This window comes from Pseudomonas nitroreducens (genome assembly GCF_010994165.1).
Classification (GTDB): Bacteria; Pseudomonadota; Gammaproteobacteria; order Pseudomonadales; family Pseudomonadaceae; genus Pseudomonas; species Pseudomonas nitroreducens.
In genome coordinates this window covers 561,094-615,456 of the sequence record NZ_WMBX01000004.1, presented here as the reverse complement: position 1 = coordinate 615,456, position 54,363 = coordinate 561,094, and the positions used below count along the sequence as shown (strand labels likewise).

General features: G+C 67.1%; 55 protein-coding genes (1 of these 55 only partly in view). 24 read left to right on the top strand and 31 right to left on the bottom strand.

Annotation, left to right across the window (positions count from 1 at the left end; genetic code table 11):
- The first annotated feature begins 80 nt into the window (after positions 1–80).
- Positions 81–902 carry a shikimate dehydrogenase gene (aroE, locus tag GJV37_RS20470; RefSeq protein ID WP_024763660.1) on the top strand — a complete coding sequence of 274 codons (822 nt, stop codon included), beginning with the start codon at positions 81–83 and terminating at the stop codon, positions 900–902.
- Positions 903–942: 40 nt separating this feature from the next.
- Here aroE and GJV37_RS20465 read toward each other — a convergent pair whose 3' ends face one another.
- From GJV37_RS20465 to betC, 3 genes are read right to left on the bottom strand one after another with little or no spacing between them, the layout of a single operon-like run.
- Entirely contained in the window at positions 943–2,502 is a 1,560-nt protein-coding gene (locus tag GJV37_RS20465) for a SulP family inorganic anion transporter (RefSeq protein WP_193452892.1), read from the bottom strand.
- A 7-nt stretch (positions 2,503–2,509) separates the two neighbouring features.
- Positions 2,510–3,445 (bottom strand): choline ABC transporter substrate-binding protein, encoded by a 936-nt coding sequence (locus tag GJV37_RS20460; RefSeq protein ID WP_084358469.1) that lies wholly within the window; start codon positions 3,443–3,445, stop codon positions 2,510–2,512.
- Positions 3,446–3,475: 30 nt separating this feature from the next.
- Positions 3,476–4,987 carry a choline-sulfatase gene (gene betC, locus GJV37_RS20455; RefSeq protein WP_024763663.1) on the bottom strand — a complete coding sequence of 504 codons (1,512 nt, stop codon included), beginning with the start codon at positions 4,985–4,987 and terminating at the stop codon, positions 3,476–3,478.
- Between the two features lie 114 nt (positions 4,988–5,101).
- Here betC and GJV37_RS20450 point away from each other — a divergent pair, with 114 nt between their 5' ends.
- From GJV37_RS20450 to GJV37_RS20430, 5 genes are all read left to right on the top strand, one after another.
- Positions 5,102–6,013, top strand: coding sequence for a choline sulfate utilization transcriptional regulator (locus GJV37_RS20450; RefSeq protein WP_037017448.1), 912 nt, complete (start codon positions 5,102–5,104; stop codon positions 6,011–6,013).
- Positions 6,010–6,348: a DOPA 4,5-dioxygenase family protein gene (locus GJV37_RS20445; RefSeq protein ID WP_024763665.1), complete on the top strand. Its 339-nt coding sequence runs from the start codon at positions 6,010–6,012 to the stop codon at positions 6,346–6,348. The genes GJV37_RS20450 and GJV37_RS20445 overlap by 4 nt, the downstream gene beginning before the upstream one ends.
- Before the next feature lie 103 nt (positions 6,349–6,451).
- Entirely contained in the window at positions 6,452–6,973 is a 522-nt protein-coding gene (locus GJV37_RS20440; RefSeq protein ID WP_024763666.1) for a sigma-70 family RNA polymerase sigma factor, read from the top strand.
- Positions 6,970–7,911 (top strand): FecR family protein, encoded by a 942-nt coding sequence (locus tag GJV37_RS20435; protein WP_169889440.1) that lies wholly within the window; start codon positions 6,970–6,972, stop codon positions 7,909–7,911. Before GJV37_RS20440 ends, GJV37_RS20435 begins: the two co-directional genes overlap by 4 nt.
- 231 nt (positions 7,912–8,142) lie before the next feature.
- Positions 8,143–10,527 carry a TonB-dependent receptor gene (locus tag GJV37_RS20430; RefSeq protein ID WP_084358466.1) on the top strand — a complete coding sequence of 795 codons (2,385 nt, stop codon included), beginning with the start codon at positions 8,143–8,145 and terminating at the stop codon, positions 10,525–10,527.
- 31 nt (positions 10,528–10,558) lie between these two features.
- On the opposite strand, the gene GJV37_RS20425 is transcribed toward GJV37_RS20430, so the two are convergent.
- Positions 10,559–10,876 carry a putative quinol monooxygenase gene (locus GJV37_RS20425; RefSeq protein WP_024763668.1) on the bottom strand — a complete coding sequence of 106 codons (318 nt, stop codon included), beginning with the start codon at positions 10,874–10,876 and terminating at the stop codon, positions 10,559–10,561.
- A gap of 311 nt (positions 10,877–11,187) precedes the next feature.
- Here GJV37_RS20425 and GJV37_RS20420 point away from each other — a divergent pair, with 311 nt between their 5' ends.
- Complete coding sequence (locus GJV37_RS20420; RefSeq protein WP_024763669.1) at positions 11,188–12,129, top strand: AraC family transcriptional regulator; 942 nt, start codon at positions 11,188–11,190, stop codon at positions 12,127–12,129.
- 116 nt (positions 12,130–12,245) lie between these two features.
- Here the strand turns inward: GJV37_RS20420 and gloA2 are convergent, their stop codons facing one another.
- Positions 12,246–12,632 (bottom strand): SMU1112c/YaeR family gloxylase I-like metalloprotein, encoded by a 387-nt coding sequence (gene gloA2 / locus GJV37_RS20415; RefSeq protein WP_037006837.1) that lies wholly within the window; start codon positions 12,630–12,632, stop codon positions 12,246–12,248.
- Between the two features lie 191 nt (positions 12,633–12,823).
- On the opposite strand from gloA2, the gene GJV37_RS20410 reads away from it, so the two are divergent.
- The gene (locus tag GJV37_RS20410; protein WP_024763671.1) at positions 12,824–14,332 is read left to right on the top strand and encodes a YdgA family protein; all 1,509 of its coding nucleotides are present in this window, start codon (positions 12,824–12,826) and stop codon (positions 14,330–14,332) included.
- A 66-nt stretch (positions 14,333–14,398) separates the two neighbouring features.
- Here GJV37_RS20410 and trpA read toward each other — a convergent pair whose 3' ends face one another.
- Positions 14,399–15,205: a tryptophan synthase subunit alpha gene (gene trpA / locus GJV37_RS20405; protein ID WP_024763672.1), complete on the bottom strand. Its 807-nt coding sequence runs from the start codon at positions 15,203–15,205 to the stop codon at positions 14,399–14,401.
- Entirely contained in the window at positions 15,202–16,410 is a 1,209-nt protein-coding gene (gene trpB / locus GJV37_RS20400; protein WP_024763673.1) for a tryptophan synthase subunit beta, read from the bottom strand. Before trpB ends, trpA begins: the two co-directional genes overlap by 4 nt.
- A 158-nt stretch (positions 16,411–16,568) precedes the next feature.
- On the opposite strand from trpB, the gene GJV37_RS20395 reads away from it, so the two are divergent.
- The 5 genes from GJV37_RS20395 (at position 16,569) to GJV37_RS20375 (ending at position 19,050) form a co-directional block, all read left to right on the top strand.
- A complete protein-coding gene (locus GJV37_RS20395) occupies positions 16,569–17,465 on the top strand; it encodes a LysR family transcriptional regulator (protein WP_024763674.1) in 897 nt (298 codons plus the stop codon).
- A gap of 101 nt (positions 17,466–17,566) precedes the next feature.
- A complete protein-coding gene (locus tag GJV37_RS20390; protein ID WP_017518905.1) occupies positions 17,567–17,782 on the top strand; it encodes a dodecin in 216 nt (71 codons plus the stop codon).
- 134 nt (positions 17,783–17,916) lie between these two features.
- Entirely contained in the window at positions 17,917–18,138 is a 222-nt protein-coding gene (locus tag GJV37_RS20385; protein WP_024763675.1) for a DUF1161 domain-containing protein, read from the top strand.
- 161 nt (positions 18,139–18,299) lie between these two features.
- Positions 18,300–18,722, top strand: coding sequence for an OsmC family protein (locus GJV37_RS20380; protein WP_054907540.1), 423 nt, complete (start codon positions 18,300–18,302; stop codon positions 18,720–18,722).
- A 91-nt stretch (positions 18,723–18,813) separates the two neighbouring features.
- Entirely contained in the window at positions 18,814–19,050 is a 237-nt protein-coding gene (locus GJV37_RS20375; protein ID WP_024763677.1) for a DUF1161 domain-containing protein, read from the top strand.
- A gap of 248 nt (positions 19,051–19,298) precedes the next feature.
- On the opposite strand, the gene GJV37_RS20370 is transcribed toward GJV37_RS20375, so the two are convergent.
- Positions 19,299–19,739: a PA0061/PA0062 family lipoprotein gene (locus GJV37_RS20370; protein ID WP_193452891.1), complete on the bottom strand. Its 441-nt coding sequence runs from the start codon at positions 19,737–19,739 to the stop codon at positions 19,299–19,301.
- A gap of 43 nt (positions 19,740–19,782) precedes the next feature.
- Entirely contained in the window at positions 19,783–20,199 is a 417-nt protein-coding gene (locus tag GJV37_RS20365; protein ID WP_024763679.1) for a PA0061/PA0062 family lipoprotein, read from the bottom strand.
- A gap of 65 nt (positions 20,200–20,264) precedes the next feature.
- Here GJV37_RS20365 and GJV37_RS20360 point away from each other — a divergent pair, with 65 nt between their 5' ends.
- The gene (locus tag GJV37_RS20360) at positions 20,265–21,356 is read left to right on the top strand and encodes an aminopeptidase (RefSeq protein WP_193452890.1); all 1,092 of its coding nucleotides are present in this window, start codon (positions 20,265–20,267) and stop codon (positions 21,354–21,356) included.
- A gap of 126 nt (positions 21,357–21,482) precedes the next feature.
- Here GJV37_RS20360 and GJV37_RS20355 read toward each other — a convergent pair whose 3' ends face one another.
- The 4 genes from GJV37_RS20355 to GJV37_RS20340 all read right to left on the bottom strand — a co-directional run bounded on the left by GJV37_RS20355 (position 21,483) and on the right by GJV37_RS20340 (position 27,602).
- Positions 21,483–22,898 (bottom strand): DUF1254 domain-containing protein, encoded by a 1,416-nt coding sequence (locus tag GJV37_RS20355; RefSeq protein WP_193452889.1) that lies wholly within the window; start codon positions 22,896–22,898, stop codon positions 21,483–21,485.
- Between the two features lie 2 nt (positions 22,899–22,900).
- A complete protein-coding gene (locus GJV37_RS20350) occupies positions 22,901–24,262 on the bottom strand; it encodes a DUF1254 domain-containing protein (RefSeq protein ID WP_193452888.1) in 1,362 nt (453 codons plus the stop codon).
- 137 nt (positions 24,263–24,399) lie between these two features.
- On the bottom strand, positions 24,400–25,923 hold the full coding sequence (locus GJV37_RS20345; protein ID WP_193452887.1) for a 3-hydroxyacyl-CoA dehydrogenase: 1,524 nt from the start codon (positions 25,921–25,923) through the stop codon (positions 24,400–24,402).
- Positions 25,924–25,970: 47 nt separating this feature from the next.
- Positions 25,971–27,602 (bottom strand): AMP-binding protein, encoded by a 1,632-nt coding sequence (locus GJV37_RS20340; protein WP_193452886.1) that lies wholly within the window; start codon positions 27,600–27,602, stop codon positions 25,971–25,973.
- Between the two features lie 197 nt (positions 27,603–27,799).
- On the opposite strand from GJV37_RS20340, the gene GJV37_RS20335 reads away from it, so the two are divergent.
- Positions 27,800–28,585 (top strand): IclR family transcriptional regulator, encoded by a 786-nt coding sequence (locus GJV37_RS20335; RefSeq protein ID WP_024763684.1) that lies wholly within the window; start codon positions 27,800–27,802, stop codon positions 28,583–28,585.
- A gap of 294 nt (positions 28,586–28,879) precedes the next feature.
- Here GJV37_RS20335 and GJV37_RS20330 read toward each other — a convergent pair whose 3' ends face one another.
- The 6 genes from GJV37_RS20330 to GJV37_RS20305 all read right to left on the bottom strand — a co-directional run bounded on the left by GJV37_RS20330 (position 28,880) and on the right by GJV37_RS20305 (position 37,796).
- Entirely contained in the window at positions 28,880–30,010 is a 1,131-nt protein-coding gene (locus tag GJV37_RS20330; RefSeq protein ID WP_193452885.1) for an acyl-CoA dehydrogenase family protein, read from the bottom strand.
- A 10-nt stretch (positions 30,011–30,020) separates the two neighbouring features.
- The gene (locus GJV37_RS20325; protein WP_084358458.1) at positions 30,021–31,211 is read right to left on the bottom strand and encodes an acyl-CoA dehydrogenase family protein; all 1,191 of its coding nucleotides are present in this window, start codon (positions 31,209–31,211) and stop codon (positions 30,021–30,023) included.
- Positions 31,212–31,220: 9 nt separating this feature from the next.
- A complete protein-coding gene (locus tag GJV37_RS20320; RefSeq protein ID WP_193452884.1) occupies positions 31,221–33,314 on the bottom strand; it encodes a 3-hydroxyacyl-CoA dehydrogenase NAD-binding domain-containing protein in 2,094 nt (697 codons plus the stop codon).
- 370 nt (positions 33,315–33,684) lie between these two features.
- Positions 33,685–35,022, bottom strand: a complete 1,338-nt coding sequence (locus GJV37_RS20315) for a DUF1329 domain-containing protein (protein WP_246228392.1) — start codon at positions 35,020–35,022, stop codon at positions 33,685–33,687.
- A gap of 11 nt (positions 35,023–35,033) precedes the next feature.
- Complete coding sequence (locus tag GJV37_RS20310) at positions 35,034–36,863, bottom strand: DUF1302 domain-containing protein (RefSeq protein ID WP_246228391.1); 1,830 nt, start codon at positions 36,861–36,863, stop codon at positions 35,034–35,036.
- An 84-nt stretch (positions 36,864–36,947) separates the two neighbouring features.
- Complete coding sequence (locus GJV37_RS20305; protein WP_193452883.1) at positions 36,948–37,796, bottom strand: AraC family transcriptional regulator; 849 nt, start codon at positions 37,794–37,796, stop codon at positions 36,948–36,950.
- Between the two features lie 96 nt (positions 37,797–37,892).
- Here GJV37_RS20305 and GJV37_RS20300 point away from each other — a divergent pair, with 96 nt between their 5' ends.
- Positions 37,893–38,819, top strand: coding sequence for a LysR family transcriptional regulator (locus tag GJV37_RS20300; RefSeq protein ID WP_065327704.1), 927 nt, complete (start codon positions 37,893–37,895; stop codon positions 38,817–38,819).
- 33 nt (positions 38,820–38,852) lie between these two features.
- Here the strand turns inward: GJV37_RS20300 and GJV37_RS20295 are convergent, their stop codons facing one another.
- Complete coding sequence (locus GJV37_RS20295) at positions 38,853–39,137, bottom strand: hypothetical protein (RefSeq protein ID WP_037011740.1); 285 nt, start codon at positions 39,135–39,137, stop codon at positions 38,853–38,855.
- Between the two features lie 71 nt (positions 39,138–39,208).
- Positions 39,209–40,135 carry a LysR family transcriptional regulator gene (locus GJV37_RS20290; protein WP_193452882.1) on the bottom strand — a complete coding sequence of 309 codons (927 nt, stop codon included), beginning with the start codon at positions 40,133–40,135 and terminating at the stop codon, positions 39,209–39,211.
- Between the two features lie 213 nt (positions 40,136–40,348).
- On the opposite strand from GJV37_RS20290, the gene GJV37_RS20285 reads away from it, so the two are divergent.
- Together GJV37_RS20285 and GJV37_RS20280 are read left to right on the top strand one after the other, a co-directional pair.
- A complete protein-coding gene (locus GJV37_RS20285; RefSeq protein WP_193452881.1) occupies positions 40,349–41,299 on the top strand; it encodes an alpha/beta fold hydrolase in 951 nt (316 codons plus the stop codon).
- A gap of 73 nt (positions 41,300–41,372) precedes the next feature.
- Entirely contained in the window at positions 41,373–42,401 is a 1,029-nt protein-coding gene (locus GJV37_RS20280) for a helix-turn-helix domain-containing protein (protein WP_024763693.1), read from the top strand.
- 1 nt (position 42,402) lies between these two features.
- Here GJV37_RS20280 and GJV37_RS20275 read toward each other — a convergent pair whose 3' ends face one another.
- Positions 42,403–42,858: a GNAT family N-acetyltransferase gene (locus GJV37_RS20275; protein WP_169889474.1), complete on the bottom strand. Its 456-nt coding sequence runs from the start codon at positions 42,856–42,858 to the stop codon at positions 42,403–42,405.
- Between the two features lie 43 nt (positions 42,859–42,901).
- Positions 42,902–43,819: a LysR family transcriptional regulator gene (locus tag GJV37_RS20270; RefSeq protein ID WP_024763695.1), complete on the bottom strand. Its 918-nt coding sequence runs from the start codon at positions 43,817–43,819 to the stop codon at positions 42,902–42,904.
- Between the two features lie 97 nt (positions 43,820–43,916).
- Between GJV37_RS20270 and GJV37_RS20265 the strand changes: the two genes are divergently transcribed.
- Positions 43,917–44,204 carry a DUF2218 domain-containing protein gene (locus tag GJV37_RS20265; protein WP_193452880.1) on the top strand — a complete coding sequence of 96 codons (288 nt, stop codon included), beginning with the start codon at positions 43,917–43,919 and terminating at the stop codon, positions 44,202–44,204.
- Between the two features lie 243 nt (positions 44,205–44,447).
- Here GJV37_RS20265 and GJV37_RS20260 read toward each other — a convergent pair whose 3' ends face one another.
- Positions 44,448–44,729 (bottom strand): type II toxin-antitoxin system RelE/ParE family toxin, encoded by a 282-nt coding sequence (locus tag GJV37_RS20260; protein ID WP_024763697.1) that lies wholly within the window; start codon positions 44,727–44,729, stop codon positions 44,448–44,450.
- On the bottom strand, positions 44,726–44,953 hold the full coding sequence (locus tag GJV37_RS20255) for a CopG family ribbon-helix-helix protein (RefSeq protein ID WP_024763698.1): 228 nt from the start codon (positions 44,951–44,953) through the stop codon (positions 44,726–44,728). Before GJV37_RS20255 ends, GJV37_RS20260 begins: the two co-directional genes overlap by 4 nt.
- Before the next feature lie 240 nt (positions 44,954–45,193).
- On the opposite strand from GJV37_RS20255, the gene GJV37_RS20250 reads away from it, so the two are divergent.
- From GJV37_RS20250 to GJV37_RS20230, 5 genes are all read left to right on the top strand, one after another.
- Positions 45,194–46,579 carry a sodium:solute symporter family protein gene (locus tag GJV37_RS20250; protein WP_038803461.1) on the top strand — a complete coding sequence of 462 codons (1,386 nt, stop codon included), beginning with the start codon at positions 45,194–45,196 and terminating at the stop codon, positions 46,577–46,579.
- Positions 46,580–46,606: 27 nt separating this feature from the next.
- The gene (gene speB / locus GJV37_RS20245) at positions 46,607–47,563 is read left to right on the top strand and encodes an agmatinase (protein ID WP_024763699.1); all 957 of its coding nucleotides are present in this window, start codon (positions 46,607–46,609) and stop codon (positions 47,561–47,563) included.
- Between the two features lie 75 nt (positions 47,564–47,638).
- Complete coding sequence (locus GJV37_RS20240; RefSeq protein WP_037011732.1) at positions 47,639–48,565, top strand: LysR family transcriptional regulator; 927 nt, start codon at positions 47,639–47,641, stop codon at positions 48,563–48,565.
- Positions 48,562–49,275, top strand: a complete 714-nt coding sequence (locus GJV37_RS20235) for a phytanoyl-CoA dioxygenase family protein (RefSeq protein ID WP_084358451.1) — start codon at positions 48,562–48,564, stop codon at positions 49,273–49,275. Before GJV37_RS20240 ends, GJV37_RS20235 begins: the two co-directional genes overlap by 4 nt.
- Positions 49,276–49,290: 15 nt before the next feature.
- Complete coding sequence (locus GJV37_RS20230; protein ID WP_024763702.1) at positions 49,291–49,692, top strand: GFA family protein; 402 nt, start codon at positions 49,291–49,293, stop codon at positions 49,690–49,692.
- 48 nt (positions 49,693–49,740) lie between these two features.
- On the opposite strand, the gene GJV37_RS20225 is transcribed toward GJV37_RS20230, so the two are convergent.
- The 6 genes from GJV37_RS20225 to GJV37_RS20200 form a co-directional block, all read right to left on the bottom strand.
- Positions 49,741–51,699: a DUF7844 domain-containing protein gene (locus GJV37_RS20225; protein ID WP_065327711.1), complete on the bottom strand. Its 1,959-nt coding sequence runs from the start codon at positions 51,697–51,699 to the stop codon at positions 49,741–49,743.
- Positions 51,696–52,031 carry a DUF2388 domain-containing protein gene (locus GJV37_RS20220; protein WP_024763704.1) on the bottom strand — a complete coding sequence of 112 codons (336 nt, stop codon included), beginning with the start codon at positions 52,029–52,031 and terminating at the stop codon, positions 51,696–51,698. The genes GJV37_RS20225 and GJV37_RS20220 overlap by 4 nt, the downstream gene beginning before the upstream one ends.
- 37 nt (positions 52,032–52,068) lie before the next feature.
- A complete protein-coding gene (locus tag GJV37_RS20215; RefSeq protein ID WP_024763705.1) occupies positions 52,069–52,362 on the bottom strand; it encodes a DUF2388 domain-containing protein in 294 nt (97 codons plus the stop codon).
- A gap of 111 nt (positions 52,363–52,473) precedes the next feature.
- Complete coding sequence (locus GJV37_RS20210) at positions 52,474–52,794, bottom strand: DUF2388 domain-containing protein (RefSeq protein ID WP_170858119.1); 321 nt, start codon at positions 52,792–52,794, stop codon at positions 52,474–52,476.
- 92 nt (positions 52,795–52,886) lie between these two features.
- Positions 52,887–53,081 carry a DUF1127 domain-containing protein gene (locus GJV37_RS20205; RefSeq protein ID WP_024763707.1) on the bottom strand — a complete coding sequence of 65 codons (195 nt, stop codon included), beginning with the start codon at positions 53,079–53,081 and terminating at the stop codon, positions 52,887–52,889.
- A 150-nt stretch (positions 53,082–53,231) separates the two neighbouring features.
- Positions 53,232–54,363 carry the 3' portion of a glycosyltransferase family 4 protein gene (locus GJV37_RS20200; RefSeq protein ID WP_169889486.1) on the bottom strand. The gene runs 8 nt beyond the window's last position, so 1,132 of the gene's 1,140 nt are visible here — the last part of the coding sequence; its start codon lies off the right edge, out of view — the gene reads right to left on this strand; its stop codon occupies positions 53,232–53,234.

Genomic DNA, 54,363 nt, shown 5'->3' with positions numbered 1-54,363 from the left:
CTCGCGAACCTGGTCTGGCACCCCGATAGAAAACCCGGCAAGCTCCTGCCCTTTCCAATCTTCTCGCTCCAGGACTTCCCATGGACCGCTACTGCGTCTTCGGCAACCCCATCGGCCACAGCAAGTCGCCGCAGATTCACCGCCTGTTCGCCGAGCAGACCGGCCAGGTGCTGAGCTATGACGCGCGCTTGGCGCCGCTGAATGACTTCGCCGGGAACGCCCGCGAGTTCTTCGTTGAGGGCCTGGGTGGCAACGTCACCGTGCCGTTCAAGGAAGACGCCTACCGCCTGGCCACCGAGCTGAGCGAACGCGCGCGCCGGGCCGGTGCGGTGAATACCCTGAAGAAGCTGGAGGGCGGCGGCCTGCTGGGTGACAACACCGATGGCGCCGGGCTGACCCGCGACCTGACGGTGAATCACGGGGTCGTACTGCGCGGCGCGCGCATCCTGGTGCTGGGCGCCGGCGGCGCGGTACGCGGCATTCTCGAACCCTTCCTCGCCGAGCAGCCGGCCTGCCTCGTCATCGCCAACCGCACCGCGTTCAAGGCTGAGCAACTGGCCGAGGAGTTCAAGGACCTGGGTAATGTGCGCGGCGGCGGATTCGATCTGCGCGCCGAGCCCTTCGACCTGATCGTCAACGGCACCTCGGCTTCCCTTGCCGGCGAGCTGCCGCCCATTGCTCCCGCTTTGATCGAACCGGGCCACACCGTCTGCTACGACATGATGTACGGCAAGGACGTGACCGCCTTCAACCGCTGGGCTGCCGAACACGGTGCGGCGCGCTGCATCGACGGGCTGGGCATGCTGGTGGAACAGGCGGCGGAAGCCTTCCTGCTGTGGCGCGGCGTACGGCCGGATTCGGCGCCGGTGCTGGATGAGCTGAGGGCGCAGCTCAAGGGTTGAACACCGATTTGGGAGTGGGCTCCGACAGTGGCTGCCGGCTCTATTCCTCGACCTGCAACACTCCGCCCTTCCCCATCTGCCTTTCCAGCTCCGCGCGCACCCGTGGCCGGGCGTTGCGCAGTACCAGACAGCGGCCTTCGCTCGCGAGGCGCCGAGCCTCCTGCTGAAGCATCTGCGCGCCGGCGAAATCGATGAAGTTGACGTGGTGGGCGTCCAGCACGAGGCGTTCGCTGCGGCTGTGCTGCATCCGTTTCTGCAGGTAGTCGCAGGCGCCGAAGAAGATCGAGCCTTCGATGCGCAGCACCTCCTCGTCCTCGCGCTCCCAGTGCTGCACGCGCGGCTGCGAGGTGCGCTTGAGGTAGAAGAACAGCGAGGCCAGCACGCCCGCGTAGATGGCATTCTGCAGCGGCAGCAGCAGCGTGGCGGCGAGGGTCAGCAGCATCACCAGGGATTCCGCGCGGCTGCCTTTCCACAAGGCGCGCAAAGCCGGGCGATCAACCAGATTCCAGCAGATCAGCAGGATGCCGGCGGCCATGGCCGGCAACGGAATGTGCGTGATCAATCCAGCGCCCGCCACCGCCAGCAGCGCCACCCACAGTGCCGAGAAGACCCCGGCCAGCGGCGTGCGCGCGCCGGCATCCTGGTTCAGCCCGGAGCGGGTGAAGGAGCCAGCGGACAGCGTGCCGGACAGCCACGGCCCGATCAGGTTGGACAACCCCTGTGCACGCACTTCCTGATTGGCATCCAGCGGCTGATGCGAGCGGGTCGCCAGTGCGCGGGCAATCGATAGGCTGGTCACCAGCCCGAGCATGCCGCAGGCCACGGCGGCGGGGAGCAACTGGGCAATCGCCGACAGGTCGAACGGCAACGGGCTGAATGGCGGCAGTGCGCTGCGGAAGGCGGCGACCCTGGCGACACCGGCAAAGGTCGCCGGCATCGTCCAGACCAGTGTGCTGGCGCCGATCAGGCCGACCAGCAGCGCCGGTCCGCGCCGCCACAAGCGCTTCATCAGCAGGCTCAGTGCGAGGCTGAGCAGGCCGACCAGCAACGAAGGCCCATGGAACTGCGGCAGCTTCCACCACAGCGCGGCGGCACTGGTCAGCGCCGTGCCCTGCCCGCCCGTGGTGATGCCGAGCAGATAGGGCAATTGGCCGATGACGATCACCAGCGCGGCGCCGCAGGTGAAGCCCAGCAGCACCGAGTGCGAGACGAAGTTCACCAGCACGCCGAAGCGCAGCATGCCCAGCAACCACTGGAACAATCCGGCGAGGAAGGTCAGCAGCAGCGCGTACTGGATGAACTGCGCGCTGCCCGGCGGCGCCAGCGGGGCGATGGCGGTGAACAGCACCACCGAGATCGCCGCCGTCGGTCCGCCGACCATGTGCTTCGACGAGCCCCACAGGCAGGCGATCAGCACCGGCAGCATCGCTGCGTACAAGCCGTACTCCGCCGGTAGCCCGGCGATCAGCGCATAGGCCATGGACTGCGGCAGGGCGAGCACTGCACCGGAAAGGCCGACGCCCAGGTCACGGCGCACATCGCGCCCCGTGACCTGCGGCAGCCAGGCAATGAAGGGCAACAGGCGGATCAGACGTTCCATCGAAGGCCTACAGCTTGGCCTTCACGGCGGCCAGCGCGTCACCGCCGTCGCGGGTCTTCACGCCTTCAAGCCAGGTGTCGAGGCTCTGCGGATTGGCCTTGATCCAGGCCTTCACCGCGTCGGGGTTCTTCATATTCTTCTCCAGCACCTGGGCCATGATGGCGTTCTCCATCTTCAGGTCGAAGGACAGGTTGGCCAGTAGCTTGCCGCTGTTGGGGCACTGCTCGGCGTAGCCGTTGCGGGTGACGGTGAACACGCTGCCGGTGCTGCCGAAGTACTTCTCGCCGCCGGTGAGGTATTTCATGTCGTATTTGACGTTCATCGGGTGCGGCGTCCAGCCGAGGAACACCACCCAGCGATCACGCTTCACCGCGCGGCCTACCTCGGCGAGCATCGCCTGTTCGCTGGACTCCACCAGCTTCCAGCCGCCCAGGCCGAACTCGTCGCCGCTGATCATCTTCTGGATCGACTGGTTGGCTGGCGCGCCGGAGCCGATGCCGTAGATCTTCTTGTTGAACTGGTCAGCGTGCTGGCCCAGGTCGGCGAAGGTTTTCACGCCCGCGTTCCACACGTAGGTCGGTACGGCCAGGGTGAACTCGGTGCCCTGGAGGTTCTTCGCCAACTGGGTGACCTGCTTGCTGGCGATGAACTGATCAAAGAAGCCCTGCTGCGCCGGCATCCAGTTGCCGAGGAAGGCGTCCACCTGGCCGTCGCGCAGGCCGCCGTAGGTGATGGGCACCGAGAGAGTGTCGATCTTCACCTGGTAGCCCAGGCCTTCGAGGAGGAAGGCGGCGATGCCGTTGGTGACGGCGATGTCGGTCCAGCCCGGATCGGCCAGTTTCACCGTACTGCAGGCTTCATCTTCGGCCCGGGCCAGCGGGCCGCCCAGCGCGAGTGCGCCGGCCAGCAACAGCGTCGATGCTCTTCGTACGGTGTTCTTCATGCTCCCTTCCCCTTCGGCGTGTTGTGGTTGTTATTTCGGTTGCGGATAGCGCGCGCGGCGCTCCAGATCGTCGAGGTCGATGTGGTTGCGCATGTACTGCTGGCTGGCGTCGACCATGGGTTGGTGGTCCCAGCTTTTCAGCGTGCCATGGGTCAGCGCGTCGGCCACCAGCCGGCGACGGCGTTGGCTGGCCAGCACTTGCCGGGTGATGGCCGGCACGTCCCAGCGCGCGCGGGCTTCACCCAGCAGGTCGCGTACCCGATTGGCGTGGGCCGGCGAATCCATGAGGTTTTCCAGTTCGCGTGGGTCGTTCTTCACGTCGAACAGCAGGCACGGGTCCTGCTCGGAGTAGATGAACTTGAAGTCGCCGCGGCGGATCATCATCAGCGGGCTGACGGTGCCTTCGGCGGTGTATTCGCCGATCACCTCGTCGTGGCCGCCAACGCCTTGCAGGTGTGGCAGCAGCGAGCGGCCGTCGAGGTCGACGCCGGGCTCGACCTGCCCGCCGGCCAGCTCGACTAGGGTTGGCAGCAGGTCGACGGTGGACACTGATTCGCCGACCCGGCGTGGCGCGAAACGCCTGGGCGCGTGCACCAGCAGCGGCACACGGGCGGCCATCTCGAACCAGTGCATTTTGTACCAGAGGCCGCGCTCGCCCAGCATGTCGCCGTGGTCGCCGGAGAACACGATCAGCGTGTCATCGCTCAGGTTGCAATCCTCCAGGGTGCGCAGCAGCGCGCCGATCTGCGCATCGACATAGCTGCACGCGCCGAAGTAGGCGCGGCGGGCGGCGCGTACCTTCTCCTCGGGCATCTTCTGGCCCCACAGGTCGATCACCTTGAGCAGCCGCTGCGAGTGCGGGTCCTGCTCGCCCTGGGCGATCTCTACCGAGGGCAGCGGGATGTCCTCGTCACGGTACAGGTCCCAGTACTCGCGCGGGATGGTGTAGGGGTCGTGCGGGTGGGTCATGGACACGGTGAGGCAGAACGGCTGCTCGGGGTGTTCGCGCACATGGTCGTAGAGGTACTGGCGCGCCTTGAACACCACTTCCTCGTCGAAGTCGAGCTGGTTGGTGCGCACGCACGGGCCGGCCTGTAGCACCGAGGACATGTTGTGGTACCAGCTCGGGCGCACGTCCGGCTCGTCCCAGTTCACCGCCCAGCCGTAGTCGGCGGGGTAGATGTCGCTGGTCAGGCGTTCTTCGTAGCCGTGCAACTGGTCCGGGCCGCAGAAATGCATCTTGCCCGACAGCGCGGTGCGGTAGCCCAGGCGGCGCAGGTAGTGCGCGTAGGTGGGGATGTCGGCGGCAAAATCGGCGGCGTTGTCCCAGGCGCCGATTTTGGTCGGCAACTGGCCGCTGACCAGGGTGAAGCGCGAGGGCGCGCAGAGCGGGCTGTTGCAGTAGGCCGAGTCGAACACCACGCCTTCACCGGCGAGGCGCGAGAGGTAGGGCAGCTTGATCGGCGACTGGGCGTCGTAGAAGGGCAGGAGCGGCGCGGCCATCTGGTCGGCCATGATGAAGAGAATGTTCGGGCGCTTCATGGCGTTGGGCTTATCCTGTTGGCGCTGTTATGGGATGCTGTTGGTCATGAGTCTGTTTCCTGCTGAGTACGGGGTAAAGCGCATGGCACGGCATGCTTCGGATAACGTCCACTTATGCGTGAGCCCGTCTTGAGCGTGCCGCTGGAACTGCTGCGCGTGTTCGAGTCCGCGGCCCGGCTGCTGAGCTTCACCGCCGCCGCCGGTGAGCTGGGCACCACCCAGCCGGCGGTCAGCCAGCAGATCAAGCGCCTGGAGAAGCTGCTGGCAGTGCGCCTGTTCGACCGCATCCACCGCGGCATCGCCTTGACCGAAAGTGGGCAGGTGCTGCAGCAGCACGTTCAGGCGGGGTTGGAGAGCATCGACGCCGGCATCGCTGCGGTGACCGCGAAAAACCCCCACGAAGTGCTGCAGGTCGCCACCGACTTCGCCTTCGCCGCCTACTGGCTGATGCCGCGCCTGCCGCGCTTCCGCCAGGCACACCCGGAGCTGGATGTCGGTTTGATCAGCAGTGATCGCAGCCCGATTTCCCTGCGCAGCGATATCGATGTCGCCATTGCCTTCGGTGACGGGCGCTTCAAGCATGGCGAAGCGCTGCGGCTGTTCAGCGAGGAAGTGTTCCCGGTGTGCAGCCCGCGCCTGGTGGCAGGCCGCGAACTGCCGCTGTCGCCCCAGGCGCTCACGGCCTTGCCGACGCTGCACCTGAAACCCGAAGCCTCCAGTCGGTGGTTCGACTGGACTGGCGTTTATCGCGAACTGGCCATCGACTCGGCGCCGGGCCCGGCCGGGTTGCGCTTCGACAACTACACCCTGCTGATCCAGGCGGCCATCGCCGGGCAGGGCGTGGCCATCGGCTGGCGGCACCTGGTCGACGAACTGCTGGAACAGGGGTTACTGTGCCGGCCCATCGCCGGGTCGCTGCAATCGCGATTCGGCTATTACGCCGTGCTGCCCGAACGCAAACGGCGCATGCGCCTGGTGCAGCGCTTCGTCGACTGGCTGCAGGCGGAACTGGAGCAGGACCGATGAACGACACCCCGATCAAGGATTTCCACGCCCACGTCTATTTCGACGCGAGCAGCCTCGCGCGTGCCCGCGCCCTGTGCGAAGAGGCGGCCAGCCGCTTCGGCGCGAAGATGGGCCGGGTGCACGAGCGCCCGGTGGGGCCGCATCCGGACTGGAGCTGCCAGCTGGCCTTCGACAACGCCACCTTCGCCACCCTGGTGCCGTGGCTGGCGCTGAATCGCGATGGCCTGGTGATCTTCGTCCACCCCAACACGGGTGATGACCTGCGCGACCACCGCGATCACGGTCTATGGATGGGCGAAGTACGTCCGCTGGACCTCTCGCCGTTCACGAGCTGACACGTTTTTGCATTCGATAATAATTCTCGATTCGGTGTATGCTGCCGTCCCTTCGCATCGGTCGGACAGACGTTGGCCGGTTTTTCGGGGTATTTCGGCCATCATGCGGCGCTTCGCCTCCTCCTCCCTGCTGCAGAGCTTCCAGGCGCATTACGCGGACCTGATGCGCTTCCTTGCGCGGCGGTTGGGCGATAACCAGCGCGCGGCAGACGTGGCCCAGGACACCTGGTTGCGCCTGGCCGACCACCCTGCCGAAGCCGAGGTGCAGGACCCGCGCGCCTACCTGTTCCGCGTCGCCGGCAACATCGCCATCGACAGCCTGCGCCGCGAGGGCCGGCTGGCCGAGCTGCATGTCGATGAAGCCGCCGCGGATGACCTCAGCGATCCCGCGTCCGGACTGGAGCACCGCCTGCTCGCCCATGAGGCGCTGGAGCACCTCGACGCCGCCCTCGACCAATTGCCCGCCAATGCCCGCCAGGCGTTGCTGATGAACCGCCTCGACGGCCTCACCCACGCGCAGATCGCCCAGCGCCTGGGCGTTTCCGAGAGCATGGTGGGCAAGTACATCGTCCAGGCCATGCGCCATTGCCGCGACTGGGCGCAGCGCCAGGGAGACGCGCCATGAGCCGCGTCGAACAGAACCTGCTGGGCGATGAAGCCATCGAGCGCCTGGTGCAGCTGCATGCGGGCAGCGCCGGTGCTGGCGAGCGCATGGAGTTCCTGCGCTGGCGCGGGCAGAGCCCGGAACACGAGCGTGCCGCTCGCGAGGCCGAGGCGCTGTGGGGGGCCTTGCCGGAAACCCGCCACGCCGAGGATTACCGTCGCCGCGCCCGGCGCCCGCGTCGGTGGCTGGCGCTGGCCGCTGCCGCCTGTGTCGCGGCAATCGCCGTCACCATCGCACTGCCCGAGCCGCTGGCCGGGCTCTATTCCGACTACGCGACCCGCACGGGTGAGCGGCGGATGCTGCAGCTGGCCGATGGCAGCCGCGTGTGGCTGAACAGTGACAGCGCCTTGTCCGTCGACTTCAGCCCGCAGCAGCGGCGCCTGCGCCTGCACACCGGCGAAGCCTTGTTCGAGGTGGCGAAGGATGCCGCGCGGCCCTTCATCGTCGAGGCCAGGGGCGGCGAGGTGCGCGCCGTGGGTACGCGCTTCGATGTGGACAGCCGTGGGCCGCAGGTGCGCGTCGACGTGACCGAAGGCGTGGTGCAGGTGAACAGCGCCGGCAGCGCGCCGGTGCGGCTGTCCGCCGGCGAGCGCCTGAGTTACCGCGAGCGCGCCGCGCCCGAGCCGGCGCAGCCGCTGGACCTGTCCAGTGCCAGCGCCTGGCAGCGCGGCAAGCTGATCTTCAATCAGCGCCCGCTGGGCGAGGTGCTGGACGAGCTGGAGCGCTACGTGCCGGGCCGCATCGTGCTGACCGACAGCGCGCTGCGCCAGCACAAGGTCAGCGGCGTGTTCGACCTCAGGGACCCGGATGCCTTGCTCAAGACCCTGGAGCGCTTGCAGCCGGTGAAGGTCACCCATATGCCCTGGCTGGTGCTGATCCGCCCCGCCCGAAAAACCTGACCGTTCTTCGTGTGGGAGCGAGCTTGCTCGCGAACGGATTTCCCGGCGACTCCGAGGCAGGGCGGTTCGCGAGCAAGCTCGCTCCTACAGGTGAAGTCTCGTTCTGTGACAAGAAAATGAAAATATTTTTCATTCAGCACTGCAAGGTTTGCATGACCGTTTCGTCGTAGGCAGGAACGCGAAAAATTCTCAATACGCGACCCTGCCCACACAAGAACGGATTTCACCCGCATGCATTACCGTCCTTCCCCGCTGCACCGCGCGATCCTGCTCGCTTCCCTGCTTGGCGCCGCCGCGCCCGTCGTCCATGCCGCGAACGCTGCCGCCGTCGAGCTGCATATCGCCCCGCGCAGCCTGGACAGTGCGCTGACCCAGTTCGCCGACCAGGCCGGGCTGCACCTGCTGTTCAATTCCGAGGACATCCAGGGCCTGCAGAGCGAAGGGCTGGACGGCACCTACACCACCGAGGAAGCGCTCAACCAACTGCTTTCCGGCAGCGGTGTGAGCTGGCGCTTCACCGACGAGCGCACCGTGCTGCTCAAGCGCGAGAAGGACGACTCCGCCGCCCTGAGCCTGGCGCCGATGCAGATCAGCGTGGCGGCGCGCACACCCACCGATATCAGCTCGATCCCCGGCACCGTCTGGGTGGTCGACCAGACCCAGCTGCGCGAACAGCTCGATACCGGCGTCAGCCTGAAGGAGGCCGTGGGAAAGCTGGTTCCCGGCCTTGACCTGGCGCCCGAGGGCCGCACCAACTACGGCCAGAACATGCGCGGGCGCAACGTGCTGGTGATGATCGACGGCGTCAGCCAGAACAGCTCGCGCGGCCTGTCGCGCCAGTTCGACAGCATCTCGCCGTTCAACGTCGAGCGCATCGAGGTGCTCTCCGGCGCCAGCGCGATCTACGGCGGCGGCGCCACCGGCGGCATCATCAACATCATCACCAAGAAGGGCGCGGCCGGTGATGCGCGCTTCGAGACGCAACTGGGCGCCACCAGCGGCTTCAACAACAGCGATGACCTGTCCACTCGCGCCGCGCAGTCCGTCAGCGGCGGCAATGACCGCGTGGCCGGCCGCCTGGGGATTTCAGCGGAGAAGAACGAAGCCTTCTACGACGGCGGCGGCAACCAGATCTTCATCGACAACACCCAGACCGACCTGCAGTACAACCGCACCGTCGACGTGATGGGCAACCTCACCGCGCAATTCACCGACGAGCAGAGCCTCGACCTGCTGGCGCAGTACTACGATTCGGGCAACGACGGCAGCACCGGCATCTACTTTCCCAACCTGAAGTACCAGGGCCCGTCGAACCTGGAAGATGCGGAAATCCGCAGCGGCCTGGACACCGACCTGGAGCCGCGCTCGCGCCGCGTGCTGCTCAACGCCAACTACCACCACAGCAACCTGCTGGAGCAGGACTTCTACCTGCAGGCGTACTACCGCAAGGAAGACGACAACTTCTATCCGTTCCCCTACTACAACACCGGCAAGCCGACCGGCTCCAAGGGTGTGTACTTCGCTGGCTCGCAGCAGAACTTCGAGGTCAGCGGCCTGAAGGGCCTGTTCAGCAAGCAGTGGGATGCGTTGAAGTTCACCTACGGCGTGGACCTCGACCACGAGCGCTTCAACGCCGAGCAGAAGGTCTTCGACCAGCGTCTGTCCTCCGAGAGCGGCGGCCTGGACCTGGAAACCGCCAGCAGCGCACCGCGCTATCCGAGCTACGTCGTCGATGGCCTGTCCTTCTACGGCCAGCTGGACTGGAAGGCCACCGACAACCTGACCCTCTCCGGCGGCGCGCGCCACCAGAAGATGGACGTCGAGGTGGATGACTTCAAAGGCGTGCCCGGCGGCAGCAACGACTACCAGGTCAACCTGTTCAACCTCGGCGCGATCTACGACTTCAAGAACGGCCATCAGGTCTGGACCAACTACAGCGAAGGCTTCGACCTGCCCGACCCGGCCAAGTACTACGGCAAGGCCGGTCTGTCGGTGGACGACAACCCACTGGCTGGCATCAAGAGCCGCCAGGTCGAGACCGGCTGGCGCTACAGCGACATGCAGTGGCAGGCCCAGGCGGCGGTCTACTACATCTGGTCGGACAAGATCATCACCACCGACGCGGCGACCCTGACCATCGACGTGGAAGACCAGAAGAGCCGCGACTTCGGCTTCGAGGGCGCGGTCACCCGTTACTTCGACAACGGTTGGCAGGGTGGTACCACGCTGCACCTGGTGCGTTCGGAAGAAGAGGATGCCGATGGCGACTGGATCAAGCGTGATGCGCGCTACGCGTCGCTGTCCAAGTCCACCGCGTTCGTCGGCTGGGGCGATGGTGAGCGCAGTGCCCGCCTGCAGGCCCAGCACGCGTTCAACCTGAAGGACGATGCGGACCACGAGATCGACGGCTACACCACCTTCGACCTGATGGGCGAGCAGAAGACCGGCTTCGGCACCTTCAGCGCCGGTATCCAGAACCTGCTGGACAAGCAGTACAGCACCGTCTGGGGCCAGCGCGCCGCACTGTTCTATTCGCCGACCTACGGGCCGGCCTATCTCTATGACTACCAGGGCCGTGGCCGCACGTTCACCCTGGGGTGGAGCCTGGCGTACTAAAAGGGCCTGAAAGCTCTCTACCTAAAAAGACTCAGGCCACCTTTCCGGTGGCCTGATCGAGGGTTTCCACTATGCCGCCGCTGAGACTTCGGCAGTGGCACAAGAGCACCTCGCCGAGCAGCTGCAATGAGGGCGTGGCGAAGTAGTCCAGCAGGGCGTCTTCGTCTTGCCAGCTGCCTTGCAGCAGCCACGGCTGGCCGTTCTCACGGGCGACCAACTGGCAGCGCAGGCACCCCGGTGCGCGGCGGGCGCCGTCGACCAGGTTGTCGATCAGGGCGCCGAGTTCCGCCTCGTGTCCCGTCCGGGGGTGGATCTGCAATTCGTGTTCGATGGGGGTTTGCCAGTGCATGTCCTGTCCTCCGCGTTACAGGAAGAAGTCCGAAGTGGCTCCTCGGACGACTGACAGCAAGAGTACGGCCCCGCCAGCCCCGGGCGTTATCCGGATGCTGTCGGCTTCTTGCCTGATCCTGCGGCAGGTTTGCCAACCTCTGTAACCGGTCGTTTCCAGGCCATGCACCGCCGCGGTGCGTGCGTGAATGCAGCTGTGGCTTGTCCATTCCTGCCGATTGCTTGCCTGATCCTCCAGCGGCTGCCTTACTGTCACACTCGCGCACGCGGCGCGGGCGTAAGCTTCGAGCGCCGCCACTGGAGGTCCTGTGCATGTCCCAGTCCGTTCCCGCCTACGATCCCATTGCCGCCGGCCGCCAGGAGCTGGCCGACATCATCCAGCGCCATTGCCAGGGTGAAGGCGTCTTCGAGACCGCCATCGATTCCCTGCTGGTCGGCCGCAGCGACTGCCCCCACGAGGGCCGCATGCCGACCCTCTATCGCCCCGCCCTGTGCGTGATCGCCCAGGGCTGCAAGGAAGTGCGCCTGGGCAGCGAGGTGTATCGCTACGACGAACTCAACCTGCTGGTGGTATCGGTGACGCTGCCAGTTTCCGGCCAGGTGATCGAGGCCTCGCCGGAGAAGCCCTACCTGTCGATCCGCCTGGACATCGACCCCGGCGAGCTGACCCGGCTGATCGCCGAGGCCGGCCTCGCCGGCAGTGCGCCGCGCCCGGCCAGCCGGGGCATCTACCTGCAACGCCTGGACTGCACCGTGCTTGACGCGCTGCTGCGCCTGATGCGCCTGCTGGATACCCCGCGCGACATCGAGATGCTGGCGCCGCTGTTCGTCCGCGAAATCCTCTACCGCCTGCTGCGGGGCCCGCAGGGCCACCTGCTGCACGACCTGGCGATGACCGACAGCCAGACCCACCGCGTCACCCGCGCCATCGAGTGGCTCAACCGCAACTACGACAAGTCCCTGCGTATCGAGGACCTGGCCCGCGAGGTGAACCTCAGCGTGTCCACCCTGCACCACCGCTTCAAGGAAGTGACCGCCCTGAGCCCGTTGCAGTACCAGAAGCAGCTGCGCTTGCAGGAAGCGCGGCGGCTGTTGTTGTCGGAAGGGCTGGAAGTGGCGGTGGCCGGGCATCGCGTCGGCTACGAGAGCCCGTCGCAGTTCAGCCGCGAGTACAGCCGCCTGTTCGGCGCGCCGCCGCTGCGCGACCTGGCGAGCCTGCGCGGGGCGTTGGACAGCGAGGCCGTGCCGGCCTGAGCCGATTCAGGGGCACTTTCGTAGGATGGGTGGAGCGCAGCGATACCCATGCTGTAGGCGAACCGAATTGATGGGTATCGCTCCACGCCATCCTACAAAGGCGTTGGCCGGAGGCATCAGCGCTCGTAAAGCTCCAGCGGCAAGTCATCCGGATCGGCGAAGAAGGTGAAGCGCTTGCCGGTCAGATCGTCCTCGCGGATCGGCTCGCAGGCCACGCCGTGGCTCTGCAGGTGGGCCACCGCGCTCTCCAGGTCATCCACGGCGAACGCCAGGTGGCGCAGCCCCTGCGCCTCGGGGTAGGACGGCCGCGCTGGTGCGCCGGGGAAGGAGAACAGCTCCAGCCGCGCATCGCCCAGCTCCAGGTCGAGCTTCCAGGAGTCACGCGCCGTGCGGTAGGTCTCGGCGACCACCTTCAGGCCCAGCACCTGGGTGTAGAAGTGCTTTGAGCGCGGGTAGTCCGAGCAGATCAGGGCAACGTGGTGGAGGCTGTGCAGCAGGGTCATGGCGTGGGCTTCCCGGACGGTCTGAGCGCTCTATCCTGACAGCCGTCCCCTGCGGGTCAATGCTGGCGCTGTGAAGTCGGTCGCCAACGGCGCTGGAGTGATGGCAGTGCGCCTGCTAGCATCCCGCCGCCACCCCCACAATCACGGTCGACAGGACGTCCCCCGTACGGCCGCACTTGAAAGGAATCAGCATGAAGAAGACCGCCCTGGCCATCGCCATCCCCGTTGCCATCGTCGGCGCTGCCGTTGCCGGCGCCTGGTACACTGGCAGCCGTGTCGAGCAGGAAGTGAACCGCGGCATCACCGAAGCCAACCAACTGTTCGAGCAGGAAGCCCCTGGCCTGGGCGCCCACCTGACCCTGGTGGACATCCAGCGCGGCCTGTTCTCCAGCACCGCGCGCTACAACCTGTCCTTCACCGGCAAGGAGGGCGAAGCGCCGCAGATCCTGGTGTTCACCGATCGTCTGGAACATGGCCCCTTCCCGGCCTCGCGCCTGGCGGCGGGCAAGCTCGCCCCGGTCATGGCGCAGAGCCATTTCGCCCTGGAACAGAACGAACTCACCGCTCCGCTGTTCACCGCCGCTGGCGGCAAGGCTCCGCTGTTCGGCGAGCTGACCATCCATTACGACCAGAAGCAAGAAGGCGCCGTCGAGACCGCTGCCCTGGAATTCGCCAAGGACAGCGACAAGCTGCGCCTGTCCCCGGCCAAGATCACCTTCAACGTCTCTGGCGACAAGAAGGACGTCAGCGCCGTGGGCAACCTCGCCGAGGTCGACCTGGACTTCACCGACGAGAACAGCGGCCAGCCGGCGCGCGTACAGCTGCGCGACCTGGGCATGCAGGGTGACAAGAAGGAAAATGCCAACGGCTTTGCCCTCGGCCCCAGCTCCGCCACCATCAAGAGCCTGAACATCAAGTCGCCGGGCGCGCCGGAAGTCGAGTTGCGCGACGCCGTGGTCGAAGAGACCCTCAAGCAGGGCGGCAAGGGCCTCGACCAGAGCGTTTCCTACCGCGTCGGCAAGGTCGTGGTGCAGGGCCAGGAAATCGGCGGCGTGAAGCTGGACCTGAGCCTGCGCAACCTCGACGAGGGCGTGCTCAAGACCTTCAAGGAGTCCTACAACAAGATGGCTCTGGACAGCCTGGAAAGCACCGAGCTGACCCCGGCGCAGGAAGAGGAACTCAAGCGCCTGGGCCTGGCCCTGCTGGAAGGCTCGCCGGTGCTGTCGCTGGACGAACTGTCCCTGCAGACCAGCCACGGCGTAGCCAAGGCTTCGCTGTCGGTCGACCTGCGCAAGCCCAACGCTGCGGCCGCTACGCCGGACGAGATGGCGCGCAGCATCCTCGCCGCGCTCAAGGCTGACCTGAAGGTGGACAAGGCGGTGATCGGCGACATCGTCGCGCTGCAGGGCTCGCTGGGTGGCGAGGCTGCCGGCAGCGTCGATCCGGTTGCGCTCAAGCAGCAATCCGACGCCATGACCGACCTGTTCAGCGGCATGGCCCTGAACTCGCAGTGGGCCGTGCTCGACGGCAACGCCCTGTCCAGCTCGCTGGCCTACGCCAACGACCAGGTAAAGTTCAACGGCAAGGACATGAGCGTGCCGGAGTTCATGGCCTTCGCCATGGGCTCCGCGCAGGGTCTTGGCCTGGGCGGCGGCGCTGCCGGCGGGGAAGAAGAGCCGCAGGCAGAAAGCGTGGAATAACCCGCGCCTGAAACGAAAAAGCCCGGCACGCGCCGGGCTTTTTCATGCGCCTACAAAGAACAATCCTCAGCGAGCGTTGCGCACGCCTTCGGCCAGTTGCCGGCACAGGCCGAGCACGCCCTGCACCGCGTCAGCGGAACTGCTCGCCTCGGCGATCTTGTCGATCAGCGCCGAACCCACCACCACACCGTCGGCCAGGCGCGCGATGCTCGCGGCGTGTTCGGCGGTGCGGATGCCGAAACCGATGGAGACCGGCAGATCGGTGTGGCGGCGCAGGCGCGCCACGGCTTCCTCGACATGTTCCAGGGTCGCCGCGCCGGCGCCGGTCACGCCGGCCACCGAGACGTAATAGACGAAGCCGGAGCTGCCCTCGAGCACGGTGGGCAGGCGCTTGTCGTCGGTGGTCGGAGTGGTCAGGCGGATGAAGTCGATGCCCGCCGCTTGCGCCGGGTGGCACAGGTCTTCGTTGTGCTCCGGCGGCAGGTCCACGACGATCAGGCCGTCGACGCCGGCTTCCTTCGCGTCGGCGATGAACTTGTCCACGCCGTAGTAGTGGATCGGGTTGAAGTAGCCCATCAGCACCAGCGGGGTGGTGTCGTTGCCGGCGCGGAATTCGCGGACCATCTTCAGCGTCTTGGCCAGGTTCTGGCCGTTGCCCAGGGCGCGGATGTTCGCCAGCTGGATCGCCGGGCCATCGGCCATCGGGTCGGTGAACGGCATGCCCAGCTCGATCACGTCGGCACCGGCTTCGGGCAGGCCCTTGAGGATGTCCAGCGAGGTCGAGTAGCCCGGGTCGCCGGCGGTGATGAAGGTCACCAGGGCAGCGCGGTTCTGCTGTTTCAGTTCGGCGAAGCGGGTCTGCAGGCGGCTCATGCTTGCGGCTCCTGTTGCATGTGGTGCATGACGGTCTGCATGTCCTTGTCGCCACGACCGGACAGGTTCACCACCATGATGTGGTCCTTGGGCAGGTTCGGTGCGCGCTTGAAGACTTCGGCCAGGGCGTGGGAGGACTCCAGCGCCGGGATGATGCCTTCCAGGCGGCAGCACTGGTGGAACGCGTCGAGGGCTTCGTGATCGGTGATCGAGGTGTACTCGACACGGCCGATGTCATGCAGCCAGGCGTGTTCCGGGCCGATGCCGGGGTAGTCCAGGCCGGCGGAAATGGAATGCGCGTCGATGATCTGGCCGTCTTCGTCCTGCAGCAGGAAGGTCCGGTTGCCGTGCAGCACGCCCGGTACGCCGCCGTTCAGGCTGGCCGCGTGCTTGCCGGTCTCGATGCCGTGGCCGGCTGCTTCCACGCCGATGATCTTGACGCTGGTGTCATCGAGGAACGGGTGGAACAGGCCCATGGCGTTGGAGCCGCCGCCGATGCAGGCGACCAGCGAATCGGGCAGACGCCCTTCCTTCTCGGCCAGTTGCTCGCGGGTTTCCTTGCCGATTACCGCCTGGAAGTCGCGGACCATCGCCGGGTACGGGTGCGGGCCGGCCACGGTGCCGATCAGGTAGAAGGTGCTGTCGACGTTGGTCACCCAGTCGCGCAGGGCCTCGTTCATTGCATCCTTCAGGGTGCCGGTGCCGGCGGTGACCGGGATCACCTCGGCGCCCAGCAGCTTCATGCGGAACACGTTGGCCTGCTGGCGATCGATGTCGGTGGTGCCCATGTAGATCACGCATTGCAGGCCGAAACGCGCGGCCACGGTGGCGGTGGCCACGCCGTGCATGCCGGCGCCGGTCTCGGCGATGATGCGTTTTTTGCCCATGCGTTTGGCCAGCAGGATCTGGCCGATGCAGTTGTTGATCTTGTGCGCGCCGGTGTGGTTCAGCTCTTCGCGCTTCAAGTAGATCTTCGCGCCGCCGCAGTGCTCGGTCAGGCGCTCGGCGAAGTACAGCGGGCTCGGACGGCCGACGTAGTCGCGCTGGAAGTAGGCCAGTTCCTTGAGGAATTCCGGATCGTCCTTGGCCTTCTCGTACTCGCGGGCCAGGTCGTGGATCAGCGGCATCAGGGTCTCGGCGACGTACTGGCCGCCGAAGCTGCCGAACAGGCCCTTGGCGTCTGGACCGGTGCGCAGTGTGGACATGGGAAGGCTCCTCTGGGGTCGTGAAGTAGGGTGCCCGCCGGGCGCTATCGCGGACAGAGTCCGCTCCTACGAATGGTGCTCAGGATACGGCTGTGGGAGGACGGGGAAAAGCGATAAGATCGCCATGACATGTCAGAAAAACTCACAGGTTGAATGCCATGAGCCGCGACCTTCCGCCCCTCAATGCCCTGCGCGCCTTCGAAGCCGCTGCCCGCCTGCGCGGCGTGAGCGCGGCGGCGGATGAGCTGAGTGTCACCCATGGGGCGATCAGCCGGCAGATCCGCCTGCTGGAGGAAGAATTGGGCGTCGCCCTTTTCGTCAAGGAAGGGCGCGGCGTAAAACTCACCGATGCCGGCATGCGCCTGAGCGAAGTGGCCAGCGACTCCTTCGAGCGCCTGCGCAGCGTCTGCGCCGAACTGCGCCGTCAGGCTGGCGGTGATGCGCCGTTCGTTCTCGGCTGTCCCGGCAGCCTGCTTGCCCGCTGGTTCATCCCGCGCCTGGATCGCCTGAACCGCGACCTGCCGGATCTGCGCCTGCAACTATCGGCCAGCGATGGCGACCTCGATCCGCGCCGTGGCGGCCTCGACGCCACCCTGTGCTTCGCCGCGCCGCCGTGGCCGGCGGACATGCGCGTGCTGGAACTGGCGGTGGAAAGCATCGGCCCGGTGCTCAGTCCGCGTTCACCGCGCTTCGAGCAGTTGAGCGCGGCGCCTGCCGAGGCGTTGCTGGGCGAATCGCTACTGCACACCGTCTCGCGCCCGCAAGCCTGGCCGGAATGGGCCGCGCGCCATGGCCTGGAGCCGGCACGGCTGAAGCTCGGCCAGGGTTTCGAGCACCTCTACTACCTGCTGGAAGCCGCGGTGGCCGGGCTGGGCGTGGCCATCGCGCCACAGCAACTGGTGGCCGACGACCTTGCCGCCGGCCGCCTGGCCGCCCCCTGGGGCTTCGTAGAGACCTCCGCGCGGCTGGCACTGTGGGTCCCGGAGCGGCGCGCCGATCCGCGTGCCGAGCGCTTGGCGCGTTGGCTCCAGGTGGAGTTGAAGGGCGTCGCATAAAGACTGAACCGGACCGTTTGCCCTGGGTCCACCCCTCTACTACTGTCCTTTAAGTGCGCTGGCAATCTGCCTGCGTTGCTCGGCGAATGAGGAGAGGCGTCATGTCCAATCACCACACCTACAAGAAGATCGAGCTGGTCGGCTCCTCGCGCACCAGCATCGAGGACGCGATCAACAATGCCCTGGCGGAAGCGGCCAAGAGCATCGACTTCCTGGAGTGGTTCGAGGTGGTGGATACCCGTGGGCATATCGAGAACGGCGCGGTCGGTCACTACCAGGTGACGATCAAGGTCGGTTTCAGGATTGCCAACAGCTAGGTCTTTTTTGTCACGCGGCTTTTTTGTCACGCGCCTGGGCCATGCTGGCGCGGCGCGTGGATGTGCGCACCGGGGTATCCCGGTTTTCCGGCCCGCTCGGGCCTTTTCCTGTGAACGACGAGGGAGCGTTACCGATGAAGAAGTTCCTGTTGGCTGTGGGGATCTTCGCCCTGGCGGGCCATGCGATGGCTGCCGGCAAGCCGTGCGAAGAGCTGAAATCGGAGATCGAGGCGAAGATCAAGGCCAAAGGCGTTGCCTCGTTCAACCTGGAGGTCGTCGACAAGGGCAGCGCGGGCGGCAAGCAAGTCGTCGGCTCCTGTGAAGGCGGCACCAAGGAAATCGTCTATTCGAAGTGATTCCCGGCGAACGCCGGCAGGCCGGGCACCCGCGAGGGGCCCGGCCTTTTTCATGCACCGGCGTTCCCCTCGATCCTGCGCAGAGCCTTTTAGAAAAGCTGAACCCCTGCCCTCGCGCCGGCCTCGAACGTCCTGACTGCAACCCGAACGGAGGAAGCGACATGAAAAAATCGGCATCGGCTCACTGGCAGGGCGGCCTGAAGGACGGCAAGGGCACGATTTCCACGCAGAGTGGCGCGCTGAAGGAACAGCCGTACGGCTTCAACACGCGCTTCGAGGACAAGCCGGGCACCAACCCCGAGGAGCTGATCGGCGCGGCTCACGCCGGCTGCTTCTCCATGGCGCTGTCGATGATGCTGGGCGAGGAAGGCCTGACCGCCGAAAGCATCGACACCCGGGCCGAAGTCAGCCTGGAGAAACTTACCGATGGCTTCACCATCACCGCCGTGCACCTGACCCTGAAGGCGAAGGTGCCGGGTACCGATGCGCAGACCTTCCAGGCCATCGCCGACAAGGCCAAGGCCGGTTGCCCGGTCTCGCGGGTGCTCAACGCGCGCATCACCCTCGACGCCAGCCTCGAATGAGCCGTCGGGGCACTCTGTTGCGCGGTGGCGGTCCACCGTTAGGATAGGGTGCCCCGCCGTGGGGCTTTGACGAGGGATTGTGATGACGACGATGAAGTGGGCCGTGGCGACCGGTGCGGCGCTGCTGCTGGCGAGCGGCGCGAGCTGGGCGGCAGTGAAGCCCTGCGAGGAACTCAAGGCCGAGATCGAGACCAAGATCCAGGCCGCCGGGGTGACTTCCTACACCCTGGAGATCGTGGACAAGGCCGAGGTGAAGGACCCGAACATGGTGGTCGGCACCTGCGACAACGGTAAACGACGGATCATCTATCAGAAGAACGACGGCTGAGTTTCCCCTCCACGCCGGGACGACGTCCGCCGCGATGAGATGCCTCTGCGCTTGGGGCGGCCCTCACCCTAACCCTCTCCCAGGGGGAGAGGGGACTGTTCGGGGCTGGATGAAACTTCGGCGTCAACCGGCATGTGCGGCCCCTGCTCTCCCAGGTGCGGGGCGCGTAGTCAGGTGCGGGGTGAGGGGGACGCATCGGTACGGGCTTCCCGAGAAAGACCGTTGCGCCCACGAAGCCTGCTATTCCGCTAGAACGGCCCGCAATTCACCGGCCCCTGGAAATCCGTTTTCGCCACCAATTGCCCACTGGCATCGGTCAGCAATGCCAGGGCGCTGCGCAATTGCGGGCGCAGCTCCAGCCGGTAGCGCTGGCCGGCGGCGAAATCGTCGTAGGTCACCTTGACCCGGCAGGTCAGCTCCGAAGGGTCGCTCATCGCGCCCATGCCGCCACCGCTGGGGATTTCGTACTGGAAGCGCACCAGCAGTTCGTGGCGGCCCGGCGTCACCTGGTAGTAGCGCCCGTCGTTCACCGACTTGCCGTCCAGGCGCTCGGCCATCAGGGTCCTGCCGGCCGCGGTGTAGAGATCGATCCAGGCCAGCTGCGGGTCGTGGGCGGGCAGCGGGCTGGCGCAGCCGGCGAGCAGGGCGAGGCTCAGCGGGACGAAGGCAGGCAGTAAGCGCGGGCGCATGGAGAGTTACCGTGGGCTGTAGTCAGTCCACAGCATACCCCGCTCAGGCCTTCGCGCAGCCCCGTTCGCGACCACGGGCGATCTCGCCGCCCTGGGCGTCGTAGAGCTTGGCCCAGGGGCGGAAGCCGATGCTGCCGGTCTCCAGGCGGTAGCGCTGGCCGGCGCTGAAGTCCTTGTATTGCACCGTCATCTCGCAATCGCGCCACAGCGATTCGGCGACCGGGCCGATATCCACCGGCTCGACCTGGAACTGGAAGCGCACGCGCAACTCGTGGGAGCCGGGGTCGACCTCGAAGTAACGCGTGCTGGACCACTCCTTGCTGTCCACCTCCATGGCGGCCAGGTCGCTCTGGCTGTTGGTGTCCAGGTCGACCCAGGCGCGGTTCGGGTCCGGCTGGGGCATCAGCATCGAACAGCCGCTCAGGGCGAGCAGTCCGGCGGGAATGAGGAGGGTGCGCATCGGGGTGGCTCCTGGTCAGAAAGGGGCGGCAGCGAGCGGACCAGGCGCTGTGCTATGTTCCGCGCATGCCCTTCCGCCTTCTTATCCCGACACTCGACCGCCGCCTGTGCCGCTGGGTTCCCTGCCTGGCGATCTGGGCGCTGAGCGGTTGTTCCACGGTGAGCTACTACGGCCAGTTGGCGGATGGCCAGTTGCGCCTGCTCGCCGCCCGTGAGCCGGTGGCCGAGGTGGTCGCCGACCCGAGCCGTGACCCCGCGCTGCGCCAGCGCCTGGAACTGTCCCAGGAGGCGCGCGCCTTCGCCAGCGCCGAGCTGGGGTTGCCGGACAACCAGAGCTATCGCCTCTACGCCGACATCCACCGGCCCAATGTGGTGTGGAACGTCTTCGCCACGCCCGAGCTGTCGCTGCAGCCGCTGACCCACTGCTTCCCCATCGCCGGTTGTGTGGCCTATCGCGGCTACTACGGCGCCGACGGCGCACAGGCCGAGGCAAAGCGCCTGAAGGGCGAGGGGCTGGACGTCTATGTCGGCGGCGTAGAGGCCTATTCGACCCTGGGCTGGTTCAACGACCCGATCCTCAGCAGCATGCTGCGCTGGGGCGACCAGCGCCTGGCGGAAACCATCTTCCACGAGCTGGCGCACCAGAAGTTCTATCTGCCCGGTGACACCGCCTTCAACGAGTCCTACGCCTCCTTCGTCGAGGAAGAAGGCGGCCGCCGCTGGCGCGCCGCGCGCAACCTGGCGGATGAATCGCCCCTGCTGGACGAGCAGCGCAAGCGCTTCACGCAGCTGGTGCTCGATACCCGCGAGCGCTTGCAGGCGCTGTACGCCAGCCCGCGCAGCGACGCGGAAAAGCGCGCCGGCAAGGCCGCCGAGTTCGAGCGCCTGCGCCACGACTATGCACAGCTGCGCGATCGCGACTGGGGCGGCAAGGCGCCGTTCGATGCCTGGGTCAACGGCCCGATGAACAATGCCAAGCTGCTGCCCTTCGGGCTGTATGACCAGTGGGTGCCGGCGTTTGCCGCGTTGTTCAGGCAGGTGGGCGGCAACTGGCCGGCGTTCTATGCGCGGGTGGAGAAGCTCGGGGCGCTGCCGGCCGATCAACGCAAGGCGGCGCTCGAACGCCTCGCTGCCGGGGAGCGCGCCACCTTTCGTTGAGCTCTGGCGTGGGGCGGGTTCGCGAGCAAGCTCGCTCCTACAGGCAGAGCGCCGATTCAACCTGTAGGAGCGAGGGGGACGCCCAGTCCTTGCTCGCGAACCAATGCAGGACGCTGGCGGCTTGCGTCATACCCGCTCCACCCCCGGCATCTTCCACTCCCCGCCCACAACGGCCGGCTCCGGCCCGTAGATGCGCAGGATGACGTTGAACGGCCCCTGCCGGGTCGACGGCAACCAGTTCGCCTCCAGGGCCTGGCCGGGCGAATCCGCCTGGAGATACAGCGTCACTCCGCCGTCCGCGTCGCGCGCGAGGTGATCGCGGCTGCTCAGGCAGTAGCGCTGGATCGGGTTGGCTACCAGTTGCCGGTCCGGCAGGTCGTAGAGGGTGATCGACCAGAACTCCTTCGCCGGCGGCAGCGCGTCGGCCGGGAAGTGCAGCCGGTAGCGCTGGCCGCCCACCAGCGGTTGCTGGCTGCTGTCGCTGCGCGTGCCGAAGTAGATCGCCTCTTCCACGCTGTTGCCGTAGATGCCGCTGGCCGCCGCGGCGGCGCGGCTGAGGTAGTCGTTGTGCATCGCCGAGCGGGTGCCGAACAGACCAGCGGAGGAACGCAGCGTCGCCACCTTCGCCTTCAGTTCCGCCACGCCCTGCTGGATGCCGGCGCCCAGCGCCGTGCGCTGCGCGGGCGAGAGGGCGGCTGGATTGAAGGCCAGCCCGGCGCCGATGCCGACCTGGGCAAAGCGCTTGCGCAGTTCGACTTCGCTCGGGTCCACCGGGCAGAAGGCGAGGATCTGGTTCAGGTGCGGGATGAAGCCCGGCCCCAGGTCGCGGGGAAATTCCCACGGCAGCCAGTTCACCGCCGGAGGGATCGCTGGCGCCGTGCTGCCGGCAAACTCGTGCAGCGGTCGCAGACGGTACTGCTGCTGCAATGCGCGCACGGCCGGCAAGTCGTTGGCATCGCGCAGGCCGGTGCGGCCCAGGACCATGGCGATCTGCGTTTCGCTGCGCAGCACCTGGCGGATGCCGCTGGGCGTCTCGCCTTTCCAGTCCGGCCCGGCGATCAGGTAGTCACCGGCTTCGCGGCCGGTGCTGAGCACGCCCACATAGCCGAAGTTGAAGGTGTACTGGTCCACCAGCTGGTGCACGTAGTAGCGGTCCTCGGCCACCGCCGGCACGCTGAGCACCCAGGGCTCGGCGCGCAGGTCGAGCCAGGCCCAGGAGTAGGGCGTGTCGTTGTTCGGCGTGACGATGTCGCGGTTGTTCGGCGTGAACAGTTCGCTGTAGTGGCGGAACACGCCGAAGCCGCCGACGTACTCCGGCGATTTCGCATCGAGCGCCTGCTTCTGCATCGTCTGGTAGTGCATCAGCATCGGGTAGGCATAGAGCCACGCCTGGCGGACGGTTTCCTGGTCAGTGGATGTCTCGGGCATGGCCGGATCACTCGTCTGGGAAGAGGCCGCGAGCAGCCAGTCGGGAAGCGCCAGGCCGAAGCCCAGCGCACCGCTGGCGCCGATGAGACGGCGGCGGGTCAGGATCGGGTTCATGGCTACTCCTTGCTGGTGATCGCGTTGCTGGCGATGGGCTGGACGGCCGGCGGCTGGTATTCGCCCTTGAGCGCCTTTGCCTGCGGCAGGTACATGCGCAGGATCAGGTTGAACGGCCCCGGCGGTGCCGGCAGCCAGTTGTCGGTGCTGGCCGGCCGGGCATGCTGGATGGTCAGGGTCAGGCCGCCATCGGCGTCCTTCTTCAGGTCGCTGGCGCTGTTGATGGCGTAGCGGTTGAGCGGGTTCGCCGCGAGCATCTGGGTCTTGCCGTCGTAGAGCGTGACGGACCAGAAGGCATCCACCGGCGGCAGCTGGCCAGGGGCGAAGTGCAGGGTGTAGGCGCGGCTGCCGTCCAGTGCCTGCCCGGCAGCGTCGACGCGGGTCAGTGGGTACATCGCCTCGGCCGGGTCGTTGGCGTAGATGTACTTCCAGGCGACCGCCGCGCGTGTCAGGTCGTCGTTGCCGTAGTGGCCGATATTGATCGGCGAATTCTGCCAGCCGTTCACCGGCGCGGCGAAGCGCTCGGTGGCGGCACGGATCTTCTCGCGACCGTCCTCGGCGCCCTGCTCCACCGCCTGGGCGATGTCTGCCGGTAGCTGCTTGGCGTCGAAGGGCTTGCCGGTGCCTACGCCGATCGGCGCGAACTGTTTCAGCCGCGCCTGTTCTTCCGGCGACCAGGCGTGCCAGGCCGACAGGCCGTTGAAGTCGATGAAGGCGTTTTCCGCCGGGCCTTCCTTGGTCGGCAGGTATTCCGGCACGTCCATCTTGTGCGGCAGCAGCGTCGGCTTGGTGCTGCGCAGCTTGTAGCCGTCCATCACGGCCTTGGCGGCGTCGAGGTCGGCTTCGCCATCGACCGCGGTGCGGCCGAGCAGGAAGACGATGCGGCTGGGTGAGCGGATCACCTGGCCCTTGAAGTCCTCGGGCGCCTGGCCATCCCAGTCGGGGCCGGCGATCAGGAAACTGCCCGCCGCGCGCCCGGTGGCGCGGGTGCCGATGTAGTCGAGGTTGTTGGTGCGCATGTCGATCAGCTGGAAGCTGTAGTAGCGCTGCGGCACGGCCGGCACGTCGAGGACCACCGGGTGCTCGCGCAGGTCGAGCAGTGCATAGGAGTAGAGCGTGTCGTTGTTCGGCGAGACCACGGTGCGGTCTTCCGGGCCGAGCAGCGCGGTCTTGTTATACAGGTAATTGACCGGCAGCTTGGCGGCGATGGCCTGCAGGGTCTTGCCGTGCTCGGCGGTGGCGAAGGCGAACAGATAGGCCTGCGAGGCCAGTTCGCGGGCCTCCTGTGGCGTTGGCCCGGCGGCCCAGGCGTGGCCGGCGAGCAGGGGCAGAAGGGCGGCGAGTGCGGGCAGCCATTGGCGCATGACGTGTTCCTCGTTGTTATTGTTCTCGCCCGGCCCCGCCGCGCGCGCCGGCGCCAGGCATCGCCGCAGAGTGCGCCACGCCGAGCCGCCGGCCGTAAGCGCCAGCGGACAGAAAACGATCATCGCTGGCGGTGGAACTACTCCGCCCGATCCGGGCTGTGCAGCGGCAAGTCTAGTTGCACGCGGCGGCGCAGCCAGGGGCTGGGCCGGTAGCGCGCCTCGCCGTAGCAGGCCTGCAGGCCCTGGAGGATGGTGAGGATACGTGCCGCGCCATAGTGTTCGCCGAAGGCCAGCGGGCCGAACGGATAACCCAGCGCCAATTGCACTGCGCGGTCCAGCGTCACCGGCGTGGCGATGCCGCGCTGGGCGATCTCGCAGCCGAGGTTGACGATGCCGGCGATCACCCGCTGGCAGATGAAGCCGGGCGAGTCGTTGATCACTTCCACCGGCACGCCATCGCTGCCCAGGGCCTGGCGGGCCTGAGCCTCCAGCGCCGGGTCGAGCGCCGGCTGGCGCATCAGCACGCGGCGGCGGTCCAGCTCGGTGAAGGTTTCCAGCGCCAGGCTGCGATCAGGCGGCAGGCCGAGGGCGTCGATGCGGGTGCTGGCATCCACGCCCAGTGGCGTGACCAGGCAGATGGCGCGGGACGACGGCCCCTCGCCGGTCTCCAGCACCACGCCGCCGAGGGTGAGGATCGCGGCGACGCGGTGGCGCAGTTCGGGGTCCTGGCTGTCGAGCCAGTACGGGCGATTGAGCAGTACGCTGTCGTGCTGTTCTTCGGCTTCACGCACGGGCTGGCCGTCGCGGTAGCGATAGAAGCCTTCGCCGCTCTTGCGCCCGAGCAGGCCGCCGGCGACACGTTGCGCGGCCAGCGGCGACGGGGTGTAGCGCGGGTCCTGATAGAACTGCTGGTAGAGCGATTCCATGACCGCGTGGGAGACGTCCAGGCCAGTCAGGTCGAGCAGTTCGAAGGGCCCCATGCGGAAGCCCACGCCGTCGCGCAGGATGCGGTCGATCTGCGCCGGGCTGGCGATGCCTTCGCCGAGGATGCGCAACGCTTCGGTGCTGAAGGCGCGGCCGGCGTGATTGACGATGAAGCCGGGGCTGTCCGGCGACACCGCCGGGAAGTGCCCGGCCTGCTCCGCCAGCCGACTCAGGCGGCGCACTACCGACGCGTCGGTGCACTGGCCGCGCACCACTTCGACGATGCGCATCAGCGTCACCGGGTTGAAGAAATGGAAGCCCGCGACCCGCTCCGGGTGCCGGCAGCGCGCGGCGATGCGGGTGACCGACAGCGACGAGGTGTTGCTGGCGAGCACGGCGTCCGGCGCCACGCGTTTTTCCAGCTCGGCGAGCAACGCCTGCTTGGCGCCGAGGTCCTCGATGATCGCCTCGATCAGCAGGTCGCAGTCGGCCAGCTCGTCGAGGCGGTGGGTTGGCAACAGGCGCTGCATCGTCGCCGCCAGCGCTTCCGGGCTGAGCTTGCCCTTGGCCACCGCGCGTTCCAGCAGCTCGCGGTTGAAGGCCAGCGCCTGCTCCACGGTCTGCGGGTTGCTGTCGTACAGGCGCACCGGCAGGCCGGCGCTGGCGAACAGCTGGGCGATGCCTCGGCCCATGGCGCCGGCGCCGATGACGCCGATACGGTGGAAGGACTCGGTCATGCGGCGGGTCTCGTCGTGCGAACCTGCTTCAACCATAGACGCTGCGCTCACGCGGTGGTCCTTTTCGCCAGCTCCAGGTCGCGCAACTGACGGCGCAGCAACTTGCCGACGCTGGTCTTGGGCAGCTCGTCGAGCACCTCGACGAAGCTCGGCACCTTGTAGCCGGTGAGGTGCTCGCGGCAGTGGGCGATGATCTGCGCCGGTGCCAGCGACTCATCCTTGAGGCTGACGAACAGCTTCACCGACTCGCCCTTGCGTTCGTCCGGCACGCCGATGGCCACGCACTCGCGCACGCCGGGGTGGCGCATCACGGCGTCTTCCACCTCGTTGGGGAACACGTTGAAGCCGGAGACCAGGATCATGTCCTTCTTGCGGTCGACGATCTTCAGCATGCCGTTGGCGTCCAGTTCGGCGATGTCGCCGGTCTTCAGCCAACCGTCCGCGGTCAGCACCTGGGCGCTTTCCTCCGGGCGCTGCCAGTAGCCCTGCATCACCTGCGGGCCACGCAGCCACAGCTCGCCGGGCTGGTCGGGGCGGGTGTCGTTGCCCTCCTCGTCCACGGTGCGCAGCTCGGTATCCACCAGCGCCTGGCCGACGTAGCCCTCGCGATACGGGCTGTGCAGCGTGCCGGTCGAGACCACGGGCGACGCCTCGGTGAGCCCGAAGCCTTCGCGCACCGGCGCGCCGGTGGCGGCCTCCCAGCGCCGGCCCACTTCGCGGTTCAGCGGTGCCCCGCCGGAGGTCACCCACTTCAGGTGGCTGAAGTCGACGGCGGGGAAATCCGGGTGGTTCATCAGGCCGACGAACAGGGTGTTGATCCCGCTCATCAGGGTGAAGGGATAGCGGCGCATGGCGCCGATGATCTCGTCGAGATTGCGGCCGTCGCGGATGAACACCGTGTGCAGGCCCATGCCCACCGAGCTCAGCAGGTTCGTCGAGAACGCCATGATGTGGTACAGCGGCAGCGGCGCGATGCGCACGTCGGTGGCGGGGTCCAGCAGGCCGGGGCGCAGGAACAGTTCCAGGGTCTGCACGACGTTGGCGACCAGGCTGCGGTGGCTGAGCATCGCGCCCTTGGAGACACCCGTGGTGCCGCCGGTGTATTGCAGCAGCGCGAGGCGATCCAGCCCCGGCTCGATGGGCACCGGCGGCGCCTCGGCGCCCAGGCTCATGGCCTGCTGGAAGCGCGTGCAGTCGGCTTCGTCGCTGTCGAGCCGGGGGCTCTCCATGTCGTCGATCGAGGTCAGCAGGATGTGCCGCACCTCGCTGTGCGCCTGCACGCTGCGCAGCAATGGCAGCAGGCGGTCGAGCAGCAATACGGCGTTGGCGCCGGAGTCGGCCAGCTGGTGGCGCAACTCGCTGGCGGTGTATTGCGGGTTGGTGTTCACCAGCACCACGCCAGCCTTCAGCGCGCCGAAGGTGGCGATGGGGTACTGCAGGGAGTTGGGCAGCATCAGCGCCAGGCGGTCGCCGGGTTGCAGGCCGGCGTGGTGGCGCAGGTAGCGGGCGAAGGCGTCGGCCTGGCGGTCCAGTTCGGCGAAGGTGAGATGGCTGTCGCCGCAGGAGAACGCGTGGCGTTCGGGGAACTCGCGGGAGGCGCGTTGCAGCAGGTCGTACAGGTTCTGGTAACCGTGGCGGGCGATCTCGCTGGCCACGTATCCGGTCGCAATGGCAGGCATCGACTTCTCCGTACTTTTTCTCTGAGCTTCGAATTGTTGTTCTGCACAGTGAAACAGCGTGTCGAAATTGATGGTATGCGATAGGCTTGCCTGGCGCAACGAGCAGGCCGGGACCGCTGCGGGGAATGGGGTCGATCTGCTATCGTTCGCCCGCGCCGCGCGCGGCGCTCGTCCACCCGAATACCCGCCGAGGCCCCATGAGCGACGACGTCGAAGACAGCAGCAACCCCAAGGATCGCAAGTACGTCGAGGCGCTCGCCCGCGGACTGGACGTGCTGCGCGCCTTCACCCACGGCTCGGTGGTGCTCGGCAACCAGGAAATCTCGCGGATCACCGGCCTGCCCAAGGCCACGGTGTCGCGCATGACCTACACCCTGACCCAGCTGGGCTACCTCTGCTACTCGCAGCAGCACGAGAAGTACCAGCTCGATTCAGGCGTGCTGGCGCTGGGTTACGCCTACGTCTCCAACCTGCGCGTGCGCCAGTTGGCCAAGCCGTACATGGACGCCTTCGCCCGCCGCACCAACACCACGGTGGGCCTGACCTGTCGTGACTGGCTGTCGATGATCTACGTGGAAAACTGCCGCCCGCCGGAAGCGACGTCCCTGCGCATGGACGCCGGCGTGCGCCTGCCGCTGGCCACCACCGCCGCCGGCCGCGCCTACCTCGCCGCCACGCCGCAGCAGGAGCGCGAGCATCTGCTGTCGGCGCTGCAGGAGCGCCACGAAGGCGACTGGTCGGTGATGCGCGCTTCGCTCGATGCGTCCTTCGAGGAGTATTACGAGCATGGCTTCTGCCTGTCGCTGGGCGACTGGGACCGCAACGTGCGCGCTGCCGGCGTACCGCTGCGCCTGGCCGACGGCGGGCTGATGGCGCTGACCTGCGGGGCGCCGTCGTTCCAGCTCAGCGAGGAGACGCTGCGCGGGTCGCTGGCCCATGAGCTGGAGATTCTGGCGCGGGATATCGAGAGCCTCGGAGCCTGATTTTCGCGATCAACTCCCCTGCCGCTCATGCACCCTCTCCCCGGCCCTGGCTACGCGCCCCGCTCCGAAGGGAGAGGGGGCCGATTGGCGTGTTCGGAGATGACGTAGCTAGCTGGTGAGCGCCGGCCTATCCGTGAGCTCAGAACAGTCCCCTCTCCCTTCAGGGAGAGGGTTAGGGAGAGGCCAGGCTTCCGCTCAGGACTTCCCCTTGTAGGAGCGAGCTTGCTCGCGAACCGCCCAGCGCCCGTATCGCCGGTGAATCCGTTCGCGAGCAAGCTCGCTCCTACAAGTGCGTTACGCCACTTCCATCAGTCCTGCATAAACCTTCAGGTGATGATCGTCATCGCCCAACTGGTGGCTGAGCATCACCAGCCGCTTGGCGTGGTGCGCGAGGACGTATTCCCAGGTCATGCCGATGCCGCCGTGCAGCTGGATCGCCTGCTCGGCGACGTAGCGCGCGGCGCGGGTGACGATGAACTTGGCTGCCGCCAGGGTGCGGCTGCGCTCGGCGCTGTCGGGCTGGTCGGCCACGCAGGCGGCGAGGATGGCCATGCTGGTGGCCTGTTCCAGCTCGCTGCGCATGTCCACCATGCGGTGCTGCAGCACCTGGAACTTGCCGATGGGGATGCCGAACTGCTTGCGCGTCTTCAGGTAGTCCAGGGTCAGCGCGCAGGCTTCCTGCAGGCTGCCGAGGGTGTCGGCGCATTGCCCGGCGATGGCGCGGCCCTGCTGGTAACGCAGCGCCGCTAGCGCGTCACCCGGCGTGCCGAGGGCTTCGCCGAGGGCGCCGTCGAGGAACAGCTCGCAGGCGCGCTGGCCATCCACGGTTGGGTACTCGCGGCGGCTGACGCCGGCCTGCTGCGGATCGACCAGGAACAGGCCGATGCCCGCCTCGTCCCGCGCATTGCCGGACACCCGCGCCGAGACGAGGATCGCCGTGGCGCTCTGCCCGCCGACCACCACCGCCTTGCGGCCGCTCAGTTTCCAGCTATCGCCGGCCTGTTCCGCGCGGGTCTGCACGTCGTGCAGCTGGTAATGGCTTTGCGGCTCTTCCAGCGCTACAGCCAATTGCGCCTCTGCGCTGGCGATGCGCGGCAGCCAATGGTCCTTCTGCGCGTCATTGCCCAACTGGGCGATCAGGCCGCCGGCATGCACCACCGATTGCAGGTACGGCTCCAGGCACAGGCCGCGCCCCAGTTCGGTGAGCACCAGCATGCTCTCCACACCGCCGCCGAAGCCGCCGTGGCTTTCCGGCAGCGACACTGAGGTCAGCCCCAGCTCGCCGAGCTGGCGCCAGAACTCGACGCTGTAGCCCCGCTCGCTCTGGCTGAAACCCTCGCGCTTGTCGAACGGATAGGCGTCGCGCACCAGGCGCGCCGCGGTGTCCTGCAGCATCTGCTGCTCTTCGCTCGGTTTGAAGTCCATGCTCGGTGCCTCACAGTTCGAGAATCATCTTGGAGACGATGTTCTTCTGGATTTCGTTGGAGCCGCCGAAGATCGACAGCTTGCGCAGGTTGAAGTACTGGCTGGCGGGCGCGGCCGAATAGTCCGCGTGCAGCGGCTCGGCGCCCAGCTCGAATTCGTCTTCGATGAAGGGCAGCGCGTAGGGGCCGAGCACCTTGCGCAGCAGGTGGCTGATCGCCTGGCGGATCTCGGTGCCCTTCACTTTCAGGATCGAGCTTTCCGCCCCTGGTACGCCGCCTTCGCGGGCGGCGGCGAGGATGCGCAGGGTGCTCATCTCGATGGCCATCAGCTGCATTTCCACCTCCGCCACCTGGGCGCGGAACAGCGGGTCTTCGAGCATCGGCTTGCCGTCGCACAGCTCGCGGCTGGCCACGCGCTTGAGGTGTGCGAGCACCGCCTTGGACGCGCCGATACCGGCGAGCCCGGTGCGCTCGTAGGTGAGCAGGTACTTGGCGCAGGTCCAGCCTTCGTTCTCGCGGCCGACGAGGTTTTCCACCGGCACGCGCACGTTGTCGAAGAAGACCTCGTTGACCTCGTGCTCGCCGTCCAGGGTGATGATCGGCCGCACGGTGATGCCCGGTGTCTGCATGTCGATCAGCAGGAAGCTGATGCCGCGCTGCTGCTGCGCCTCCGGGTCGGTGCGCACCAGGCAGAAGATCCAGTCGGCGTGCTGGCCGAGGGTGGTCCAGGTCTTCTGGCCGTTCACCACGTAGTGATCGCCGTCGCGCACCGCGCGGGTCTTCAGCGAGGCGAGGTCGGAGCCGGCGCCCGGTTCGGAGTAGCCCTGGCACCACCAGTCGGTGCCGTCGAGGATGCGCGGCAGGTAGTGCGCCTGCTGCTCGGGCGTGCCGAACCTGATGATCACCGGGGCGACCATGTTGACGCCGAACGGCACGGTGCGCGGTGCGCCGAACGCGGCGCATTCTTCTTCGAAGATGTGCTTCTGCACGGCGTTCCAGCCGGTGCCGCCGTACTCCTCGGGCCAGTGCGTGGCGTACCAGCCCTGCTCGGTCAGCACGCGCTGCCAGCGCTGGTGGTCGCCCTTGTTCAGGTGCTTGCCCAGGCGCACCTTGGTGGCGATGTCCTGAGGCAATTTGGCTTCGAGGAAGGCGCGGACTTCATCGCGGAAGGCCAGTTCGTCGGGGGTGAAATGGATGTCCATGGCGGGTCCTCAGAGATCGGCGAAGCGGCGGCCTTCGGCCACCAGGCGTTCGAGTAGCGGCGCGGGTTGCCACCAGGCGCCAAGGCGCTGGTGGAACTCGCGGATTCGTTCGAGCACGTGGGCAAGGCCGACGCTGTCGGCATGGAACAGCGGGCCGCCACGCCAGGCGGGGAAGCCGTAGCCGTTGAGGAAGATCACGTCGACGTCGCTGGCGCGCTGGGCGATGCCTTCGTCGAGGATGTTCGCCGCCTCGTTGATCAGCGCGTAGAGGCAGCGCTCGACGATTTCCTCGTCGCTCACCGGCCCACGGCTGATGCCACGGTCGGCCGCGGCCTGCTCCAGCATGGCCGGCAACGCCGGGTTGTCCTGCGGGGGGCGGCCGCCCTCGCCGTACTGGTAGAAGCCGGTGCCGGTCTTCTGCCCGAGCATGCCGGCGGCGATCAGGTGGTCGAGTACGGTGGGCAGGGTCTGGCCGAGTTTCAGGTTCGGTCGCTGGCGCGAGCGGATCGCGTGGCTGATGTCCAGGCCGGACAGATCGCGCACCGCCAGCGGCCCCATGGCCATGCCGAAGGTGCGCAGCGCACGGTCCACCTGCGCGGGTGTGGCGCCCTCCTCCAGCAGGAACTCGGCCTGGCGGCCGTACTGGAAGATCATGCGGTTGCCGACGAAGCCGTCGCACACGCCGACCACCACCGAGACCTTCTTCAGGCGCTTGCCCAGCTGCATGGCGGTGGCCAGCACGGCGTCCGACGTCGCCTTGCCGCGTACCACTTCGAGCAGGCGCATGACGTTGGCCGGGCTGAAGAAGTGCAGGCCGACCACGTCCTGCGGCCGCTTGGTGAAGGCGGCGATTTCGTCGAGGTCCAGCGAGGAGGTATTGCTGGCGAGGATCGCGCCGGGTTTGCACACGGTGTCCAGTTGCTCGAAGACCTGGCGCTTCACGTCCAGGCTTTCGAACACGGCTTCGACCACCAGGTCCACGTCACCCAGCGCGGCGTAATCGAGTACGCCACTGATCAGGCCCATGCGCCGCTCCATCTCCTCGGCGCCCAGGCTGCCGCGCGCCACGCTGGCGGCGTACAGGCTGCGGGCGCGGTCGAGGCCGCGTTGCAGGGCTTCGTCGTTCACTTCCAGCAGCTGCACCGGGATGCCGGCGTTGGCGAAGCACAGGACGATGCCCACGCCCATGGTGCCGCCGCCGATCACGGCGGCGCGGCGCACCTCGCGCGGCTGGACGTCGGCGCCCAGGCCTTCGACCTTGGCCGCTTCGCGCTCGGCGAAGAAGGCATGGATCTGCGCGGCGCGCTGTGGCGACTCCATGCATTGCTGGAACAGCGCGCGCTCGCGGGCGAGACCTTCGCGCAGCGGTAATTGGGTGGCGGCTTCGACGGCGTCGATGCAGCGCTGCGGGGAAAACTGGCCGGGCAGGCGCTTCTGCACCTCGCCGCGCTTGTGGGCGATCAGCTCGGCGAGGCCGCTTTCCTGCACGCGCTCGTTGCGCTCGCCGGTGCGGCGCGGGCCCTTGCCGTCCGCCAGCAGGCGCTGGGCGAAGGCGAGGCCGGCTTCGCTCAGGTCGCCGTCAATGAGCTCGTCGACGACATTGAATTCGAGGGCTTCCGCTGCGCGGATCGGCGCGCCGCTGACGATCATGTCGAGGGCCTTTTCCACGCCGGCCAGGCGCGGCAGGCGCTGGGTGCCGCCGGCGCCGGGGAGCAGGCCGAGCTTCACTTCCGGCAGGCCGACCTGGGCATCGCGGCGGGCGATGCGGTAATGGCAGGACAGCGCCACTTCCAGGCCGCCGCCCAGGGCTGTGCCGTGGATCACGGCGACGCTGGGCTTGGTCGAGCCTTCGATGACCTCGACCACTTCCGGCAGCGAAGGCGCCTGCGGCGGTTTGCCGAACTCGCGGATATCGGCGCCGGCCATGAAGGTGCGCCCGGAACAGACCAGCACCACCGCACGCACCTGCGGATCGGCCTCGGCCTGCTGGAAGGCGGCGAGCAGCCCGGCGCGGACGGCGTGTCCGAGGGCGTTCACCGGTGGGTTGTCGACCGTCACCAGGGCGATGTCACCCCGGCGTTCGAGCTGTACCGCTTCTGACATGCTGTGCTCCGTCTTGCTTTTGTTTTACGGAATCATGTTTCGCTGTGCAGAATACGATGCTGTTTTTTACTTGTCGATAGGAAGGGAGTCCGGTTCGCTTGTAGGAGCGAGGGCGCCTGGCCCTTGCTCGCGAACTGCCTGTGCCATGGGTGCCCAGTGAGGTTCGCTTCGGGTTGGTGCTGTAGGAAGGCCAGAGCCAGAACCCGCCTCACCCCAGCCCTCTCCCCCTGGGAGAGGGTTAGGGTGAGGGAATGCACTTGCGCCGGGCAGCCCAGCAGCATCCCGCCGAAAAGCAAAAACGCCCTCTCCGTAATCCGGAGAGGGCGCAACCGCCCCGGCTACGCCCAGCCGGGACAAAGGAGCGGAATTCTTACTTCGCCCAGCGCCGCAGGTCCGACGGCGTGTAGTCGCTCATCTTCGCCGTCTGCCCGGTCTTCAGCCCGCTGTTCTCCTCGTTCATCAGGCCATTGACGAAGTAGCGCCCGCTGATCAGGTCGAAGGCTCCCGCCAGCGCCTCGTAGGTGAACTGCTGGTCGTAGTACGGCATGGCATGGGACTGGTAGTTGCGCCACAGCTCGCCACGGCTGTCGTAGAACTCGCCGAGGACGATGTTCCAGCTGTCCTCGTCGAGGTAATAGCGGCGCTTGCTGTAGATGTGCCGCGCGCCGGGCTTGAGGGTGGCTTCGACGACCCACACGCGGTGTTTCTCGAAGCGCGCCAGGTCCGGGTTGAGGTGGTTGGTCTTGAGGATGTCGGCGTACTTCACCGAGCGGTCGTACAGGCGGAAGCTGTTGTAGGGCACGAACAGTTCCTGCTTGCCCACCAGCTTCCAGTCGTAGCGATCCGGTGCGCCGTTGAAGCCGTCGAGGCTGTCGGCGGTGATCATGCCGTCGCTGTAGCGCGCGCTGTTGTCGTAGGCGATCAGCGGGGCGCGACGCACGCGGCGCTGGCCGGGAATGTACTGCCAGGCCGCGCGCGGTTCGGCGACCTGGTCCATCGGCTCGTGGGACAGCACGGCTTCGCCGGACAACCGCGCCGGTTCCAGCACGCGGGTCTTGAACAGGTAGAGGATGTTGGCGTCGGCCGGCAGGTCGGAAATCGTCTGGGCGTAGTTCATCTCGGTCTGCGAGCGCACCAGGCTGTAGACGCCATTCTCCTTCACGTTGGCCGAGCTGAAGGTGCGCTCGATGCTGCCGCCGCGGTAGCGGGTGATGTGGTTCCAGATCGCCTCGACACCCTCCCTGGGCAGCGGGAACGGGACGCCCCGGTGGTAATTCAGCACGCCGTTGCCGCCATCGGCGAGCTTGCTCTGCTCGGCGTTCCGGCGGGTTTCGGCGTTGATCTCGTCAGGCAGCCGGGCGCTGCGGTGGCTCGGGTAGACGTTGATCCTGTAGGTGTTGGGGTAGCGCGTGAGCATCGCCTGCTCGCCGGGGCTGAGCCACTGGCTGTACTGCGCGGCGTTGGCCGGAGTGATGGTGAACAGGGGCTTCTCGGCAGCGTAGGGGTTGGCGTAGCCGCCCTTGGCGTCGACCTGCCCGGCGTTGGGTGCCAGGCCGCCGTCCCAGGCGGGGATGCTGCCGTCGGCGTTGGCGGCCTTCTCGGCGCCCACCGGGGTGAGTTTGCCGCCCAGGTCGGCAACGGTGTCGGCGTGGGCGCCAACGGCCAGGCCCATGGCCAGCGCCAGGGCGGTGATTCGCATGAGTTGCATCGGCAGGTTCCTCAGAAGTCGACCTTGGCGCTGACGCTGTAGAAGTCGCGGTCGTCGAGCGTGCTGTACTGGTTGTTGCCGAAGAAGGCGTTGTAGCCGAACTCCAGGCTGTAATCGTTGAGGTAGTTGAAGGCCAGGGAGAGGCCGGCCGCCATCTGCCCTTCCTGGAACGGGCCGCCCGGATCGTAGGAGTAGCCCTCCACGTCATGGCGGAAGTTCAGGCTGGGCAGCATGTTCACGCCCGGCAGCACATCGCTGTATTCCAGGCCGGCGCGCAGGCGATAGCCCCAGGACCAGGGCGTGGTGAAGCCGTCGTCGGTGCAGTAGCGGTTGGTCACGCCGGTGCTCGGCGCGTTGCAGGCGGCGCCGTCCAGGCGCGCGCTGCGGCCGAAGGCGGCGTTGCGCCCCAGGCGTTCGTCGCCCAGGTCGCCGACATGCACCACGCCGGCCTCGCCCAGCAGGGTCAGGCGCGTGGCGCCGAGCACGTTGTCGATGATCTGGGTGGCCGAGGCCGTCATCTGCCACACCGGCTTGCGCACCCAGCCGTCCAGGCTCTGGCCGGTGGTGGTGGCGCTGGCCGGAATACCTTCGATGGCCGAACTGCCGGATGGCCCGGTGATCATCGCCACGTTCATGTCCGGGCCGTTCATGGCCACCGGCATGTTCGGCCGGTAGCTCAGTTCCGCGCCCAGCGAGGTGCCCCAGCCGGGCAGCGCGCCGTTGATGCTCAGGCCATAGAGATGGATGTTCTCCGGGAACGCAGCGGCGTACACCGGGCCCTGCACGCGGCCGATGGGGAAGTTGCCGGGCTTGCTGGCGTCGCGTGCGGTCAGTTCCAGGTACGGCAGGCGGGCGTGGTAGTTGACGTAGTAGAAGGCTGCCTCGGCGTCGTTCAGCGAGCTGATCAGCGTGCGCAGCGCGACACCCCACTGGCCCTGGTCGGAAGGGTCCTGGTCGTCGCCGTGGGCGGCGTACAGGCCGGCGGCCTGCATCTGCGCGTCGGTCTGCGTCTGGCTCAGGTACAGCGGCCCGCAGCCGGGCTGGATGGCGTCGCTGGTGGCGAAGAAGGTGCCGCAACCGTCCAGCACGCTGGGTCGCCAGTTGTACTGGTAGAAGCCTTCTAGGTTGACCTTGTCGGTCAGGCCGAGGTTGAACGAGAGCATCTCCACCGGCAGCTGGCCTTCCTTGATGTCCACGCCGGGCTTGTTGAAGGCGCTGTAGTCCAGCGGGTTGATCACGTTGATGCCGTTCTGGATCAGGATCGCCTCGCCCCAGGACAGCACCTGCTTGCCGAGCTTGAGGTTCAGCGGATGCTCGTCGACGTCGAAGTCCTTCCACACGTAGGCATCGAGGGTATCGAAGCCGTGGTAGCGCGCCAGGGTCGGCCAGCCGCTGTCGTCGAAGTCCTTGAAGCGCCCGTCGCCGGTTTCGTAGGCGTTGTCGTACCAGTACTTGAAGCGGATGAACGCGCCCTGCCCCTGGCCATCCAGGCTGAAGTCGGTGAGGCCCTTGAACATCTGCGAGATCGGGTCGCCCTTCTTGAAGTTCAGGCGGTTGTCGTCGGCGCTGACGCTGGTGCCGTCGGCGTTATTGATGTGCTGCGCCTGCACCGCGTTGGCGTGGGTCATCAGGTGCCGGTCCGGGTCCTGCGCCGACCAGCTGGCGCCCAGGCTCAGGGTGGTCTTGGTGGACAGGCTCCAGTCGTCGTTCAGCTCGAAGGTGGTGGCCTGCGCGTGGCTGGCGCCGGTCACCGCGAGGCTCAGCAGGAGAGGTTGGGCAAAGCTGCGTGGGCGCCGCCCCCGGCAGACGGGGGGAACGGCGGCCGGATGGATTCTTGTCATTATGGGCTCCGGGTATGAGGTACCGCGGGAGCACCATGACGGCGGCGGCCCTTTCCGCCACAAGCCGGGAGCGACAAATTTCGATCATGCGCCGATCGACTGGCCCAGACGGAACTGCTTGGGCGTGATGCCGAAGCGCTTGCGGAAGGCGCGGATGAAGTTGCCGCTCTGGCGGTAGCCGATGCGTTCGGCGATGCGTTCGATGGGCTGGTCGGACGAACGCAGCCAGATGCGCGCCAGGCTCAGGCCATCGCCCTCCCCGGTCCGCGCGGTGCCGCACCATTGGCGGCGCAGGCTCTGGTAGAGGAACTCGTTGGCGCCCGGCAGCGGCGTGTCCAGCAGCGCAGTGGGCAGTTGCAGGAATGGCGTCGGCGTGACCTGCCACGGCACATTCCAGAGCGTCAGCATTTCCTCGCAGCGCTGCCGCGGGCCGATCCCCACGGCGTTGAACACGCCCTGTGGCGAGCGGCCGATCCGCCGCGAGATATTGCGGATCAAGGTGAGCACGGCGGCGTCGAGGCCGAAGTGGTGCAGGTTCTGGGTGACCGGATCGAGGACCAGGCGAGTGTTCTCGCCATCGAACTCCAACCGTGCGTCCACGCAATTGGTCACCGACGGCACGTGCTCGCAGAACGCGCGCAGGCTGGTGCCCAGGTCCGGCGCGGAATCCAGCAGGATATTCAGCCCCTGCAGGCAATGGGTCGCCATGCCGTTGACCAGCTCGCAGCCGAAGTGCGGATTACCGCTGGCCCGCTCGCACTCGCGCCACAGCTGCTCCACCTGCAGCGCTGGAATGCGCCCGCGGTGGTCGTCCAGCAAAGCTTCGGCAATACCGGCGCGCAGGCGCAGGTCGACGGCGCTGAGCCCGAGGCGGGCGGCGTGCAGCAGGATGGTGCTGGCGAAGGCACTGGAGGCGAAGAGCAGGGGCGACATGGCGGGGTACCGGTTCAGCGACCGGTTTACTAGATCAGCTCGCTCTGTTATCCATCAAATTCATTCGACTCAACACTTTGATGCGCAGGATGCATGATGGAACTCCGACAGCTTCGCCACCTGGCCGCCCTCGCCGACTTCCAGAACTTCCAGCGCGCCGCCGATGCCATCGGCCTCAGCCAGTCGGCGCTGAGCCGCAGCATCCAGACCCTGGAGCGTGATCTCGACTGCGAGCTGGTGGACCGCCAGAGTCGCGACTTCCGCCTCACCGGCCAGGGTCAGCTGGTGCTGCAGCACGCCCGTCGCCTGCTCAGTGGCACCCGTTCGCTGCGCAACGAACTGGAGCAGTACAACGGCCTCAATGCCGGCGAACTGCGCTTCGGCTGCGGTCCCTACCCCGCCCAGTTGCTGGTGCCGGAGGCGATGGCGGATTTCATCCGCGCACACCCGGCCATCGACGTCGGCTTCCTGATGGGCGACTGGGAGCAGATGGCCCAGTTGCTCAAGGAAGAGCAGGTGGAATTCTTCATCGGCGATGCGCGCAATTTCGCCGGCGACCCCGACTACCAGGTGCGCTGGATGGACCTGCGCCCGGGGCGCTTCTTCTGCCGGCCGGGGCACCCGCTGACCGGGCAGGGCACGCTGCGCCTGGCCGCCCTGCTCGATTACCCGCGCGTCGGTACGCGTATCCCGCCGCCGCTGCGCAAGGTGTTGGCCGAGGTGCTCGGCGAGCGTGACTTCCACATGAACGTCGAGTGCGCGCAGTTCGCCGCGATCCTGCATATCGTCGCGCGTTCCGATGCGGTGGGCCTCGCCGCGGTGGAGGCCCTACACGATCCGGTGCAGCGCGGCGAGGTGGCGATCCTGCAGATCGTCGACGTGCCCCAGGACCGCCCCGAGCTGCGCCTGCACTACGGCATCGTCAGCCGCGCAGGCTACGGCTTGTCGCCGGCGGCGCAGGCGATGATCGAGGCGATCTTCGCGGCCGATCGGCGCTTGCCGCGCGGAAGTCATGCGGGCTGATGGGGCGCAGCGGCGCCGGCCTCTGCTGAAACCTCAGGGATGTTGCGTGCTGCCGGCCACCAGCAGGTCGCCATGCTGCTCGCAGAAACACTCGTCATGCCAGCCGTAATGTGGATCGCGGCAGATCGAATGCTTCACCGGGCCGGTCAACTCGCCCAGTGGAACGCGGAGGCTGTCGCGCAATGCGGCGTAGATCGAACCGGGCTGCGGCCAGTCGGTGCGCACCGGCCCTTCGCCCAACTGGTTGCCGGCACTCAGCTCCGCGCGAAGGATCGCGTCGAGTTCGGGGCACAGGCTGGCGGTAGGGATTCGCTTCATGGGGTTCCCGCTGTCGATGGCATCCGTTGGCCACAAGCTTATCCACCGGTCGCATGCCTGGGAACGCTCGCCTAGCGCTCCAGGGCGATGCGTTGCCGTGGCGGTTTCCGCAGGCCGGCGAACGCCTGCTGGATACCGGTCAGTGCCCGCTCCATCGCTTGCTCGAAGCGGTAGCAGCTTTCCACATAGAGACACAACTCCAGGCACAGCGGCTGCTCCAGCGGCAGCGGGCTCTGCTGCAGCCCCAACAGCTCGGCGACGCGGCTGGGCAGGGTCAGGCCGAAGGGCTGGCGGTCGGCGATCAGGCGTGCGGCCAGTGCGCTCTGCACGCTCACGGCGATGCTCCGGCGCTGGCCACGCAGGCCCAGCTCCAGGTCCACCGGCGCAAGCCCGTCGCGGCGCTGCGACACCTGGATCTGCGGTACCCGCAGGTATTCCTCCAGCGTACGCGGCGCCTGCTGCAAGGCCGCGCCATGGGCGAACACATAGTGGTCGCTGAGCAGAGGCAGCTTGCGCAAGCCGCTCTGCTGGGAAATCGGCTGGTCGACGTCGATCAGCAGGTCGAGTTTGCCGGTGGCCAACTCGTGCAACGCTTCGCGGCGGCGGCTCTGGTAGTAGCGCACCTGCCAGTCCTGCTCCGGCTGCTCGCACAGCGCGTCGAGCAGCAGCGGCTGGAAAGCGTCCGGGCAGCTCAGGCGCAGGCTCCGCGTGGGCGTCGTGGCCAGCGCCGCGGGTGTGTGGTGCAGGGCGTCACGCAGGCTGTCGAGGGCGTCGCGGACGTGCCCGGAGAGCCGGTGCGCCACCAGCGTCGGCGCCACGCCCAGGTGCGTCTTGACGAACAGCGGGTCCGCGCAGAGCAGGCGCAGGCGGCGCAGCGCGTTGCTCATCGCCGGCTGGGTGAGGTTCATCACCTCGGCGGCGCGGGTGATGCTGCGCTGGCGGTAGATGGCGTCGAAGGCCAGCAGCAGGTTGAGGTCCAGTTGGCGTAGGTCGAGCATGGCGGGTACCGCGTTGGGCGCGAAAGCGAGCGGTGGATGCTAGTGAGCGCCCTGCCCCGCGCCGCCAGCGCTACAGGACAATTTCCGATCATCCGTGTGCTGCACCGATGAACGCGGTGCCGGCATTCGGCCGATGAATGCGCTTCGGCGATGTGCGCGGGACTTGGCATAGTGGTTCTCCCTGTGTCATCACCTTTCGCGGGAGCCCCGGCCATGAACGAGTTCGATCACCAGCTGCTGGCGGTCAACGGCATCCAGCTCAGCCTCTACAGCTGCGGCCCGCCGAGTGGCAAGCCGGTCTGGCTGCTGCATGGCTTCCCCGAGTGCTGGCATTCCTGGCAGCACCAGATGCGCGCGCTCGCTGCCGCCGGCTACCGCGTGTTCGTGCCGGAGATGCGCGGCTACGGCCAGACCAGCGCGCCCGACGCGGTGGATGCCTATGACGTGCTGACCCTGTGCGCGGATATCCAGGGAGCGATGGATGCCCTGGGCCACGAGCGCGTAGCGATGGTCGGTCACGACTGGGGCGCCCCGGTGGCGTGGCACCTGGCGCTGCTGGAGCCGCAGCGCGTCGAGGTGCTGGCCACGCTGTCGGTTCCCTTCGCCGGCCGCGCCAAGCGCCCCGCCGTGGAGATCATGCGCGAGGTGTTCGCCGGCAAATTCTTCTACATCCTCTACTTCCAGCAGCCGGGGCGCGCAGAGGCCGAGCTGGACGCGGACGTCGCCATCAGCCTGCGGCACTTCCTCGGTGACAACGTGCGCCTGGCGCCCGACCAGTCCCCCGATGGCCGCCTGTTCGACGGCCTGCCGACCCCGCCGCAGCACCCGAGCTGGTGCAGCGCCGAGGACTTCCAGTACTACGTGCGAACCTTCCAGGGCCGCGGCTTCCACGGCGCGCTGAACTGGTACCGCAACTTCGAGCGCAGCTGGCAGCGCACCGAGTCGCTGGTCGGGCGCCAGGTACAGCAGCCGACGCTGTTCCTGATCGGCGACCGCGACCCGGTCGGGCGCTTCGAGGCGTACACCCTGCAGCGCATGCCCGAGCATGTGCCGAACCTCGAACAGCATGCGCTGGAGGACTGCGGGCACTGGATCCAGAACCAGCAGCCGCAAAAGGTGAATGCCTACCTGCTGGACTTCTTCACGCGCCATTACCCGGCCTGAATTCGTTGGCGCTTGTGGGCATCGGGCGCAATGCGTAAGGTCGGTCGCGCCGCCATCCCGAGCTGCCGAGCCCATGAGCCCCCGTCCCGCCGACCTGTCCAACGCCTTCTACGCGCCGACCCTGCTGCCGGCCATCGAGGAGCTGTTGGCGCGCGGTGTGCCGGGCGATGAGCTGGAAGCGAGCTTCCGCCGCACGCTGCTGGAGCTGCGCACGCCGCTGGTGCGGGTGCCGCTGTTCCTCTCGCGGCGCTTCTGGGACCAGGCCGAAGCGGCCAGCGGCGAATCGGCCATCGGCCTGCTGGCGGGCAAGCGCTTCGCCTCGACCCTGACCAACGGCCTGACCTACCTGTTCGACGTGGCGCCGACCCTGGAGTCGGCCTGCGCCTACTTCTGCGAGTACTTCCCGTATTTCAACGGTTCGTTGCGCGCCGAGTTGCGCGAGGACCGCGGGCAGATCGCCCTGGTACTCAGCGAACAGGGTGCGCTGCTGTCGGGGCGGCAGAGCAGCGAATACACCGTGGTGGGTATCTGCAGCCTGTTGCGGCGCAAGCTGTCGGCCAGCGGCATTCCACTCGATCCCCTGCTGGCCATCGACTTGCCCGGCGTCGAGCCGGCCAGTCCGCATGTCTACCAGCAGGCGCTGCGCGTGCCTCTGCGCTGGCGCTCGGCGGCGGTGGTGCTGCACCTGGCGCCGGAGCTGTACCGCCGCCCTCTGTCGCCGCCCAACGCCGAGCTGGAGGCCACCCTGGTCGGCCTGCTCGACCAGGCGCGCAGCCAGACCCAGCGTACCCTGCTGGACGAGGCCGCCGACTACATTGCCCGCGAACTGCCCCAGGGCGCGAGCTTCCAGGCATTCTGCGAGCTCCGCCATCTGACCGAGCGCACCGCCGCGCGGCGATTGCTCAGCCACGGCTGGCGCTACAGCGAGCTGCTGGACGAGCAACGGCGCTTCCGCGCGCTGGACCTGCTGGAGGATCCGCTGCTGTCACTGGCGCAGATCACCGACCAACTCGGCTACGGTGACTTGCAGAGCTTTTCCCGCGCCTTCAGCCGCTGGTACGGCACCAGCCCCGGTGCCTGGCGCGACGCCCTGCCCCGCTGAGTCAGGCGGTGCGGCGCATGCCGATGTGCGGGATGTCGTCTTCCAGATAGACCTCGGTCACCGGCGCGAAGCCGTAGCGACCGTAGTAGCCCTGCAGGTGCGCCTGGGCCGAGAGGTAGATCGGCAGGCCGGCCCAGCGCCGGGCAATGGCTTGCAGCGCCTGCTCCATCAGCTGGTGGCCAAGACCGCTGCCGCGCCCGGCCGGCGCAATCACCACGCGGCCGATCACCACGTCGCCGTCATGGCGTTGCGGATCGAGCAGGCGCAGGTAGCCGATCAGTTGGCCATCCTGCTCCACCATCAGGTGGCAGGTGTCGCCGACCAGGTCGAGGCCGTCGACTTCCTGGTACGGGCATTTCTGCTCCACCACGAAGACTTCGGTGCGCAGTTGCAGGATGGCGTAGAGCTCTTCCTTGGTCAGGTCGCGGTGGTGCTTGCAGGTCCAGTTCAGGGCCATGTTCTGTTCACTCCGGTCATCGAGAAGGCCATGGTAACGCGGCTCACACCGGCGCGTGGAAGCGCAGTGTCGCGGACCCGCCCAGGTGCCGGCGCAGCGCTTCGATGGCGACCTTCACCTTGGCCGGCTGGGCGTCGCGGCGCGGAGTGACGGCGTAGATGCCGAACGGCGGCAATGACCACTCCGGCAGCAGGCGCACCAGCCTGCCCTCCTCCAGTGCCTCGCGCACTTCGGGTTCCGGTTGGCAGGACACGCCGAGGCCATCGAGGGTGAACTGGCGCAGGGCGATCATGCTGTTGGCGGCGACGCGCGCCTCCAGGCGCAGCTTGCAGGTTTCTCCGCCCGGCCCGCTGAAGGTCAGGTAGGCCTGGTGCGCCACGGTGTTCAGCGCCAGCCAGTCCACGTTCTGCAATTGCTGGGGATGGTCGATGGCGGCGATGCGCCGAAGGTAGGTGGGTGCTGCGCAGATGACGTTGTTCCATTCCGCCAGATGGCGCGCCACCAGGCTGGAATCGGAGAGGCTGCCGACACGGATGGCGAGGTCGATGCGCTGTTCGATCAGGTCGATCTGCTCGTCATGGAAGAACAACTGCAAGCGCAGTTGCCGGTGGTTCTCCAGCAGCGGCCGCAGCGCTTCGGTGATCAACTTGCCGGAAAAGCCCACCGGTGCCGCCAGCCGCAGCTCGCCCACCGGCGCTTCGCGCCATTCGCCCAGGCGCTGCTCGGCTTCCTCGGCAATCGCCAGCATCTGCGCGCAGCTGCGGTAGAAGGCCTCGCCGGCTTCGGTCAGCGTCAGCTTGCGGGTGGTGCGGTGCAGCAGCGTGACCTGGGCGTGGGCTTCGAGCTTGCGAATCTGCTGGCTGACCGCCGAGGGCGTCATGCCGAGGGCCTCGGCCGCGGCGGCCATGGAGCCGCGCGAGACCACGGTAGCGAACACCGCCATGCCGCGAAGATTGTCCATTGTGAAGCTCCGCTAAAGAGTGAAAGGCAAAATAGCGGGTTTTTCCCTTGATTGCCGGCGCCTAGGATGTCATCTCCCAAAATGGAGAAGAGAAACGATGCCTTCGAGCCGTGCCACCGTCCCTACCCCCGATGCCGCGCGCTACCTCAAGCGCCTGTGCAACCACTTCGCCCACAAGCTGCCGGTCGAACTGACCGAAGACCGGGGCGTCCTGACCTTCGATTTCGGCACCTGCCGCCTGCACGCCACCGCGCAAGCCCTGCTGATGGAAGCCGAGTCCTCTGATGCCGAAGGCCTTGAGCGCCTGCAGAACGTGGTAGTCAGCCACCTCGACCGTTTCGCCTGGAAAGAAGGCCAACTGCCGGTGAACTGGCAAGCCGCCTGAAATCACTCGGCGGAAAAGCGCAAAAACTGAAAAACCCGGCCAAGGCCGGGTTTTTTGTTGCCTGGAAAACGCCAGACGTCGCTCAGGGATTTTGACTGAACACTACCGATTGGTCACAAAATATTCGTTCTTATCCCTGAATGCTGCTGACTGACCAAGTAATACGCCTTTGCTCTATTGATCGATTTATGATCAATAAGAAAAGTCAATGCTTTGAAACATCTTGTAACCGTGTGGCCACTTTTACCCCGGGTTATCCACACGGTCGATGCGCAAAATCTGTACAGAACGGCCCTTTACCCGGAAAGCGGCCTGGTACGGCCAGCGCTCGACACTCAGTTCGCGCACGCCGGGGACTTCGCTCGGCACGCCGCTGCTGCTCAGGTCCAGGTTCGCCAGCGGGCTGACCTGCTCGACGATGTCCTGGATCGCCCTTAATGCCTTCTCCGGGCCAATCAGCACGACGTAGTGGTCATAGATGGCGTCCAGGTCGGCTGCGGCCTTGTGCGTCCACTGCAGGCTCATGCCAGCCCCCACTTGCCTTCGATGGCGGCGTGCTCCAGCAGGTGGCCGGCATCGGCGTCGGCCACGCCCTCATCGATGGCCGCCACGTGCCAGCTCTGGCGCTCCAGGTACTGCGCCAGGGCCTGGCGCAGGTGATACGGCCGGTCCCGGTGGGTGGCGCGGGCCAGTTGGTCCAGCGCCGCCACGAGGCTGTCATCGGCGCGGAACGAAACAACGGTGGTCACTTTTTGAACAGCTCCGTTTACGCTGTATACAGTGTTTACAACGATAACATACGTATACGAATCAAGCACTTGGCTTGAGCAGGTTTTTCTTCGGCAGACGCGGCCAGGGCGCGCCAGGCGCGGGACAGGCCGCCACTTTCGCGCCGGCGAAAGTTGGCTTCCGGCATTGGGGATTTGTTGGCGAGGCGGGGCGCATCAGGCTTGCCGGGCGGCCCACACAACAACAACAGGAGCCCCGCGATGCTGCTCGATTACCTGATCATGCTGGTCTACGCCCTGGGCATGCTTGCCCTGGGCTGGTACGGAATGCGCAAGGCGCGCAACCAGAACGACTTCCTCGTCGCCGGGCGCCGGCTCGGCCCGGGCCTGTACCTGGGCACCATGGCTGCCGTGGTGCTTGGCGGCGCGTCCACCATCGGTACGGTGAAGCTCGGCTATCTCTACGGGCTGTCCGGCCTGTGGCTGGTGTTCATGCTGGGCCTGGGGATCATCGTCCTCAGCCTGGTGTTCTCGCGGCAGATCGCCAGGCTCAAGGTCTACACCGTCACGCAGATCCTCGAGCAGCGCTATCAGGCGTCGTCGCGGCTGATCGGCGGCATCGTGATGGTCGCGTACGACCTGATGGTGGCGGTCACCGCGACCATCGCCATCGGCTCGGTGACCGAGGTGGTCTTCGATGTGCCGCGCATCCCGGCTATCCTCTGCGGCGGCGGCATCGTCATCTTCTATTCGGTGATCGGCGGCATGTGGTCGCTGACCCTCACCGACATCATCCAATTCGTGATCAAGACCCTCGGCATCTTCGCCGTGCTGCTGCCCATGTCGATCCACGAGGCGGGCGGCCTGTCGCGGATGCAGGAGGTGCTGCCGGCGGGCTTCTTCGACCTTGGCCACATCGGCCTCGACACCATCCTCACCTACTTCCTGCTGTACTTCTTCGGCGCGCTGATCGGCCAGGACATCTGGCAGCGTGTGTTCACCGCGCGCAGCGAGAAGGTGGTGCGCTACGCCGGCCTCGGCGCCGGTATCTACTGCATGCTCTACGGCCTGGCCTGCGCGCTGATCGGCGCGGCCGCCCACGTGTTGATCCCCAACCTGGCGGTGCCGGAGAACGCCTACGCCGAGGTTACCCGGCAGGTCCTGGAGCCGGGCGTGCGCGGGCTGGTGGTAGCGGCAGCGCTGTCGGCCATCATGTCCACCGCCTCCGGCTGCCTGCTCGCCGCCGCCACCGTGCTGCAGGAGGATGTCTATGCGCGCTTCCTGCGCCCCGGTGCGCCCAACGGCCTGCGCGAGAGTCGCCTGTTCACCCTGCTGATGGGCGTGGTGATGCTGGTCCTGGCATGCCTGGTAAACGACGTCATCGGCGCCCTGAGCATTGCCTACAACCTGCTGGTGGGCGGCCTGCTGGTGCCGATCCTCGGCGCGCTGCTGTGGCGCCGCGCATCGGCCCGCGGGGCGATCGCCAGCATCGTCGTCGGCAGCCTGGTGGTGGTCCTGTTCATGGCCATCGACGGCATCCTCGCCAATACCCCCATCGCCTACGGCCTGCTCGCCAGCCTGGTCACCTTCGTGGTGGTCAGCCTCGCCGGCAAGCCTGCCATCGGCCTGCAGCCGCAGGCCGACTGAATCCCTTTCGCAGCCAGGAGACGAACCGTGACCCACGACTTCCCCCAACCGTTGGACGCCGCCGAAATTCCCCGCTTCGCCGGCATTCCCAGTTTCATGCGCCTGCCCATCTTCGAAGACCCGGCGCAGGTGGACATCGCGCTGCTCGGCGTGCCCTGGGACGGCGGCACCACCAACCGCGCCGGCGCCCGCCACGGCCCGCGCGAGGTGCGCAACCAGTCCAGCCTGATGCGCAAGGTGCACCATGTCAGCCACATCGCCCCCTACGATCTGGTGCGCGTCGGTGACATCGGCGATGCGCCGGTGAACCCCATCGACCTGCTCGATTCGCTCAAGCGCATCGAGGGCTTCTACCGGCGCATTCACGCCGCTGGCGCCATCCCGCTGTCGGTGGGCGGCGACCACCTGGTGACGTTGCCTATCTTCCGCGCGCTGGCCGCCGAGCGGCCCGTCGGCATGGTCCACTTCGACGCCCATTCCGACACCAACGACCGTTACTTTGGCGACAACCCGTACACCCATGGCACGCCGTTCCGCCGCGCCATCGAAGAAGGGCTGCTCGATCCGAAGCGTACGGTACAGATCGGCATCCGCGGTTCGATCTACGACGCAGACGATGAAGCCTTTGCCCAGGAGTGCGGCATCCGGGTGATCCACATGGAAGAGTTCGCCGACCTCGGCGTCGAGGCGACGCTGGCGGAGGTGCGTCGCGTGGTGGGGCAGGAGCCGACCTACGTGACCTTCGACGTCGATGTGCTCGACCCGGCCTTCGCGCCCGGCACCGGCACGCCGGAGATCGGCGGCATGACCACGCTGCAGGCGCAGCACCTGATCCGCGGCCTGCAGGGCCTGAACCTGATCGGCGCGGACGTGGTGGAGGTGTCGCCACCGTTCGACCAGGGCGGGGCGACCGCGCTCGTGGGCGCGACCATGATGTTCGAGCTGCTCTGCGTGCTGGCCGATTCACTGGCCGCTCGCCGCTGAGCGTCGTGGGGGTTCACGCGGCGGCGTCCTCGGCGCTATAACGAAAGGCCTGCGCCCGCCGCCGCGAGAACTCCCATGCTGGGCAATCTTTCCGATATCGACCTGCGCCTGCTGCGCACCTTCTGCACCATTGTCGAGGCAGGCGGCTTCACCTCCGCCCAGGTGCGCCTGAATACCAGCCTGTCGCGCCTGAGCGTGCTGGTGCGGGATCTGGAGCTGCGTCTGGGCTATTCGCTCTGCCGGCGCGGCAGCAGCGGCTTCCAGCTCACCGATGAGGGCCAGGAGCTCTACGACGCGGCGCTCGGCCTGTTCACCGACATCGAGCGCTTCCGTGAGCAGGTCACCGGCCTGGGTGGGCGCAACCGCGAGATCCTTCAATTGGGTTGCGTGGATGGCGTGCTTGGCCAGCACTGCTGGCCGCTGCCGCTGGCGATCCAGCTGTTCCGCCGGGACAACCCGCGAGTGCGCCTGAACCTGCATACGCAGCGCCCGGACGAGCTGGAGAACGCGGTTCTGGAAGAGCGCCTGCAACTGGCCATTGGCGCTTTTCACCATCGCTTGTCCGGCCTGCGCTATCAGCCCCTGTTCCGCGAGGAGCAGAACCTCTACTGCGCCCGCGAACATCCATTCTTCGCCCGCCAGGACGACGAGCCGACGCTGGAGCAGATCTGCGCTGCCGAGTATGTCGGGCGCGGCTACATGGCCGAGAGCCGGCGGCCCCACGGCCTGGTGTTCAGCCGCGCGACCAACGCCTACAGCATGGAGGCCATCGCCAACCTGGTGTTCAGCGGCACCTTCATCGGCTACCTGCCGAGCCACTATGCCGGCGAGTGGGTGGCCGATGGCCGGTTGCGCGCGATCCGTCCGGCGCAGCTGGCCTACGTCTCGGAATTCCACTGCGTCACGCGTCAGGGCGCGGAGCCCGGCGAATCGCTGGCGGCCTTCCTTGATGCGCTGGAGCGTGCCCAGGCGCGGCTGGGCAGCGGCGTGGCGCCGGTGTGAACGCGCTGCGTGCCCTGCACGAGGACGGCTTCGTCCTGTTGCGCGGCCTGCTGGACGCGGCACAGGTCGCCGAGGTGCGCACGCTGATCGACGGCCTGCGGCCGCTGCACTGGGATTACGAAGGGCTGGTGGACCACTACAAGTGTGTGTTCAACCGGTCGCCGCGCTGGCTGCCGTACCTCGATCCGCCCGGGCTGATCGAGCTGGCCGAGGCGGCGCTGGGCGGTGACTGCCATGTCATCGGCCAGACCGCCTGGCGTTGCCATCCGGGGTTCATCGGTGCGGAAATGCACCAGGATTACCTGCCTGTCGCGCTGCCCGCCGTCGACGTGCCGATGTTCATCTGTACCGCGCAGATCTACCTCGACGACATCGACGAGGCGCTGTGCCCGACCTGGGTGATTCCCGGCAGCCACCGTGCCGGCCGCGCGCCGGGCCCGGACGAGTGCGCGTGGCAGGGCCGGGCCACCGAACCGGTGCTGTGCCGCGCCGGTGACTGCCTGCTGCTTCGCAGCGACCTGTGGCACGCCGGCAGCCGCAACACGAGTCAGCGCACGCGCTACCTTTTGCAGGTGCACTACGGCCGGCGCATGGTCGCGCAGAAGTTCTCGCCCTACCTGGACTGGACCTTCAACCCTGAGGTGCTCGCCGCCTGCACACCGCGGCAACGCCGGCTGCTGGGCGACCACGACGCGGCCGAGTACGACTGACTGGGAGGATCAACGATGAGTGCTGTACATGCCGGCGGCTGCCATTGCGGCCAGCTGCGCTACGAGTGCGACGCCGAGCTGAAGGACGTCGCCCACTGCCATTGCTCGATCTGCCGGCGCACCACCGGCGGCATCGTCACCACCTGGGTCACGGTGCCGTTGAAGAGCTTTCGCTGGACTCACGGCAAGCCTGCCGAATACCGCTCTTCGCCGCCGTGCGTGCGCTACTTCTGCCGCAACTGTGGTGCCCAGCTGGCCCTGTTCACCGACCAGGCGCCGGATACGCTGGATATCACCACGGCGACGCTGGAGGAGGTTGCCACTGTGGTGCCGGATCGACATATCTGGGTGAACAGCCGGCTGCCGTGGATTCATCTGGACGAGCAGCTGGAGGAGGAGTGGGAGGAGAAGCTTTAGTGCTCGGAGATGGCGTCAAGGTGAAGCCTTCGTAGGATGGGCGGAGTCTCAGGGCAACTCCAGCCCGCCCGCTGCCTTGTGCAGTTCGCGCAGGTGCGCGCCGATCTGCTTGGCGTTGGCTTCCAGCGCCGCGAGCTCGTCGCGGCGCTCCGGGGTGAGCAGGGCGCGCACTTCGCGATCGAGGTTGTCGCTGAGCTGGCGCAGGCGTTGCTGGCGCTGCTGGGTCTGCTTCTCCAGGGTCGCCGTTTCCGGCGCCTGGGGCAGGCCGTAGCCGCCGTCGAGGAGTTCGGCAGGGCGGCTGAGGAAGCCGCTGTCGTCGAGGATCTGCTGCAGCGTCTTGCCGGCGGCGGCGAGGTCGGGCTTGCTCTTCATGGCCTCCGGGTTGCTCAGGTACAAGCGCTTCAACTCGTCCTGGGCCAGCAGCAGCTGGCGGCGCAGTGACGCCTGTTCGAGCAGCAGCAGGGCGGCGCTGGAGCGCAAGTCGGCCTTGTCGAACCACGGGCGGCGCTCGACAGCGGGGAGGGCGAGCCAGTCTTCGACCTTGTCCTGTGGCACCTTCATGCGCGTCTTCAGCACATCGAACATGGCCTGGTAGCGATCGCGGAAGGAGTCGAAGCGATAGCCCAGGCGCAGCGCTTCCTTGGGGTTGTCCAGCACGCTGGCGTCGGCGATGCCCTTGTTCTCCAGCAGGCCGAGGACGCCATAGGGCGTGATGCTGTCCATGGTCTGCAGGCTCTGGCGCTGGATGCCGCTGCGCAATAGCTTGAGCGTCTCCACCGCGCAGTTGTTGGACAGGAAGTAATAGTTGCCGTCGTAGCTCCAGTGGCTCTGCGCGGAGCGCTCCACCAGGCTGTTGACCTCGTCGCGGCTGAGCCTGAGCGGGATCGAGGCGAGGCTGCGCAGCTCGACCTTGGTGTACTCCTCGATCACTTGCGACAGTGGCAACACGAACAGGCGCGAGGGGTAGGCGCCGGTCAGGCCGTCCCAGCTGGACAGCTGCAGGTCGCCGACGAAGGCGCGGTAGGACAGCACCAGGTGCTGGTCCAGGTCCAGGCGGCACGCCGGGCCGCGCGGGCGGCCCGGCGCACAGACCACCAGGCGCAGCATGGTGTGGCCCCAGCGGCTGGCAATCTCGTTGTTGGCCTCGGCGATCAGGTAGTCGACCTCGTAGACCCGTTCCGGGTCGAGATAGCCCAGCGGCTGGCGGCCGAAGTCGCGGCCGGCGTTCAGGTAGGCGTACTGGGTCGAGCACTCGTCATGCGGGCGCTCGCCGAAGCGCTCTGCGTAGTAACGATAGAGCGTCGGGCGGCGGCAGGCGAAGCTGCGGTCGAGGAGGAAGTACTCCATGTTCACCGCGACGTACTCGCGCGGGTTGGTCAGCTCGTATTTGTCCGGGCTGCGCAGCAGGAAGCGATTGTGCTGCTCGCGCTCGCCATGTTTGCCGGCGTACTGCGGCCAACCGGCAAGGTCGAGCAGGCGCGGGTCGTCCGAGAGGGTGAAGCGGCGGCCGGTCTGGCCACGGCATTCATCCGGCGCGCCAACGCGGCCGAGGCTCTTGTCGCGCATCGTGCAGCGGCGGATCACCCGGCCTTCGTCGGTTTCCCAGAGGCGGGCGCGGTCGTAGAGGTGGGTCAGCTCATGGAGCAGCGTGGCCAGCAGTTCCCGGCGCAGGGTGCCATGGGTGCGGCCGGTCTGCTCGGTGGCGGCGGTGCCGTCGGTGAGCGGGCCAAGGTAGCGGGTATTCAGGGCGATGGCGCCGGGGCGCAAGGTGCGACCCATGCCGTTGCTGGGCAGGTCGTCGCGCCACTGCACCTGGACCTTGCGATCCAGGCGTGCGACGAAACTGTCCGGCAGGGTGTGCAGGGCCTCGTCGAGCAGCTGCTGGCTGGCCTGGCGCTGCGCAGCGTTCAGGCCTTCCTCATCCAGCTCCAGGCGGAGCGCGGCGTGGCTGCTGGCGGCGACGGTGAGTGCCAGGGCCGCCAGCCAGCGGCCAGCCCGGAGTCTCACAGAGCGAGGATGGCTTCAGCCAGGTCCTGGTCGGAGGCTTCGCGCGCCTGCGGCACCTGCTCGCGCAGCACCTTGAAGGCGGCTTCGAGCTGGGCGCCACGGATCGCGCCATCGCTGCCGACATAGCTGGCGGCATCGTCGCGGGCTTCGCGGACGACCTTCATGTCGCGCACGGACGTGGTGGTGTCCGAGGTGAAATCGATGCTGCGGGCGAAGGCGTTGGTGGTGATGTTGAACACGCGGACCACCGACTGGGCCTGGGCGGTGGACGCGCAGGCGGCGAACAGCAGACCGAGGATCAGAGGGCTCTTGGACAGCGAACTGAGGCGCATGGATGTCTCCGAAAGGGCAGCGAGGGCTGCTCACAACTTATTTGGCAAGAATGGCTTCGGCCAGTTCCCGATCATTCGCCGCCAGCCCGGGGTGTTCCCGTCGCAGCCAGTGCAGGGCCGCTTCCAGGCGCGCACCGCGCAGGGCGCCGTCGGAGGCAACGAACAGCGCCGCGTCATCGCGGGCGCCGCGCAGCAGCTTGTTGTCGAAGGGCGCGCTGGTGACCTGGCTGGTGGCGTAACTGGTCCCCACCGGAAACTGGGTCGTCTGGTCGAATGCCTGGGCAGGCAGGGAACAGGCAAGCAGCGGCAGCAGGAAGAACAGGGTACGCATGGGCTCGGACGATCGGAAAAGCACGGCCGACAAGGCTAACGGAATGCGCTGTGGAGAGCCAGCGCAGAGCGCCGGGCGGAGCGCCCGGCGCGGCAGGGGGCGAGCGGTGGATCAGATGGTCAGGATGGCCTGGGCCAGCTGCTGGTCGTTGGCGGCCAGGGTCGGCAGCTTGCTGCGGATGTGGGCGAGGGCGGCTTCCAGGTGCGCACCGCGAATCTGACCCTGGCTGGCGACGAAGGTGGCGGCGTCGTCACGGGCTTCCAGGACGATCTTGTCGTCCTTGAAGGAGTTGCTGATATCCGAGGTGCCGTCGGAAGTGGCGCCAGTGGCACGTACCGACAGGTCGGTGGTGTAGACGAAACTGGTGGCGAAGGCGCCGGTGGTGCAACCGATCAGGACGGCGGCGGCAATCAGGCGAAGGCTGTTCTTCATGGAGTGGCTCCGGATAAGACCAAACAGAGGTGGCCGGGGCGGCCACTCTAACTGTGGTCAGACTAGCCAAGACTGATCGGCGTCACCAGCATTTAGCGCCAGAACGGTTTCGAGATTTCTCTCACGCGCTCGCTGGGGCTGATGCCCAGGTCGGCCAGTTGCAGGCTGCTCAGCTCGGCGAGCTGGCGGCGGGTGCGGGCGTTCTGGTGCCATTGGCGCAGCAGGTGGCGCAAGCCCGGACGCGGTGTGTCGGGTTTGGGATGAGCAGTGGATACGAAACTTTGCATGGCGGGTTCCTCCCGGTCCGTTCCTGTGGAATTAGGATGGGCTCGGTGAGGGCGCGCGGGCAGGCACAGGGAGGCGAAATTGTATTAGAGCAGTCCAGGTCTGCCGGCAACTGTATCGCTGCGAAGGACGCACGATTGTTCTGCTGCGGGCTAGCTCAGCGCTGCGCGGTAGGCGCTCATCGTCAGTTCCGCGGTTCGCTCCCAGGAGAATTCGCCTGCGCGCTTGAGTCCCGCCAGCTGCAAGGTTGCCCACAAGGCGTCGTCTTCATGAAGGCGCAGGATTGCCTCGGCCAGCTGTTCCGGCTGTGTCGGATCGATATATACCGCGGCTTCTCCGCCGACCTCCGGCATGGAGGAACAGTTGGAGGTGATCACCGGGGTGCCGCTGGCCATCGCCTCGAGAATGGGCAGGCCGAAACCCTCATACAGGGAAGGGAACAGCAGCGTGCGTGCCGAGCCCATCAGCAGATGCAATGGCTCGCGCTCCAGATAGCCGGTGCGGATCAGGTGTCCTTTGCGCTCCAGTTGCGCCAGTGAGAGTGGGATTTCTCCCCAGCCGCGAGCGCCGGCAAGCACCAGCGGGCAGTGCTCGAGGAAGGAGGAGGGCAGGTGCTGAACGGCCTGGAACACCAGTTCGAGGTTCTTGCGTGGTTCGAGGGTGCCAACGCAGAGCAGGAATTTACGATGGCGCAGGCCGAGGGGCTGCAGTGTCGGCAAGGATTGATCCGCGCTGCATGGCCGGAAATGCGCTGAGACGCCCAGGGGTGTGACACACAGGCGCTCACGGTTCAGGCCGTAGTGCTGCATGGCTTGCTGGGCAGTGGACTCGGAGACGCAGAGAATTCTGCGCGCATTGCCCAGGGCGTGGTCCAGGCTTTTTTCGATGGCGCGCAGCCGATCCGCTGGCTGTGTCTGCGGATAATGAACGTGGGTCAGGTCATGCAGGGTGAACACCATCGGGCGATCGACACGCTGCGGCCACAGCGAAGGCTCGTGGTACAGGTCGGCATTCTGCTCGTCGAGGGCGCGCCTGAGGGTGCGGCGCTCCACCCAGCGCTTGGCCTGGTAAGGCGACGGCAGCAGGCGTTTCGCCAGATCGCGCAGCAGCGAGTAGTGGCTCAGCCCCTGGGCAGGCAACTGCGGACCATGGTGCAGACCGTAGGTGAACGAGAGGTGAACGTCGGTTCGCTGCTGCAGGGCGCGGCTCAGCTCACCGACATACCGGCCGATGCCGGCTTGCGGGGCAAGCAGGATGCTGGCATTGAGCACGACCCGCGGCACG

Excerpts from the sequence above, each read along its gene's own strand:
- aroE (WP_024763660.1), top strand. The coding sequence starts at position 81 with ATGGACCGCTACTGCGTCTTCGGCAACCCCATCGGCCACAGCAAGTCG.
- GJV37_RS20465 (WP_193452892.1), bottom strand. The coding sequence starts at position 2,502 with ATGGAACGTCTGATCCGCCTGTTGCCCTTCATTGCCTGGCTGCCGCAG.
- GJV37_RS20460 (WP_084358469.1), bottom strand. The coding sequence starts at position 3,445 with ATGAAGAACACCGTACGAAGAGCATCGACGCTGTTGCTGGCCGGCGCA.
- betC (WP_024763663.1), bottom strand. The coding sequence starts at position 4,987 with ATGAAGCGCCCGAACATTCTCTTCATCATGGCCGACCAGATGGCCGCG.
- GJV37_RS20450 (WP_037017448.1), top strand. The coding sequence starts at position 5,102 with ATGCGTGAGCCCGTCTTGAGCGTGCCGCTGGAACTGCTGCGCGTGTTC.
- GJV37_RS20445 (WP_024763665.1), top strand. The coding sequence starts at position 6,010 with ATGAACGACACCCCGATCAAGGATTTCCACGCCCACGTCTATTTCGAC.
- GJV37_RS20440 (WP_024763666.1), top strand. The coding sequence starts at position 6,452 with ATGCGGCGCTTCGCCTCCTCCTCCCTGCTGCAGAGCTTCCAGGCGCAT.
- GJV37_RS20435 (WP_169889440.1), top strand. The coding sequence starts at position 6,970 with ATGAGCCGCGTCGAACAGAACCTGCTGGGCGATGAAGCCATCGAGCGC.
- GJV37_RS20430 (WP_084358466.1), top strand. The coding sequence starts at position 8,143 with ATGCATTACCGTCCTTCCCCGCTGCACCGCGCGATCCTGCTCGCTTCC.
- GJV37_RS20425 (WP_024763668.1), bottom strand. The coding sequence starts at position 10,876 with ATGCACTGGCAAACCCCCATCGAACACGAATTGCAGATCCACCCCCGG.
- GJV37_RS20420 (WP_024763669.1), top strand. The coding sequence starts at position 11,188 with ATGTCCCAGTCCGTTCCCGCCTACGATCCCATTGCCGCCGGCCGCCAG.
- gloA2 (WP_037006837.1), bottom strand. The coding sequence starts at position 12,632 with ATGACCCTGCTGCACAGCCTCCACCACGTTGCCCTGATCTGCTCGGAC.
- GJV37_RS20410 (WP_024763671.1), top strand. The coding sequence starts at position 12,824 with ATGAAGAAGACCGCCCTGGCCATCGCCATCCCCGTTGCCATCGTCGGC.
- trpA (WP_024763672.1), bottom strand. The coding sequence starts at position 15,205 with ATGAGCCGCCTGCAGACCCGCTTCGCCGAACTGAAACAGCAGAACCGC.
- trpB (WP_024763673.1), bottom strand. The coding sequence starts at position 16,410 with ATGTCCACACTGCGCACCGGTCCAGACGCCAAGGGCCTGTTCGGCAGC.
- GJV37_RS20395 (WP_024763674.1), top strand. The coding sequence starts at position 16,569 with ATGAGCCGCGACCTTCCGCCCCTCAATGCCCTGCGCGCCTTCGAAGCC.
- GJV37_RS20390 (WP_017518905.1), top strand. The coding sequence starts at position 17,567 with ATGTCCAATCACCACACCTACAAGAAGATCGAGCTGGTCGGCTCCTCG.
- GJV37_RS20385 (WP_024763675.1), top strand. The coding sequence starts at position 17,917 with ATGAAGAAGTTCCTGTTGGCTGTGGGGATCTTCGCCCTGGCGGGCCAT.
- GJV37_RS20380 (WP_054907540.1), top strand. The coding sequence starts at position 18,300 with ATGAAAAAATCGGCATCGGCTCACTGGCAGGGCGGCCTGAAGGACGGC.
- GJV37_RS20375 (WP_024763677.1), top strand. The coding sequence starts at position 18,814 with ATGAAGTGGGCCGTGGCGACCGGTGCGGCGCTGCTGCTGGCGAGCGGC.
- GJV37_RS20370 (WP_193452891.1), bottom strand. The coding sequence starts at position 19,739 with ATGCGCCCGCGCTTACTGCCTGCCTTCGTCCCGCTGAGCCTCGCCCTG.
- GJV37_RS20365 (WP_024763679.1), bottom strand. The coding sequence starts at position 20,199 with ATGCGCACCCTCCTCATTCCCGCCGGACTGCTCGCCCTGAGCGGCTGT.
- GJV37_RS20360 (WP_193452890.1), top strand. The coding sequence starts at position 20,265 with ATGCCCTTCCGCCTTCTTATCCCGACACTCGACCGCCGCCTGTGCCGC.
- GJV37_RS20355 (WP_193452889.1), bottom strand. The coding sequence starts at position 22,898 with ATGAACCCGATCCTGACCCGCCGCCGTCTCATCGGCGCCAGCGGTGCG.
- GJV37_RS20350 (WP_193452888.1), bottom strand. The coding sequence starts at position 24,262 with ATGCGCCAATGGCTGCCCGCACTCGCCGCCCTTCTGCCCCTGCTCGCC.
- GJV37_RS20345 (WP_193452887.1), bottom strand. The coding sequence starts at position 25,923 with ATGACCGAGTCCTTCCACCGTATCGGCGTCATCGGCGCCGGCGCCATG.
- GJV37_RS20340 (WP_193452886.1), bottom strand. The coding sequence starts at position 27,602 with ATGCCTGCCATTGCGACCGGATACGTGGCCAGCGAGATCGCCCGCCAC.
- GJV37_RS20335 (WP_024763684.1), top strand. The coding sequence starts at position 27,800 with ATGAGCGACGACGTCGAAGACAGCAGCAACCCCAAGGATCGCAAGTAC.
- GJV37_RS20330 (WP_193452885.1), bottom strand. The coding sequence starts at position 30,010 with ATGGACTTCAAACCGAGCGAAGAGCAGCAGATGCTGCAGGACACCGCG.
- GJV37_RS20325 (WP_084358458.1), bottom strand. The coding sequence starts at position 31,211 with ATGGACATCCATTTCACCCCCGACGAACTGGCCTTCCGCGATGAAGTC.
- GJV37_RS20320 (WP_193452884.1), bottom strand. The coding sequence starts at position 33,314 with ATGTCAGAAGCGGTACAGCTCGAACGCCGGGGTGACATCGCCCTGGTG.
- GJV37_RS20315 (WP_246228392.1), bottom strand. The coding sequence starts at position 35,022 with ATGCAACTCATGCGAATCACCGCCCTGGCGCTGGCCATGGGCCTGGCC.
- GJV37_RS20310 (WP_246228391.1), bottom strand. The coding sequence starts at position 36,863 with ATGACAAGAATCCATCCGGCCGCCGTTCCCCCCGTCTGCCGGGGGCGG.
- GJV37_RS20305 (WP_193452883.1), bottom strand. The coding sequence starts at position 37,796 with ATGTCGCCCCTGCTCTTCGCCTCCAGTGCCTTCGCCAGCACCATCCTG.
- GJV37_RS20300 (WP_065327704.1), top strand. The coding sequence starts at position 37,893 with ATGGAACTCCGACAGCTTCGCCACCTGGCCGCCCTCGCCGACTTCCAG.
- GJV37_RS20295 (WP_037011740.1), bottom strand. The coding sequence starts at position 39,137 with ATGAAGCGAATCCCTACCGCCAGCCTGTGCCCCGAACTCGACGCGATC.
- GJV37_RS20290 (WP_193452882.1), bottom strand. The coding sequence starts at position 40,135 with ATGCTCGACCTACGCCAACTGGACCTCAACCTGCTGCTGGCCTTCGAC.
- GJV37_RS20285 (WP_193452881.1), top strand. The coding sequence starts at position 40,349 with ATGAACGAGTTCGATCACCAGCTGCTGGCGGTCAACGGCATCCAGCTC.
- GJV37_RS20280 (WP_024763693.1), top strand. The coding sequence starts at position 41,373 with ATGAGCCCCCGTCCCGCCGACCTGTCCAACGCCTTCTACGCGCCGACC.
- GJV37_RS20275 (WP_169889474.1), bottom strand. The coding sequence starts at position 42,858 with ATGGCCCTGAACTGGACCTGCAAGCACCACCGCGACCTGACCAAGGAA.
- GJV37_RS20270 (WP_024763695.1), bottom strand. The coding sequence starts at position 43,819 with ATGGACAATCTTCGCGGCATGGCGGTGTTCGCTACCGTGGTCTCGCGC.
- GJV37_RS20265 (WP_193452880.1), top strand. The coding sequence starts at position 43,917 with ATGCCTTCGAGCCGTGCCACCGTCCCTACCCCCGATGCCGCGCGCTAC.
- GJV37_RS20260 (WP_024763697.1), bottom strand. The coding sequence starts at position 44,729 with ATGAGCCTGCAGTGGACGCACAAGGCCGCAGCCGACCTGGACGCCATC.
- GJV37_RS20250 (WP_038803461.1), top strand. The coding sequence starts at position 45,194 with ATGCTGCTCGATTACCTGATCATGCTGGTCTACGCCCTGGGCATGCTT.
- GJV37_RS20240 (WP_037011732.1), top strand. The coding sequence starts at position 47,639 with ATGCTGGGCAATCTTTCCGATATCGACCTGCGCCTGCTGCGCACCTTC.
- GJV37_RS20230 (WP_024763702.1), top strand. The coding sequence starts at position 49,291 with ATGAGTGCTGTACATGCCGGCGGCTGCCATTGCGGCCAGCTGCGCTAC.
- GJV37_RS20220 (WP_024763704.1), bottom strand. The coding sequence starts at position 52,031 with ATGCGCCTCAGTTCGCTGTCCAAGAGCCCTCTGATCCTCGGTCTGCTG.
- GJV37_RS20215 (WP_024763705.1), bottom strand. The coding sequence starts at position 52,362 with ATGCGTACCCTGTTCTTCCTGCTGCCGCTGCTTGCCTGTTCCCTGCCT.
- GJV37_RS20210 (WP_170858119.1), bottom strand. The coding sequence starts at position 52,794 with ATGAAGAACAGCCTTCGCCTGATTGCCGCCGCCGTCCTGATCGGTTGC.
- GJV37_RS20205 (WP_024763707.1), bottom strand. The coding sequence starts at position 53,081 with ATGCAAAGTTTCGTATCCACTGCTCATCCCAAACCCGACACACCGCGT.